The following is a 41,931-nucleotide window of genomic DNA, read 5'->3' as shown; positions in this document are numbered from 1 at the left end:
GTCTTTATATGCCAATACTCTCTTTCGAAAATCCAGACTGTAGCCCATCTCACTTTATCCTTTGTCATATGAATCCAGCTATTATGTCATATTAATATGATTCTGCTATAAGTGATCATCCGGTTGATTACCTGCTCAATGAATGCCCGAATGATTGCCAGACCCCGTTTCAGTTTAAGCGAACCCTGATGCGTCATTGCCTGTTAAATGGCAATGCGTATGCAGTCATAGTCTGGGGAAAAGACGGACAACCACAATCGTTGCACCCTTATCCGCCGTCAGCAGTTGTCCCACAGAGATTATCGGATCACCGCTTTGCTTATACCATTACCGAACCTTATAGCGGTAAGGTCAAAACCTACCTACAGGAAGAAGTATTGCATTTGCGTTATGCCACCGAAGATGGCTTTTTAGGGCGTTCGCCTGTCACGATTTGCCGTGAAACGCTACTTCAACGACCTGAATAACCCGCTTTATGTGTTTGATTCGGAGGTGGTGGCACGGTTTATTGCCTTTTCCCGTTACTGTCCGCACGTCAAAGGCCACTTGCGCGATAAACCGATTATATTAGAGCCGTGGCAGCAGTTCGCTTTTGCTAACCTGTTTGGCTTCAAGATCAAAGCAACCGGACGGCGAAAATATCGCAGTGCTTACATTCAGGTGCCGCGCAAAAATGCCAAATCCACCGTTGCCGCGATACTGGCTAACTGGTTTCTAGTGATGGAATCAGGCCAGCAGGATATTTACACCGCCGCTGTCAGCCGTGATCAGGCACGTATTGTATTCGATGATGCCCGCCAGATGTGCCTGTTATCAAAACCGCTCAAAAAACGGGTAGCGATTCAGCAACACAAAATAACCTATCCGAAGAGCAACAGCCTGTTAAAACCACTGGCAGCCAAAGCCGCCACGATTGAAGGGACTAACCCCAGTCTGGCGATTGTCGATGAATATCATCTGCATCCTGATAACTCCGTCTACTCTGCTCTTGAGCTGGGCATGGGTGCACGTCCCGAAGGTATTCTGTTTGCCATTACCACGGCAGGCAGCAATGTAATTTCAGCCTGTAAACAGCATTATGATTATTGCTGTCAGATACTAGACGGTGAGGAACAGAACGAATCGTTATTTGCCCTGATTTACGAGTTGGACGACGAGAACGAGATTGATGATGAGGCACTTTGGATAAAGGCTAACCCTAATCTGGATGTCTCAGTAGACAGCGCCGCTTTGCATGACACCATCCAGAAAGCGCGGGGCATTCCCTCACAATGGACAGAAATTCTGACTAAACGCTTTAATATCTGGTGTCAGGGCGAAACGCCGTGGATGGGAGAAGGTGCATGGAAAGCCTGCCAGACAGATTATGATGAAAACGACCTGAAAGGCTTAGAGTGTTACGCCGGACTGGATTTATCTTCAACAGGTGATATCACCAGCATCTGTTACACGTTCCCCGTGGATAACGAGCTGTTATTACTGACCCGCCATTACTTGCCCGAAGCCCAGCTACAGAATCCCGCCAACAAAAATCGGGCTGTTTATCGCCAGTGGGTACAGGCAGGTTGGATACGCACTACCGTAGGCGACTGCATTGATTATGACCGTATCCGTGATGATATTCTCAAAGACAGCCAGCATTTTGATATCAAGTTGGTGGGTTTTGATACATGGAACGCCACGCACTTACGCACCCAATTACAGGGCGCAGGCTTGGATGTTGAACCCTTCCCGCAAACCTATATGCGCTTTAGCCCGGTAGCAAAATCGGCTGAGGTCTTCGTAAATCGCAAGGTGATTCGTCATAACGGCGATCCGGTGCTGGCGTGGGCAATGTCTAATGTTGTGATGGAAACGGACGCGAACGCCAATATCAAACCGAATAAGAAGAAATCAGCGAATAAAATCGACCCTGTGATTGCATTTCTGATGAGTTTTGGTACATGGCAAGCCGAGTATGAAGACTTTGCGTTTAACTTAAGTGAAGAACAGCAGCAGAGACTGGATATCTTTAATGGGGTTTAATAAAATCAAATGCTCAAAAGGTGAGATATTTTACTAAGTTTTATCAGTCATCTGATGAAATTGATTAATTATTCATCTGTTATTTTATGTCATCCTGCCATTAAAACATGCAACTCATCCACTGAATGAAATCAAGCCGTACTCTCCAATATTGATGAACCGATTTTATTGATGTTCACTGGCGGAGAAGTATCCCACCGCCTTCATGTTATTTAGCAATGTGTATTGTTGATTAAATGAGGGAATAAATTATGAATATTCAAGATAGTAATAGCTCCGTAGTAGTTCCGACAATGGACGATGTCAGAAAAGCAATCAAAGAAGCAATTGAAGAACATGCCGCAAGTCGTAATCATCCTTATGCAACTTTGGATGATAGAGGTTTTGTAACTCTCAGTAATGATGTTTGTAGCGATAGTGAAACTCATGCGGCAACATCTAAAGCAATAAAGGTAGCAAATGATAATGCTAACACTCGTTTGTCAAAAGACCAGAACGGCGCAGATATTCCTGATAAAGCAGGGTTTGTAAAGAATCTAGATTTATCAGAATTGGTTTATAGAACTATAGGAAATGGACCTAACCAGATACCGGATATGTCATTTTTCACGTCAGGAGCTAATTGGTTCAAAATGCCTGACGGTAGAATTATCCAATATGGTAGAGCTTGGTTTTCAAGGGAAAATGAAGGATTTTTTTATGCTGATGCTCATTTCCCTATACCATTTCCTCATGAGCTATCATGTATGCTTGTAACGCTATGGGGTGTCTCAGACCCATCCACTGCACTATTCCATTTAGCATCAGATATGAATAGTAATACATGGGCTGCAATTCCTATGAGGCGTCCGATCAAGGCAGGAGAATTGCCCAATATACCAACAAAACAATCTGTTATGTGGTTGGCGATTGGATATTGATGGAATAATTCTTATGAAATATCAATATTCTAATAATGAATTTTATCCATATGTATTGAAACAGGATTATATAAAATCTGGTATATGGCCTAATGATGGAATTGATGTTGATGAATCTGTTTTCAAAAAATACACTGCTACGCCACCAATAGGCAAAACTCGGGTCATTGGAAATGACGGATTGCCTACATGGGGAAAACTTCCTCCATTGCCGCCATTAACGGCAGATGAATTAAAAAAACATGCTGAATTTCAAAAACAGGAGTTACTGAGAGCAGCTAATGAAAAAATTGATATCTGTCAGGATGCCGTTGATTTAAGCCTCGCTACAGATGAAGAGAAAGCCATGCTCATAGAATGGCGTAAATATAGAGTGTTACTCAGTAGAATTGATTGCTCTACTTCACCTGATATTGTGTGGCCTGAATTGCCAAAAGGATGACAAGGTTTGTAGCCATGTATTGACCTCATACCAATCTGGACATGGACGTCTAAACGATACTTTTCGGAAATATCATAAGTTCTCCCATCGCTAACAAAACGCACTAATCACACTATAACAGAACGAAAAAGTCTCTGATGAATTTTGACACATGGCAAATTATCAAGTGCAAACAGCAATAGAACCTTGAGGTATCTAATGGGATATAACGCAAAAAGTTAAGCATTTATACTGGTTCACTTATTGAGTCCGATAAACCAATCAGTTAAAGTAACTCCGCCACTGGCAAAATCCAGAGGTCAAGGATCATCACCCTTGTAAAGAGTTACCCACTGGTAGGATTTTTCTACCAGTGCGTCTGCTATCGCCTTTTCAATGGCGGTTCAGGTGAGGGAGGCTTCGGCCTCGCTGGAAGGTAACTCCCAGTTGTGATGACCTTGCTTGAATCGCCACCATCAATGATCAATTAATGGAAGGGGTAGCAGGAATGTTCAATGTTAAAAAAGACTGGCATCAAGCCGATATCATCGCTGCATTACGTAAACACGGTACAACCTTAGCGGCTGTTTCTCGTGAATCTGGCCTCAGCTCATCTACATTAGCAAATACTCTCAGTCGTCGGTGGCCGAAAAGCGAATGGATCATCGCTAACTATCTCGAAATACACCCATCTGAAATCTGGCCGAGTCGCTATTTTGATTCGTATGGTCAATTAATTGAGCGTCATGCTCGCAATAAGCCACTGGAATAATTATTCATCAATTCTTGAGATTCAAACTTAACCATTTTAGAAATTATGGTGTTTTGCATTTCAAGTAGCGATTAGGGAAGCAGGAAGGCGAACATCGTATGCTCAGGGGATGTGATAAGTATCACAGAGAGGAATACGACAACGGCTCATTACCGTAGCGGTGTTAATCGGTTATACCTCACGCTACTGCCAGAAGGTATCCTATGGGTATCCTAGAAAAAACTAAGGGGTCGCACTTTTGATGCGACCCCTTGATAATTCTGGTGGCCCCTGCTGGACTTGAACCAGCGACCAAGCGATTATGAGTACCTATTTTAACCACGACAAATCAATTGTTTAACTTATTTATCAATGAGATAGATTGACTCTAACGATCAATTATATGTCAATATCCGCCATCTCTACCGCCATTTTATCGCCACTAGTTTTGTGTGATCATATTCACGAATGCATCATGCGTATCTTCGCCAGTGTAATTGAGTAAATTTAGTGCTAGTCTGATTAAGATAACCCTGTTAAGTAATGAGGCTTTTTTTCGTTCTCCTTCAAAAGACTTTAATCTATCTATATGGTTACCATGAACAATTTGAGAGCGGCCATATTCATATAAATCGATAATGAATTCTTTCAATGTTGTTTTTTGGGGGTGGTCAATCACAATATGTTGATCATCCAACTCAAGGATATTTTTAACCATTTCTAAAATTCCTTTGGTTGTACCTCCCCCTGATAAGATATCTAAAGATATACCAATTTTTGCTAATGAAATGGCATCATCTTGTTCTCTTTGTGCTTCAGCATACCAGTTCAATGAAGTTGTCCATCTCAATGCTAGGTTTTTGTAAGGATGCTCAACTTTGTTTACCACTGAGTTTATAATGTTTCCTGCGGCAACTATAAAATTTTTATTTTCAGAAATAATCTTGTCAATTTCATCTCCATTATACACTAGAACTTTTGATGTTAATGTCTTTCCAGGTGAAATCAGTTCACCTGAAAAAGATATCAGTGAATCAAAAGATACAGGAGGGTTTGGGCGCTCATATAAATTTTGGTGGGTGAACATTTGGTTATTACCAAATATTAAAGAGAAACAGTCAAGACCTGCCTGCGAGGCTATCTTTGCAAGTTGTCGTGATAGCTTGGGTTCATAGTTTTCTATTTCTATTTCTATTATTGAATTGGACTTCTTGATTATTTCATACAAAGTGATAGCTATATTATTATTTGTTTTGCTATTTCCATTGCTTTCTAATAAGGTAATTAATTGTTCTCTCCAATTTTTTTCATCTCCTTCTGAATTAAATGTAAACTTGAAAAAATGGTGATGAAGATTTATTTTTCTTGCCCAAGCAAAATTGGATAAGATGTTTATCGGCCCGATCTGAACAGGCGGTGAGTTTGGGAATAAGCAGGTGTCTGCTTGAAAATGATGTTTCAATACGACAGTTTCATTTTTGATTCTTATGGCTATTTCTTCTTTTAATTTTTTTATGTGATCCCTTCCACCATTTTTAATGCCTTGATGTAATACACCTTCAGTATATAAATCACAAATAGAATCTCTACAGATAGAATATAAAGTCTGATAAGAAAAATTACTTAATTGGTGAGTGTGATTTTCTTTTATTATTTGTAAAAATAAGTCTATTTCTTTTCTTACTTCCTCTCCAAATATAAGTTTTTCGCCCGATCTTGTAGTAATTAGATCCGAAAAAGAATATTCAGATTTCAAGCCATAATTATCAATCTTTTCAACAATATTAGTAACAATCTCTTTCAATGTCATGATAACATCCTATTGTCTAATGGATTATATTTTAATGCAGAGTCCAAATGGTCAGGTGCAAAATGAGAGTACCGCATCGTCATTTTTATGTCTGTGTGCCCGAGCACACGCTGTAACACAAGTATGTTTCCACCGTTCATCATAAAGTGGCTGGCAAAAGTATGTCTTAGAACGTGGGTTAATTGGCCTGCGGGCAATTCGATATCTGTTCTTTCTAAGGCTGAACGGAATGCGCCATAACAATCGGTAAAGAGCCTGCCTTTTTTATCGTTTGGAAGAGAATCATAAAGCTCTTTACTGATAGGTATCGTTCGATTCTTTCTACCTTTTGTATTTGTGTAGGTAATTTTGTATTTTGCGAGCTGGCTTTTACGTAGTCCTTCAGCCTCTGACCATCTCGCGCCTGTGGCGAGGCATATTTTAACAACAGCTTCCAAGTCAGTGTGATCATGGCGTTTGCATTCGTCGAGAAGCAACGTAATCTGCTCGTGGGTAAGCCATGCCATTTCCATTTCTTCAGTACGGAAAGGCCGCATATTTTTTAAGGGGTTCTCCCCTTTCCATTCACCCAGGCGATTCAGCTCATTGAATACTGCGCGAAAGTAAGCCAGTTCAAGGTTAAGTGTGCGAGGTGAAACTTCTTTAACACGATTTGAACGGGCATACTCTCCTTTGAGTCTTTTTTCTCTATAACGAGAAAACATTTGTGCATCAAAATCTCTGGCTAACGGTTCGCCAATGCAATCGAAAGCATGATGCATTGCCAGTTGACGCTTAAGGCCATCTTTAAGAGTGATGCCATGCGCACTATACCAAGCATCAATCAGCTCTTTTAAAGTGCGTCTGTCTTCTTTCTCTTCCTGCCACGGGTTTTGTATCGTGTACTGCTCGAAAGCTAAGGCTTCCCCTTTAGTGGCGAATTTTTTTCTAATGCGTTTGCCCTTTGCCCCATTAGGATAAAGTTCGCAAATCCATCCTCCTGCTGGGTTTTTACGAATAGTCATTGATTAACCTCACTATAAATACCCACAACACGCCCCAATGTTTTTATATCATCAATGCTGCACTCAAAAGGCACATTACCACCGGAGACATGCAATTTTTTACCCGGTAATATAGTCAATTCTCGAATACTCATTGCGCCCTCTATATCAACTAACCACAATCCATCTGAGAGAGTTGCATCTTGCTCTATAAAATGGGTTTTACCATCTGTCCGAATACAAATTCCCCTTGATAGCTGCTTGTTAAAAAAGTTGCTGGAAATACTAATATTGGTATCTATGATTAATTTTCCATCAATCAAGGAGGACAACTCGAATGATTTGGTATCTATAGATGATGGCTTATCTTCCTGCTTTATTTCCTCCCCTATCATCAACCATTGAATATTAGTTCCAGTTTCTAATGCGCAATATACTGCAAGGTCATAAGATATGTTACCGCGTATATAACGGTTTTGAATTGCGGTAGCTGAAAGATTGAAATGCTTCGCTAGCTGAATTTTTTGTGTAAATCCATATACTTGACATATGCGATCTAATATTTCCACACTATTAAAGTTTGATTCATCAATACCATCAGTAGATATATTGAATGATTTCGAGAGTGGAAATGTAGATTCACATTTTGGGTTTTCCCCTGTCATCAACCACTGAATATTAGTTCCAGTCTCTAATGCGCACTGCACTGCGAGATCATAAGATATATTGCCACGCTTATAGCGGTTTTGAAGTGAGCTAGCTGCAATATTAAAATGCTTCGCTAACTGATTTTTTTGTGTAAAACCATACACTTGGCATATGCGGTCTAAAATGTCTTTATAGCTAAAATTACTTTCATTAAACATTTTGGCATCTATCAATGTTGACCAATAACGAAATTGGTATTATAGTTAGTACAATTGGTGTCAAACGGCGGCAAATCTAGAGCAAAGTAATGCCATTTATGACAATTAATTATCAAATAAGGAATGATGCAATATGGCTTCTGAGATCGCAATAATTAAAGTACCTGCAGCTATCATATCTCTTCAGCGGTTCGCAGAACTTGAAGGTGTTTCTGAACGTACCGCCTATCGCTGGACTACAGGCGACAATCCTCGTGTACCAATCGAGCCTCGTGTTATCCGTAAAGGCTGTAAAAAAGCCGGTGGCCCAATCCGTATCTACTACGCACGCTGGAAAGAAGAAGAAATGCGTAAAGCGTTCGGTCATTCGCGTTTTCAACTCATTATTGGTGATTAATTTATTTTTTGCGCTTTCCAATACTCATATTGGAATTTTAGTACAACATTTGGAATGTGCTGGGTTAATTTCGCAAATACTGCGAAAAAAAATTTAACCCTGAGCAGCCTCACATGCTGACTTGTGTTGACTTAATGAAGTTAACCGATGCAATAGAAGACAATTCCCTTTTGGGTAGTCTGCTGGAGCAGTTGCAGTGTCAGCCGTCTGTGCCGGTTAATGGAGTTTGTGATGCCAATATGCCGATAGGAGAAACGGCAGAAGTAGGCAAGCTGGCAGGTGAAGCTGTTTCGGGTGAGCATCTTAACCAGATTCATGTCACTGAGTTTAATAAGGCAGTTAATAACACAGTGAGGGGGCATCGTTAATATGAACGCATTAAAGCAACAGCAGCATCAATACAAACTAACCAGTGAGTCGTTCTATACAAAGCAAGGTAACGGATTTGTTTTCCCGCTCGTCCTATGTTCCGTTGCTTATTTTATTTTGTTTCTAATTAGGTGAGGTTTTTATGAACAAGGAATACCAAATGGAATCAACAGAACAGCGCGCTTTTCCAATGGATTTTGAAACGCGTGTTAATGGATTAAATCAACTGGCTCAAATCAGGGCGAAACTTTTTAAATCTGCTAATGAGCAATTGGCTGCCTTTATTGATGAAATGCGTGATAAACGCAATGAGCACTACGCTGATAATATCCGCTTGTTAGGCGCTATGTTCTATCTTGCTCATATTCCAAAAGAGCGACATAAACTGGAATTAAGTCAATTTACCAGTGAAGAAAAAATTAGCCTTACAAAGGCAGCGAATTTAATTAAGGCAGCGGGGGCATTATTACCAAATAACTTATCACTACCTAATTAAATAATAATAAATACCGATTTAATTTTAATGACGTTAACACGTCAGGGAATCCCTTTATCTAAAGATAGGAAATAAAAAATGAATATACCCGACCCTATATTTACCCCTGTCGAAATAAACACCGATGATCATGCTGTCATTATCGAACGTTGCATCAAACAAAATCGTGAAGATGAAAGACGTGTCAGAGCAGATGGTCACGCTTCGCGTCTGCGTCACTTCGCCATGATTGCGAAACGCGATCGCTTAGATTGCGATGCCATTGTCAGCCTGCTGGAAAGCGAGGCCAGTGAAATAGAGCGTCAGGCGCAAGAGTGGAACTATGTTTGATGTCGATATTGATTACGCCTGCCAACAGGCTGAAGAAATACTGGTACGCAGAATTGCACAGCATGTCAATCGTCCTATAGGTATTTCTGCATTTAAATGCAAAGACTGCGGCGAACCCATTATTGAAATACGCCGAATTCAGGTTCTTGGTTGTTCCCGTTGTGTAGATTGTCAGGTTGATTTTGAATTAATTAATAAACATTATCGGAGTTAATAAAATGAATATGAAAACAATACGTAATTTAGGAATAGTAAGTGTTGATTTTAACGTTATAAGTAGTGGTGATAAAAAAGCTGTATTTAGAATTAATGACCATGAATATAAAAAAGGCGATTTTCTTGGATTGTATGAAGTTGATGATAACGACAATTTAACTGATGATTTTATTATCGTAAAAGTTACTAACGTCAAAGTCATTGATAGCAATTTGTATCCGCATATCGGCGGAGAATTTGTTTTGCTTTCGTTTGAGTTATCTTCTCTGAATTGTGTGCTTGCATGAGTCTTGTAGAAAAAGCAAAACAAAACAGCGGCGCACAATTCAAACCGCGCCGCCAATACAGTAAATTTCAGCCAGAGATGCCACAGATAGCAACTCTGGCTGAACGCATTATGTGGGAAGTGAACCCCGACGATTACACATGGTGTCACCAGTACTTTGGACATCTGCCGGATTCGTTGGCAATTTACTTCGTCAATCGTTATGCCAATATCTTCAAGTCAGGCCGCGATGGTCGTCGCCGGGCTAATGCGTTTTTGCGCCAGTTCAGCAAGAGTGTATTACCACGGTTCAATCTGGTCAGTGAGCAATATCAGTTTCAATGTGAAGTCGTGGGCGCTACGCCTTTCCCGTTCCTTGAGCAACTTGACCGTCTTGCCACATTAGGACGCAAAGAGATCCGGTCACTGGCGCATAGCGTTTCGCGCTATCTGTCCGACAGCTACGAACACTATGTCAGTGAATTACCTACACCCGCCGATGAAAAGGAAGGCTGCCGCCAGTTAACACAGGTTTATACCTTACTGGCAAAGCAGACCCAGCAAATCGGCACACCTGCCCCTTATTCACAGCAAGTGACTAAAAGCCGTACTGAGCTAACCGTTGATCAACTGGCGGCGAGTGTGGCGCGCATGATATCCGATGAATGGTGGTATGCCCGGCTAAAACGGATGCGTGACATTCGTGCGGAGCATATGGCCATTGCAGTGGGACAAGTGCAAAAAGCAGCGTCCTCTTATGTTTCCCGTAAAACCTTAGAGGAATGGAAGGAGCAAAAGCGCCGTAACTGGGAGTTTCTGCAAGAGTTCGAACTGGAAAATGAAGATGGTGAACGGGTTTCACTCGTCGATAAGGTGTTGGGCAGTATTGCTAACCCCGCCGTTCGTCGCTGTGAACTGATGGTGCGTCAGCGTGGTTTTGAAGATTTAGCCAATGAAATGGGCTGTGTTGGTGATTTTTATACGATCACTGCACCCTCCAAATATCATTCAGCCCACAACGGCGGCGGTTTTGTGAAGAACTGGAACGGCGCAAGCCCACGGGATACGCAAAAGTATCTGTGTGGTGTCTGGGCAAAAATCCGTGCCGCCTATTCCCGTGCAGGTATCAGTGTGTTCGGTTTCCGCGTGGTTGAGCCGCATCATGATGGCACCCCACATTGGCATTTGTTGTTATTTATGCTGCCTGAGCACGTTGAACAGATGCGCAACATTGTGCGGGAATATGCCATGCAGGAAGATGCCCACGAATTAAACAGCGAAGCCGCTCGCAATGCCCGTTTTCTGGTGAAACCAATTGATCCAAAACTCGGTAGCGCAACAGGCTACATCGCTAAATACATTTCAAAGAACATTGACGGTTACGCGCTGGATGGCGAAATAGATAACGAGACAGGTGGAAACCTCAAGGATATGGCCCGCTCGGTCTCTGCATGGGCGAGCCGCTGGCGCATTCGTCAGTTCCAGCAAATTGGTGGTGCTCCGGTGTCCGTCTGGCGTGAGCTGCGTCGCTTAAGAGGTGACGAGCAGATTTTGCCGGATGAGGACATGGATAACGTCCGCTTTGCGGCTGATGTTGGCAACTGGTCAGCCTATACCGAATTTCAGGGTGGGCCATTGGTTGCCCGTAAAAATCTTACCGTGCGTCTGGCTTATGAAATCACCGAACAAGGCAACGCATACGGTGAAGATGTTCAGCGCATTTCTGGTGTTTACTCGCCCAGTCTGGGCGAGTCCTCTTCTTTTGTGACTCGTACTGTGAAGTGGAAGATTGTGCCAAAGTCCAGCCCACTAGCTGCGGACAAGGGTTTTGACCTTCCCGTTTTTTCTTCCTCTTGGAGTTCTGTCAATAACTGTACGGAGGCACGAAGTACGATTAATACTGCAACCTCAAACAGTGATCTGTGTTTAGAAGAATTTGAGCGAAGCTGGTATCAGATGAATGAGCGCGAAAAGCTAGAACGTGTCTATGAATCAGCCAAATTGCACGGTTTAGAAGTCAGTGAGCCGATGGCGAAGGGATTATTACGGGGTAATAGCATGACCGTTGAAGGTCAATGTTATCGATTATCGATGTTTGGTCATCTGCTCAAGGATAAACCGCCGAATGTTGAAAGAACAAAAAACATCCTGAATAGATTAAGCAAAAATTTGGGTTTACGTATTGATGTTAAAGACATTTTGCGTAACCCAAAAGGGCATTATAAGGGGTTATTATCAGAAATGTCCGGAAGTATTGAGGAAGTCACATAATTAACTATTTCTTAATGAAATTAATACAAATAATAATTATATTAATTCGCGTCTGTTCATATATACAGTATGGCAAGTGTAATATAACGAATGGTAGGGAAATGATGTCTGACGATTTGGAACGATTGGTTTTTTTAGAACGTGTTGAGTTGCTTTCTCGGATGGGTGGTTTGGATAATTTGAATGATAAAGACAGACAAGTGGCGCTGAATTGGATATGGGAACTGGTCGAACAGGCCAAAAGTGAAATGATAATAATAGAAAAGCCACTAAATAGTGGCTCAAAACTGAACTTATGCGGCGCTGGTTTGCAGCAAATCTAACGCCATTTGGCGCTGTTGCGGATTGAGGTTATTAATCACAGTCTGCAACAGGATATCGCCTGTTTTGGCACTGGGGCTGATAGTGTGTGAAAACGTCAAATTCATAACAAAAGTGTGCCCACATTCCACATCTGAACACGAACAATAAATATCAGCGATCTGGCGATGCATCCGGTTGGTTTTACGGATAACCGACTTAGCGCCGCACTCAGGGCAGATTATTTTTAATACACGCATGTTTCTTTTCCCTAATGTGTCGATTTTCCTCGATTTTACCATTTTCTTGCTCATTCTGCACCCGAACTGTCGTTATCTTTCTTGAAATGAACGAATAATGTTTCGGAAAGTTCACTGCTATTGATGGCGTTCATAAACATATTTTGCACGGGGATCACTTCATCCTTGCGATAAGCATCACGGGCTTTTTCCGGGTCGCCCAGTCCACCGACATTGGTCGGGATAATGCCTGCCAGCCCCGCCGGGAATCGGTGGGCGGTCAGCACATCCTGTGAACTGATGCTTTTCACATTGGCAAATTCATCATTGGCGGAAATATCCCCGACCGGAATAAATTTAATGCCGTCCGGGTCGCCGTTGGGAATGCTCACAAACATGGTTTCAAAGTTACCGATGCCCTTGCTTTGGGCCAGCTTGTTCTCAATTTCTTTTTCGGCTTCATCGGAGATATTCGGGTCATTGATGTAAATCATGCCGCCTGTATGCCCGCCGTTGTGGTAGTAGCGGCGGCGGAAAATGGTGGCTTCCGAGTTGAGCAGGGCCGCATGAATGCCGCCGATATAATCCGGTAAGCCGTAAACCTGCTGCTGGGGATCATACTGTTTGATAAAAATCACTTCTTCCGGGGTGTAAACCAATGGCTCACCCTCCTGCAATATCACAAAATCCCCGTCTTTACGGCGACGCAGATAAAGAGACGGTAAGACTTCCAGTCTGACGATATCGCCCCAGAAGTTACGTACTTTCAGCAGGGCCACATCCCCGAAAATCAGGAAGTTCATCATGGCTGACTTAAATTGCTCATGGGTCAACCCGCCACCGAGATAATCCGAGGCAATCATATTGTGCCTGGCATAGAGAACGCCGCCATGCTGCCCGTTCATGTTAGTCAGTTGCGCCAGCGCCAGACGGTCAATCGGCAACGTGTAGTGATCATAATCATTGTCATACCAGATTTTCTGGTAATCGGTCATGGAAGTGAGTATCGGTTCGGGTTTACCCAGTGTGATAATGCTCATTTTCCGCTTCGAATGTGGGACGTGTGACGCTTTAGCGTTCTTCCTGAACTTTCTTTTGCTCATTGTGTGGCCTTTGAAAATGAATATTTAGAGGTGCGTTTCTTCTCATAATTGAGTGGCTCATTCATCAGGGCATGAGCGATGGCCCAGAACACGTCAGCGTGTCCGGTTTCCTGCGAACGGTCAGCCACAAAGGTCATTGCGCCCCCTTTGGCGGTGGTGGTATGCCGGATAGCTAAGAATGAAGCCAGGATTTCTTTTTGTTCTCCGTCCCACTCAAGGCGTTCTTCGCTGACCACATCAATCATCTTCATCACCAGCTGGTTTTTGCTCTGCTGGCTGTAGTGGATGGCCTGCGTTTGCCGGGGGGCGAAGTCCTGCACCATCTCATAAACCCCGTGACCAATCCCCGTGGTATCAATGCCGATATGGGTGAAGCGGTAACGTTTGAACAGTTCTTCAATCAGTTTGGCCTGATGTTTCCAGTTCATGCCCTGCCAGTAGAATGTGGCCAACACCCGAAAGGCTTCGCCTGCCATCAGCGGTGGAGCGACAATCACAAAAGTAGACGTATCGCCAGAGCGAGCCGGGTCAAAACCGCCCCAGACTTCACGCTCACCAAACGGGCGCGAGGCATCAGGGGCGTGATCTTCCCAGAGATTGATATCAACGCCGCATTTTTCCAGTTGGTGATATTTGAAGACGGATGCACCGCTATCCACAAACTGGCACATATAGAGCATGTTAAAGGTGTCTGCATTGTACTTGTTGCGCAGGCGGTCGATATTGGCAAGGTTAAACCCGCCCTTGATGGCATCTTCCAGTGTAATGACGTAACGCCATTGATCATCAGGGCAATCGCGCCCACCATCACGCATCTCATCTACTGAAGGAAATAGCACATTCTTACGTTTGGCATCGTTACCGCGCCATGTGTCACCTGTCCAGAACCGATAAGCCGGATGCGTTTTGGCACTGGGCGTTGAAAAATAAGTGGTGCGCCAATGATCATGAGTGGCCATTGCCGAAGCGACTTCATTCAAGTGTGTAAAGTTAGGGACCCAGAAGTATTCGTCACAATACAAATGACCGCTGTAAGATTGCGCCGTGTTCTTGTTGGTCGATAAGAAAATGAGTTGTGCACCATTGCTCAGGCGAGGGCGTTCACCTGTTAAGGTTATCCCGAAAAGTTGTTCAGCAAAGTTCACGATATAAGAGCGGAAAACCTGTGCCTGTGGTTTAGACGCTGACAAAAACACTTGGTTTTTCCCTGTCAATACCGCATCTTCAAAGGCTTCAAACGCAAAATACCATGTCGCACCAATCTGGCGCGATTTGAGGATATTCCGCACCTGCTTATGCTTATTGGCACGTAGGTGTTTCTGATAGCCAAATAGATTGCCATCAACAAAGGTCTGAAAATCTTCTTCTGTCAGCGCTGAAATATCATTTTTACGGTAGCGTTTCTTTTTCTTCGGCTCGCCGTCTCCGGATTGACCCTCATCACTATGACTGCCTGACTGTGCTCGTGCTTTAATATCAGCCAGTTTTTCTTTGTGCTTATTCTCCTGCGCTATCAGTTTCACATGATGGGCAACAAGGCGGTCGTATTCGTCCAGTTCCAGCGTGGTTTTATTATTGCGCTCACTGAGCAGCACAAGACGGCGATCAATCGCCTCAATCACACTTTCATGACTGAGCATATCCGCCCAGTGCCATTTTTCCGCCCAGTAGTACACAATCCGTCGATTGGGCAGATTGAGTTCACCGGCAATTTCAGCCGGCGTATAGCGGCGCAGGTACAGTGATTTCGCCACTTTGATTAATTCATCAGAATATTTCGCCATTCTTCCTTTTCCTGACTATCCTTTATTTCTCAGTCCTCATTATGCAGGGCTAATTTCCGCCTTACGCCCCGTCAACTTCGGTTCAATTCGGTTATGCGCCATATCCGAATTCATTCGCATTGCGCCTGTCGCAGCATTTTTTTGAATCCGCAATACTGTGGGGGAAGCAAACGAAAGGGATGCGATATGTCTCAGTTAATGACGAACTGGATATGCATTGCCATGGAAGGCGACACCGTCGATGGCCGGGCAATCGAACCACAATGGATTTTGGAAGCCGCCGAACTTTACGACCCTCAACTGTATACCGCCCGCATCTGGCCGGAACACGAACGCTGGTTCGGGGCGATGGGAGAAGTGTTAGCAGTCAAGGCCGAACACGGGGAAGACGGGGCTTTGCGTCTTTATGCGCAACTGAGACCCAATCACCGTTTGTTAGAGGCCAACCGGGACGGCCAACTGTTGTTTACCTCTGTGGAATTTACCCTTAACGGTAATTTTCGCGGTACGGGCAAAACCTATCTGGAAGGGCTGGCAGTCACGGATTCGCCAGCGAGTGTAGGCACAACCCGCCTACAGTTTAGTAAAAACAAAAAACCTCATCGATTCGGCGCCTATAAGCCACTGGTGATTGATGAAGTCAGGGAATTTAAACAAAAGGGAACAAAAATGGCTAAGGGTACTAAAGGCACTAAAAAAACATGGCGCAGTATCTTCAATATTGAAGAGCAAGAAGAAACACCAACTGAGCAACCTACCGATGACGATCCGTTACAAGTCATCGCTGAAACGTTAGCCAAGATGGAAGACCGATTAGCAGCATTGGAAGCGGCACAGGCATCTACTGAGCAAGAAGTGGAAGAAGTACAGGACGATATCGAAACCGTTAAAGAAGTCGTAGACACTGAAGAATTCGCCCGCCTGCGTGACAGTCTGCCGGAGATTCTGAAAAAGTTTGGCAAACTGGACGGGATTGTTACCCATTTGCCGTCTAAAAATCCAAAAGGCAATAAAAATAAAAAATTTAACTATCTGTAATACCTGATAGAGCAAAGGGAAGAGCTATGCAATTAAATCAACGGGCACGCGGCTATTTGCAGAACTACTCTGCGGGGTTAGCGGATGCCTACGGTGTTCCTGATACTTCACGTTATTTCGCCCTGAGTGACCCGAAAGAAACGGCCTTGCGCAGTGCGTTGCTGGAATCCGTCGAATTACTCAGCATGATTACCTGTGCCGATGTGGATCAGCTTTCTGGGCAAGTGGTCTCAGTGGGTAATCCGGGATTGTTTACCGGGCGCAAAAAAGATGGCCGTTTTATGCGAGCAACGGGTGTCGATGGTAATGAATACAAACTGAAAGAAACCGATTCTGGCGCAGCGCTGAACTGGAATACGTTGTCTATCTGGGCAAACTCCGGCAGTGAAGAAGAATTCTTCCAGAAGATGCAAGCATTCATCAATGAATCGTTTGCGCTGGATATGCTGCGTATTGGTTTTAACGGTCAGCGAGCCGCTGATACCACTGACCCGGATGAGAACCCGAACGGGGAAGATGTCAACAAAGGCTGGCATCAGATTGCCAAAGAGTGGAACGGTGGCTCTCAGGTCATTACCACGCCGGTAATATTGGATGAACACGGCGATTTAAAATCACTGGATGCAATGGCCTCTGACCTGATTAATACCTGTATTCCACAGCAATTTCGTCAAGATCCACGCTTAACGGTGCTGGTTGGTGCGGATTTGGTGGCAGCAGAACAATACCGGCTCTATCAGTCAGCCGACAGGCCGACTGAAAAAATTGCCGCGCAGATGCTGGGCAGCTCCATTGCAGGCCGTCCGGCGATGGTACCGCCCTTTATGCCGGGTAAACGGATGGTGGTCACTATGTTGCCGAACCTGCAAATTCTCACTCAGCGCAATACCCGTCAGCGTAAAGCGGAATTTGTGGACGATCGCAAGCAGTTCGAAAACAAATACCTGCGCAACGAAGGTTATGCACTGGAAACACCGGAATTGTACGCGGCCTATGATGAGAACGCCGTGACGATTGGCAAGGTGGCGGAACCGGCTGAAAAATTGGGTACAGACTAATGCTGTCACCTGCTCAACGCCACCGGGCAGAGGTTGCACTTCGCCAGAAACTGGAACGGCAGCAAGCGGTTGCCATTGCCGATGGCGCAAGTATGCACCTGCAAGCCCGTGCCATTGAGCAGGATGTGAAGCGGCTACGCCAGTTAACGCTGACCGCCGAAAAGGTCGAAATGAAGCGGCTGGAACTGCTGCCTAATTATCTGCCGACAGCACAGCGCTATCTGGATGAGGGCGAAGTATACCGCAATCCGATTTTCGCCTACTGCGTGATCTGGTTATTTGATATCGGGGAATTCAGTCAGGGACTGGACTGGGCGGATATCGCCATTGAGCAGGGACAGCTCACTCCCGATAATTTTCGCAGCGGTTTTCCGGCGTTCGTGGCCGACACCGTGTTGCTCTGGGCACAACGGGAAGCGGAAGCCGGGAACTCCGTGGAACCCTATTTTTCACGGACATTTCACAATGTCACCGAGAAATGGAAAGTCCACGAGAAAATCAAAGCAAAATACTACAAATTCGCGGCGTTACACCTGTTAAAAGGGGATAACGCCGACATTAAGGCAAGTAGCGTGGACAGTCCGGAGGTGCTGGCGCAGGCCGATAGCTGGCTGGCAAAAGCCCATCAATGCAATCCGGCATCCGGGGTAAAAACCTATCGGCAACGCATTGCTGCCCGCCTGCGGGCACTGACAAACGAAACGCTTAACCTTAATCAATAACGACTACCGCAATCCGGAGCGGGCGCGGTGGAGGCAAAGCCATCAGGCATTTGGCCGTGGAAACCGGACAGCCCGCTTTTTCTTCAGGGAGGAACGCACCATGTTTAATGGCAATACCGTGGATTACCGGGACGCGCCACTGACCAATGACGGCTTTTGGCCGGATTTGAACCTGCGGGAATTTCAGGTCAATCGCAAGCTGCCTGTTGATTTGGATAACGACATGCTGGCCAATGCGCTGCTGGCGACTGTAGCAGAAATCAACCTTGATTTAGCCAACCTGAAATCACGCTTGCAGGCCAAAGGTTATCAGTCTGCTGCGGTTGTACCGGGTATCTCGATTAACGGCAGCAACGCACTGGTCAGTCAGTATAAAAAGGCGGTTTATGCCCGGGCAAAGGCCGATTTACTGGGGGAATACACCTCATTAGTCAGCCGTGCACCCAATCCGGGGCAGGAAAGCCCCGAAGTGCAAAAACGCCTGCTGGCTGAGGCCGCTGTGGTACTGCGCAACATGAAAGGGCAAGGACGCACAACGGTACGTTTGATATGAGCAAATTACAGCAATTAACCGCATTCTTGCGGGAAAATCTGCCAAAACGGATTTGTGAAACCGAATTTACCAGTGAAATGGACGAAATCCGCTTTATTCCGGCACAACGGGATTTAGGGCTGGGGCAATACCAGTTTTTCATTCAGCAGTATGAGGCGGTGATTGCATGGGGGCGTTTCCCTTACGGAGAGTGCGACCCACGCAATATCCCGCTGCTGATTGATAGCTGGCTGACCGGACAGGGCGACAGTGTGAATGAGGCCAATGTTGAGCAGGAACGGCCCTCACTGACGGTGGAGGTGGACGGTGCTACGGCGGTGGTCATTGTCACATTGTCTTTAGCCGAACCTGTGGTGATACGGGAAGACCCCAACGGCATGATCCCGTTTGATGGTAAACGCTGGTCACTGGCGAGCACCGAAGTCTGGTTCGCGGAACAAGGTGCCGTACATAGCGTGGATGAAACCGGCGCGCACATCGGGAAACGGTCATGATCCACGGTCAGTTAAACCGGAACCAGCTTAAGCAATGGCAGGACGCATTAAGTCACCTTGATCTACCAGAAAAGAAGCGACAGCGCCTGTTATGGCGTATCGCAAAATACGGGCTGATTGATGCGGCAAAACGCAATGTGCGTAATCAGCGTTCGCCAGACGGGGAAAGCTGGCCTGTCCGGAAAAGCGCGTATCGTAAGAAGATGCTCAGGAATATGCCGAAGCTGCTGCATATTCGGGAAATGCCAGAAATTCAAGCGGTACGGGTTTATCTGCAAGGTGGACATTACCGCAATGGCCCTCAGCAAGTGCCTGCCGGGGTTGTCGGGTATGCCCAGCAGCAAGGGATGCGCTTTCAGGTCAGTCGGCAGCAGGTAAAAAAGACCGTTGACCGTGAACGGATGGCAACCATTAAACAGGCTAAAAAACTGCGTGATTTGGGTTATCAGGTCAAAAAGGGTAAGCACTGGCGTAAACCGCCGGTCAAGGAAATGACCGCCAATATGACGTTTATTCAGGCAGGGACGTTGATCCGCGAACTGAGCGGCGAAACAGCCAAAAGCTCGTGGACAGTGGATGTGCCTGCCCGTGCATTCTTAGGCATGAATGAAGACGAGTTCAGCAAAGCGCTGGCTCGCCAGCTACAAGGGATTGGATACGGCGCAGGGTAAGCGCCTTAATAAAGGAAGACATTATGTGGCCACATGTTCAGGTTAATCAGGTTAACCAACTGCAAGGCGAAACCAAGGAGATTGAACGGGTATTGCTGTTCGTGGGAACAGGCAAAACCAACGTGAGCAAGACCATTGCTATTAATACTCAGACCGATTTTGATGCGGTATTGGGGACGACTGATACCGCCCTCAAGCGTCAGGTACGGGCAGCAATGGCCAACGCCGGGCAGAACTGGTCAGGGTACGTGCATATTCTGCCGGAGCTGGCCGACGAACGGGCGTTTGTGGACGCGATTATTGCAGCGCAGACCATCGCCAGTGTTGAAGGCTATGTGCTGACCAGCGGTGCGACCAAAGACGTGATTAAGGCCGCACAAACCCTGCGTGCCACTACCATTGCTAAATTTGGCCGCTGGCAGTGGGCAATACTGGCCGTGGATGGCCCCCAGTCTAAAGAGCCGTGGGCGGATTACGTCACCCGTCTGGCGGAACTGCAAAAGGGCGAAGCGGTGTCCTCTGTGCAGTTGGTGCCGTGTCTGTGGGGTAATGAGGCGGGGGTACTGGCCGGGCGTTTGTGCAATCGCGCCGTCACGGTGGCCGACAGCCCGGCACGGGTGCAGACCGGGCCATTGCTGGATTTGGGCGCGTCCGACTTTCCGAAAGATGGCACCGGCAAATCGATTGATTTAGCTACCTTGCAGGCACTGGAAAAACTGCGTTTCAGCGTGCCGATGTGGTATCCCGATTATGACGGCCTGTACTGGTCGGATGGTCGCACATTGGATGTGGAAGGCGGTGATTACCAGAGTATCGAAAATCTGCGTGTTGTCGATAAAGTGGCCCGTCGGGTGCGCTTGCAGGCGATAGCCAAAATTGCCGATCGCAGTCTGAACAGTACGCCGGGCAGCACCGCCACCCATCAGGCTTATTTCGCCCGCACCTTACGTGAAATGTCGCGCAGTACCGAAATTAACGGCGTGACGTTTCCGGGGGAAGTGAAATCGCCGAAAGACGGTGATGTTGTTATCACATGGCGCAATAAAAACACCGTGGAAATTTATATCACTATCCGCACTTATGAATGTCCGAAAGGTATTTCCGTGAGCCTGTTACTGGATAGCAGTCTGGAGAAAAGCGCATGAGCCAACGTATTTCAGGCCAGTCGGTCGATTTTAATATGGACGGGGATCTGGTGCATGCCGAAAAGGTCAATCTGTCCATTACCGATAACACCGCCGCCGCCCAGACGCAGGGCGTACCGGATGGCTATATCGCCGGGGATGTCGCCGCTGAAGGGGAGATTGAACTCAGTACCAAATATCTGGAAATTGTCACCGCGAAAGCGCGCAGCGCTGGCTCATGGCGGGGCATTCAGCCTGTTGACCTGATGTGGTACGCCAAAGCCGGGAACGAGGAAATCAAGGTGGAGGCGTACGGCTGCAAGCTGATTGTCAGCGACATTCTGGACGTTGACCCGAAAGGCGGCAGCGTCATGACTCACAAAGTGAAGTTTGTGGTCACCAGCCCGGATTTTGTGCGCATCAATGGTATTCCCTATCTGGAAGCCGAGCTGACGCAAAGCCTGATAGGGTAAGGATAGGCACTCATGGAAGAGCATGAAAAAACGTTTGTGACGCTCGTGCTATTGGGGGCACTGATTGCGTTAGGCAAGATGCTGACCGGCAATGAACCGATCACCTTACGGCTGTTTATCGGTCGGATTATCCTCGGTTCAGCGGTGTCAGTGATGGCCGGAGCGTTGCTGATTTGGTGGCCGGGCATCAGCCCGATTGCGGTCACGGGGATCGGCAGTGCATTAGGGATTGCCGGATATCAGTTAATTGAAGTCTGGCTACGTAAGCGCGGGAGCGCATTGCTGACAGGGAAGCTAAAGAAATGACACTCAGTGAAAAACAGCAGCTATTTGCGGTCAAGGTAGCCCAATTGATTTTATGGGCCGATGAGCGCGGTTATCGCGTCACGCTCGGGGAAGCCTACCGCACCCCTGAGCAGGCAAAACGCAATGCACAGCAAGGGACAGGCATTGCTAACAGTCTGCATACCCAGCGTCTGGCCGTGGATTTAAATCTGTTTATCCGGGGGGAATATCAGACCCGCAGTGAGGTGTATCTACCACTGGGGGAATATTGGGAATCCCTCGGCGGCACATGGGGCGGGCGCTTTTCCCGTCCCGATGGCAATCATTTCTCTCTCGAACATAACGGGGTGAAATGATGCTCAATGCCCGGATGTTCTATGTCATTGTGGTGGCATTGGCGTTCGGTGCGGGCTGGCGCGTTAACCATTATTACCGTGACAGTATCGAGCTGAATATCACACGGGCAGCAGCCAGCGCAAAAGAGGCCATGCGACAGGAGTTGCAAGCCATTTCCCGCGCCTCCGCCCGGCAACTGGAAGATAAACTGGAGGGGATCGCCAATGCCGCCCCACGAGAAATCCGTACTGAAGTGGTCAAGCCTGTTTTTACTGCTGTGTGCGTTAGCCCTGAGTTTGTCCGGCTGTACAACGACACCGCCGGCACCATCGGGCGAACCTTATCAGGAAAACCTGCTGACAAAATGTCAGCACCAATTACCGAAACTGACCGGGGCCACCGGCAATAATCTGGCAACGGTATTAATGGATTATTCGGCGTTATATGGCAACTGTGCCGCCCGGCATAATCAATTAGTGGACGAAATTAATAAGAGAAAGGAATTCACTCATGAGTCAAGAAAATAAAGTCATTACGTTAATTATCGCGGAAAAAGAAATTAACTTTGAACCGAATATTATTGCGTATAACAGCATGATTAATGATATGACGCTGGATAATAAAATTGTCCCGATTGTCACTTATCTGCGCCGCATTGTGTGGCCTGCCTCGAAAGCCGCACTGGATGAACTCCTGCAAATCCCCGGCGCGGCGATGCAGATTGTAGAAAGAGTCAATGCGGAATATGCGCCGAAACTGGATATCGAAATAAAAAACTAAATGCACGGGTTAAGGCAATTGACCACAGTTTATTTGAACAGGCCTTAATATTACGCCGTCATTATTTACCGCATGAAAAAGATAATACGGAAAATTTAGCCCGTGCCATCTGGTTAGATAATCGTTATTGGGAAAATACGCGCATTGCCACCGCGAATGGTATTGCGCTGGCGTTCAGGGGTGAACCATGAGTCAGGAATTAAATTTTACCTTAAGCCTGATTGATAAAATCACACAACCGCTGGCAAGTGCGAAAGCGGCGGTGTCCGGGTTTGCTCAGTCTTCGCAGGACGCGTTCGGCAAACTGGCGATTGGCGGCGCAGGGTTGGCCGCCTCGTTCTGGTCGATTAAGAGCTTTCTTGACCCGGCTATTGAAATGGATGAAGCGCTGAAATCGGCCTCATTGCAGGGCATCGACAGCAGTGTCATGAATAAAGTGGCCAAAGATGCCATGACGTTCAGTTCCCAGTATGGCAAATCGTCCATTGAGTTTGTGCAGTCCGCTTCGGAAATCAGCAAGGCGGTTAACGGGCTGTCACACAGTGATTTGCCTCAAATGACCACCATTGCCAACACCACGGCGGCAGCCCTGAAAAGCAGTGCCAGCGATACCGCCGGTTACATGGGGAAAATGTTTACCCAGTTTGCCAACCACGCTAACGCCGTCGGTCATCTCCAGTTTGCCGAAGAACTGGCAGGCAAGGCGGTGATAATGTCGAAAACGTTCGGCACGTCGATGTCAGAAATCACTGACCTGATGGAAGGGGCACGGGCGGCCGGCACTCAGTTTGGTGTGGGCATGGATGAACAATTAGCGGTCTTGGGAGAACTTAACCGTTCGCTGGGCGGCGAAGCCAGCGGCGCGTATGAGTCATTTATTACCAATGCCGAAGCCAGCGGCAGAAAACTGGGTCTAAGTTTTACCAATGCCTCCGGCAAGTTGTTATCCATGCCGGAAATGCTGGAGAAATTGCAGGCCAAATACGGCAAAAGCATTGAAGGCAATCTGAAAGCGCAGGCCGAAATTGAAGCCGCGTTCGGGGATTCTGCCGTAGTCGTTAAACAGCTTTACGGCAATGTCGATGTACTGCGCAAGAACATGACGGCACTGGGCGCAAATGATGGCATGAAGCGTACCCGTGAAATGGCCGAACTGATGGCGAACCCGTGGGAACGGCTGCAAGCCATCTGGCAAAATATCCGTATTGCGGTGGGGTCAACCCTGCTGCCTGCGGTGTCTTCGCTGGTCAACCGGATGGCGAACATCAGCCAGTTAGTGGTGCGCTGGCTGAAACTGTTTCCCAATATCGCACGCTGGATTGGCTATATCTCGGCGGGCATTATCGGATTCGCGGCAGCGGGTGCTGTGGCCAATATCGTGATGGGCGTATCCCGTTTTATCTGGTTGGGTTTGATCCCGTTATGGAATACCGGGGCATTTATGTTTTCCCTGCTCACGGGAAGAATGAATGTGATGTCGAAAGCCAGTGCCGGGTTAACCAGTATGCTGGCACGGATGCGTACCTGCCTGATTGTCACCAAGATAGCCTCTTGGGCTGCTGCTGCCGGGATTACCGCCATGACATGGCCTGTACTGGCCATTATCGCCGTGGTGGCGGCTTTAGTGATTGCGGTGATTAAATTCTGGCAGCCGATTAAAGCGTTTATTAAAGGCTTTATTCAGGGATTCGGTGACGCGGGTGATTCACTCGCACCATTGTCCCCCTTGTTTGATGCACTGGGAAGCGCCATTGGCTGGGTCTGGAAAGCAGTTAAAACCCTGTTTGGCTGGTTTGCCGATCTGTTGTCCCCAATTCAGTATACGGATGAAGAATTACAGGGCGTGACAGAGTCTGGCCGCGCTTTCGGTCGTCTGGTGTCGGGGGCCATTGGCTTGCTGATGCTGCCGCTGAATCTGGTGATAAAAACCGTGAGTACGCTGGCGCAGATATTTGGCGCGGCATGGCAGGCGATTGGGCAAGGCTGGAACAATTTATGTGACTGGTTCGGCAACTTTTCACTGGCTGAGACGTTTTCCGGTATGGCAGACAGTGTTGTCAACCTGTTTAGCAGATTATGGGACAGCATAAAAGCGTCATTTGGTGAAGCATATAACTGGATTGTTGAGAAGCTGAACTACATTCCGGGCATTAACATTGAAACCAAAACCCTTGAAGGTGGCGCTTCAACCCCGAAGCCATTCGTACAGCAGCCGATTGATAACCCGCAGGTCGCGTCAACCGTTATCACAGGCGGGCAAATGAAGGGGATTGGTAAAGGCGGCTTAAACCAGAATCTTAGCCGCAATAGCCAGACATCCATTGATAACAGTCGCCGGATTGAAAACGTGACGCTGAATGTGACAGGCAACGTCACTCCGGGACAACTCACAGAATGGGAGCAGGTGGCTTATGGATGAGCCAAAATACATTGATTTATGGATTACGGGCGGGGATTTTACGCTGAACTCCGGGAATGAACCGCGTTTTTGCGATAACCGCTATTCGGTCGGTCAGGACTGTGTTCACGCCATTATGGAAAGTGGCCTTGCTACAGAGTTGGTTGCCGAACGCAGCCCAACTCTGCGGGCAGATATCCGTACCCAGATTGAAATTCTGGTTGAGGACGACGAGCGGATTATTCCGGGCACGGTCAGCATTAATGAAGAGTCACCCATCAAATTATGGATAACGGCGGAAACCTACGATTTTGGCCGCCTGAGCGTGAGTGTGGGACATGGACACTAAACCCACCATTGACTATGAAAAGGTGCTGCGCGACAGCGGGATGCCGACCACGGAAGCCGACATCAGCAAAGCCTTTGCCAGTGTGGTGAATGAAGCCGGGCTGGTCACTAACACCTCACGTATGTCCCCGTTCTGGCGGCTGATTAACACCATTGTCACGCGTCCGGTGCTGTGGCTGAAAGAAGCCTTAATCAACGTCACGCTGAAAAATATGTATCTGGCGAGCGCCTCCGGTTCATGGCTGGATATGTTCGCGTGGGGTGTGAACCTGAAACGTAAACCCGCTTCGGCTGCACAGGGTGTTATTCGCTTCTATAAGGCTGCGGGTGCTTCCGCCGTGACCGTGCCTGCCGGAACGGTGATCCAGACCGAGCGCATTAATGGTGAAATCTACCGGGTCAGCACCACCGAAAGTGTGGCCATTGCCGAAGGGGTCAACAGTGCGTTGCTGCCTGTCATGGCAGAAATAGCAGGTGGCGCATTCAATCTGGCCCCCGGTTATTTTCGCATCCTGCCTGTGGCGGTGTCCGGTATTGCACGGGTGCAGAATGAAGAAGGCTGGCTGTTAACCCCCGGCGCGGATGCCGAATCCGATGACGATTTGCGCGACCGTTGCCGCAACCAATATAACCTCGTCGGTAACTATCATACCGATGCGGTTTACCGGGGCATGATTGCGGCGGTAGCGGGTTTAAGCATTGATCGCATCTTCTTTCTGCATGATGCACCCCGTGGAGCCGGCACCGCCAATGCGTATCTGTTGTTGGATTCGGGCGTCACCAGTCAGCCCTTTATTGAGGCGGTGAACGATTACATCACCAATCAGGGCCATCACGGGCATGGTGATGATATGCAGTGCCTGCCGATGCCGGAAACCCAGCATGATTTAGCGGTCACGCTGTTTGTGGTCAGTCTGGCGAACTACAGCAACGAACAGATAGCCACCCTGAAACGGGATGTCGAGAACCTGATCCGCTGTGCCTTCCGGGAAAACAGCCAATATGCCGTGAAGAAAACGTGGCCGTACTCACGCTTTTCTTTTTCCAACTTAGGGCGGGAAATCCACCGTACATTCAGCGAGATTGAATCCCTGACTTTTTCTCTGGGAGATATTCTCAGTGACTTAAGTGTGCCACGGCTGAAAACACTGTCGGTGGAGGTGAAAAATGTCTGAGTTCAGGGAACGCCTTAAGCGACTGGCCCTGCCCTCATGGATGGATAAAGGCGAGCCTGCCAAATTGCTCAATGCCGCGCGGGCATTCTGGTCACAGGTTTACGGCTGGCTGACATGGCCGCTAGCCCAACTCGATGCGGAAACCTGTACCGAGTCGCTGTTATCGGTGCTGGCCTATCAGCGGGATATCCAGCGTTTTAACGGTGAACCGCTGCCCTTGTTTCGAAAGCGCGTGAAGTACGCGTTTATCAACGCCAAAGATGCGGGCAGTATTGCAGGTTTTATTGCCATCTTTGAACGCCTCGGCGTGGGCTATGTGGAATTGCTGGAACGCCAGCCAGACATTGACTGGGATGTGATTATCCTGCGTCTCAGTGATAGCCAGATAGCGGCTAACCCTGATTTGCTGATGAATATCATCCGGCAGTACGGGCGCACCTGCCGCCGCTACCGTTTTGAAGTGATAGCCAAAAATCAGTTGTTGATGCGGGTGGGCAGTCTCGGTGCAGACTACTGCACTTATGCTGCGGCTATTCTGACTCAGCCATTATTAATAAAAGTGGGGCATATCGCAGGCGTTGCCGTCTGTGACAGTGCCCGCCTCAAGGAAAGCAGTGCACCGAACGTGACCTACGGTGCATCATTATAAGGAAATTGTATGTCTTCAGTGATAACGACAGACTTTGAAAAATGGAAGGCGCAGCAAGTGGCCGCCGGTCAGCCTGTGGTATTGGATGAGTTTGTTTTTGCCAATGTGCCGAACCTTGACCCGTCGAAAGACATCAGCCGCAGTGAAAAATTACCTGCTGCAAATCAAATTGTTCACCGTCAGGCGGTCAATAAAACCGGACTCGCCAGTGAGAACGCCGTGGCTTACAGTGTGACGCTGGGCACGGAAGTGGGTAACTTTGATTTTAACTGGATTGGCCTGATGAATAAGGCCTCCGGTGTGATTGGTATGATCACCCATGCGCCCACCCAGAAGAAAATCAGAACCGCCAACGGGTTGCAGGGCAATGTCCTCACCCGCTCGTTCCTGCTGGAGTTTGAAGGTGCAGCAACAGAAACCGCCATCACCACCACCGCAGAAACGTGGCAGATTGATTTTACCGCCCGTTTGACGGGTATGGATGAGATGCAGCGCCTGATTAATACCGACAGTTACGGCCGAGCTGCTTTTTTTGGTCACAGTTTTGCTGTGATCCGTAATAACGACCAGTACATCGTCAAAGAAGGACTGGCTTATGTGGGTGGATTGCGTGGTGTGCTCGAATTTGACCAGACGTTTACAGGGTTACGTAATACCTGCATCTATGCGGATTTTAGCTATCAGGGCAATCTGGTCAGTCAGTGGAAAACGGTGGTGAAAATTATCGTCACGGATGAACTGCAAGACTATATCGATGCAGCGGGGTATCCCCATTATGTTTTTGCAGTTGCCAGTGTTGATGGTGATGGTAATACCATTGACTGGCGCGCTAAAGGCACATTAAACGGGCGTGAAATTGTGGCACTGAATCACGAGATGGACAGAATTAAGCAAGTCTACGCAACCCAACGTGCTTTGGAAAATGGTCTGAATGAGAAGCAACCTCTGGGCGATTACGTCACACGTCAGGAGGTCAGGAACGGGTTGGATGAGAAACAGCCGAGGGGGGATTATGCCATTAATTCGGTACTTAACGCCGTTAATGACAATGCGAACAGCCGGTTATCCAAATCCCAACATGGTGCAGATATTCCCGACAAAAATAGTTTTATTAATAATTTAGGCTTACGGGATACCGTCAATCTGGCTAAAAACGCGGTGCCCAATCACAGAACAATTAACGGAAAAGCACTCACAGACGATATTCGATTGACTCCAGCCGATTTGGGAGCCTTGCCGATATCCAGTTCAAAACATGCTGCCATCGGTTACCTGACACTCAGCAGTGGGGATAATTTACCGGGCATGCGTTTTATTGCCAGCGATGCCCATACTATTGGTATTGAAGCCACACACGGAAGGCACCTGACGATATTTGCCGATGATCCGAATAGTCAAAGGAGCTATACACTGGAGTTACCCGAAAAGAATGGCACGTTGGCCACCGTTGGGGATGTGCTGGGCAATATAGCCAGTATTAACCGAAACACAGTGGAAAAATCGACTTCTGGTTGGTGGCAGTGTGGTGATACCGGACTTATTCTGCAATGGGGACGGGTGGTGAGTGCGTCAAAGGAGGGGCGTATTGTTTTGCCAATGCGTTTCCCTGAAGCTATAGCCTTTGTGCAAATGACGTTATCAGGTTCTAATGTTTATGGCAACGCGACTGTGATGCAACTGGATTTAGATCAGACCTCTAATGAATCCTTTAGCTACGCACTCGTGGGAACACAGGTTCGATTTAACTGGTTTGCGGTGGGGTATTGATATGTACACATACAGCGCGAAAGACAATGTATTTTGTCTGAATGAACTGAAATTCCGCTACATTGAGGCGGGTACATGGCCGGATGATGGTATCGAGGTCAGTCAGGCCATTTTTAATGAATTTGCAGGTAATGAACCCCCCACAGGAAAAATGCGTATTGCTGGCTCTGATGGCTTACCCGCCTGGGGTGATATTCCTCCGCCCACACCAGAGGTATTACGGCGCTGGGCAGAGCAGGAAAAGTGGCAATTACTGCGAGCTGCTAATGAAAAAATCGATATCGGTCAGGATGCGGTTAATCTGAATATTGCCACAACTGCGGAAAAAGCAGCCTTAAACGCATGGCGTCGCTACCGGGTATTACTCAATCGTGTTGACTGTTCAGCCGCCCCCGATATTGACTGGCCGGAGCAGCCCGAATAATGCACTGGCAGCGTAAAACCCTGCAACTGTCCCCGGATTTATCGGGGCTGTCTGCCGCTATCGTACCTATACACCCGTTTATTTACGGTATCGGGCAGCAGACCGACAGCGGCAGCTATTTAAGCCCGACCAATGCCATTGAGACGCTGGCGACTAAACTCACGGGGGCGGGCCATATCAATAGCCTGATACTGATGGTCTGCGCCAAAACTCACGCGGAATTTATGCAGCACCTGACACAGTTTTCAGCGGTGCTGCCATTGCCCGCATTGGCGCAGGTCAAACGGATGGCAAAGACGGCAGAAAGTCTGTCCACGACCAAAATGCAATTGCCGGGCAAGCTGGGCGGCGGGTTACCGCTGCCGCAACCCTTATCCACCGCAACCAGCCGTCAGGCAGTCAATGCACAATTAATCGCAAAAGCCAACGCGCAGGCCAGCGCGAGCAGCAGTATCGCTGGGTTAAAATCTCAGTTAACCGCGTTGACCGCCGCCCGGCAATCGGCGTTACAGCACGTCACCGAGGCCATAAATGGATTGGCAGGAAAATCAGCCACGGTCTGGACGTTCTCCGGGACAGGGAACGGCGCACATGTGGCAGAAAAATTACGTAAAAATATCCCCGAACCGGACGCCGTGTACACACTGGCCGTGCTGTTTGCCGGGGACGATCTTCGCTCATTAGAAAGGATGCTACACCATGAGCCAAATTATCACTCTCGCCCTTGATGGCGAGGCCATTGCGTTAAAAAGCCTGACGGTCACGCCGTCCGTGATGTTTCAGGATCAAGACCAGAGCGGGCAGTCTTCCAGCACCGCTGTCGCCGAACAGGGAATTAAGCCGAAAGAGCTACGTATCACCGGCATTATTCCCTTTACCGAACAGAAAACCCTGTCGCGGCTGTTTGCACTGGCGGAAGCCAAAGACAATGGCAACCTGAAACGCTACCGGGTGGCGAATCTCACCGCACAGGCTATTAATTTTCGCATTGGCACGTTTACGGGCACGATAGATGCCAGCAAGGTGGATGGCAAACAGGCCTGGCAGGTCACGTTTACCTTGCGCGAGCATTTATCGGTGGCGGAGAAACGCGATGCCCGTGCCACGGGTTCCATTCAGGCGAAAAAACAGACCGGACAGGGCGGCACAAAAGCCGGGGAAGACCCGGAGAAATTAAGCTGGTTCGAACGCGAGGTCTTAAAACCGATTAACGATGGCATCGGAGGCGCAAGCGAATGAAACCCATCCAGCGCCTCTACTTATCCGGCGATGAAGTGCATGTGGTTGATGCCAATCTGATGCTGGAACTGTCATCCTGTGGCCGGGGCTTTATCACGGCCGAAACCACCACCGATTACACCGGGAAACTGGTGCGCCTTGATGTGGGTTATACCGATTTGGTGCTGCGCTGGTTTACCGGGTATGTGGAACGCGCACAGCCTGCCCAGAACGGCTATCAGCGCCTGTTTGTGCGTGAACTGGTCGGCGTGTTTGATAAAGCGTGGCCATGTTCGTTTCAGCACCCGACGTTACGCCAAATAGTCAACTGGTTGCAGGCGCACAGCGGCCTGACGTTCACGCTACCGGATGCGCCGTATACGGATAAACCCATCCCGCACTATACCCATAACGGCACGGGCTATCAGCTATTGGGTAGTCTGGGCCCACTTTTTGCTATTGACGATTACATTTGGCACCAATTGCCGGATGGGTCGGTCTATCTGGGCAGTTGGGCGCATTCGATGTTTGCTAAAAAGCCTGTCGACATTCCGAATGAATTCAGCCAGAGCCAGTCAGCAGGCAATGCCATGACCATTCCCATGATCCAATCCCTGCGCCCCGGTTTTGTGGTCAATCAGCAGCGGCTGACCAAGGTCAATCTGTTAAATGAAAACATGAGTATCACATGGCAGCCGAAAGGCCAGACGGAGAACAAAACCCCTGCCCAGCGCCAGATTGATGCCGCTTACCCTGAACTCTCTGCCGGGTTACATCTGCCCAAACTGGCCCGGATTGAAGCCCATACCGAAAACACCGCCAGTGGCGATATGTCTGACCCGTTCCGCCCGCGTTATGCCGTTGATGTGCAACTGCTGGATGCTGACGGCAAAGATGCGGCTGCCCCGGTTTATCGTGCCGTTCCCCTGCCGTTGCCGATGGCGGGCAGTGAATCGGGGATGTTTCAGTATCCGCCTATTGGCACCGTGGTTGAAATTGCCTTTGAAGGCGGGCGACCCGATAAGCCCTTTATCCGCCAGACGTTAAGTCAGGGCAACACCCTGCCGGATATCCAGCCCGGTGAACAATTGCAGCAGCAGCGGGCGGAAGTCTCACAGCGGGTGACACAGGAAGGGAGCTGGATACGTCAGACTGACCAGACCATTAACGAATCGTCCATGCACCGTGAAATCAAGGCCGATACGGAAACCCGCACCGTAGTGGCCCGTGATACCACGATTCAGGCTACGGATAAAACGCTGGTGTTAGGCACATCCACCTTACTGGCGGGCGCTGTTCAGCAGGTGGCGCAGGGGGATTACAGTCTGGCCACATCCAGTAATTCCCTCGCCAGTGTGGGGAAAAATGCCACTATCGACGTGGGCCAAACACTGATAGAGAAAATCGGCCTGCTGAAACAGAGCATTGCCGGAGTCAAACAGGAAATCGTTGCGCCTGTGGTCTGGGTGGGTAGCCCGCAAATTAACGTGATGACCCTGATGTTAGAGACACTGGATGTGGTGAAGGAACTGGCGGAACTGACCGCCGCCCATAGCCATCACAATACCGGCACCCCGCAGAACGCCAGTGCCATCCGAGGCACCGCCCATAAATCCGATGGGCTGAAACAGAAGTATTCGCCTGTTATTGGCTGAATATCGTTTATTTGTGTGATGTTTTGTACGCTATACCATAGGTTGATATTTAATGCTATAGGTATTAGACTGATGATGTCAGTTAAGGAATGTCGCGCTATAACTGAGGCCACCACCCTCGTATAGCTCAAAGATAAATACCCTGCTTAAGGGAAATGCAAAAAAACCAACCTCACCAGTTGGTTTTTTTTGTTTTTATCTACCTATCATTTTTATTGATTGAATGATATGAAAATGAACTTATAATTTATAGTTGTTAGTTAGGCAAGCGCACTGACCGCCGCTAAAGAGTGTTTGATATAGAAAAGGAACTCAGCATTTCGTAAATTTTGCGGAGTGTATCAAAGTCCTGACCGAAGTACGGGTGGTGCCGCTTCAGTGCCTCGGTCAGAGCGCGACATTCCTTAACTGACCGTGATGGAAGCTAGCCGGACAGGCAGCGTAAAGGCAATGGCTGGTTAAATCGTGCTCCTGCTCATAGGAGCGAACGGATGAAAGAGGTTATTAACACCACTATCATCGTTCTGAAAGCACTAATTGCGCTTTTAGAATTGATCCGTACATTTCTGAAGTAGAATAACGGAAACGTAGATAAGGCCATCGGGTTAACCACTCGGTGGCCTTTAACATTTCTGGCGCACCCTCAATAAAACGCCACCAGACGCACGCAACACCGTTCATTCCTTAATTTACTCCTCGTTATGGTTCATTTGGATCTGCGTTACTGTGTCGCGCTCACGCTGCACAATCCCCACGAAATAAACGTCAACCTGACGTAAAACGCACTACACCGCACCCGCCTGCACGTTTTGGATCAAAAAATTTTTTCAGTTTTCAAATCCTACAAAGCGAATCGCCAGAGCGCACCCGTACTGGCGCTGTGGAAAAAATCCCAAACTGAAAGGCGTGAAAAGATTTTCAGGGGATTTCAGTTTTTGGATCAAAAGCGGATCGCGGAAAAATATCAATGCATTGATATTAAAAGTAAAATTCTATTTTACGTGGAAAAGAAGATCACGGAGAGAAGCCGCTTGGCTACACCCAAGACAGGATAGATGCGGCTTATAAAAAATTATAAGATGAAATTTATGGAACTATTTTTCCAAGCACCCATTCATGCATGGGGCTACCATCTCTATCTGTGCCACTTGCGCAACCGAGTAATATCCATTTTTTCGTGGCTAATAATTTATTGATAGCAACTTCTTCATCAGGCCAAATTGAAGAAGAAAAAGTTTTTATCTCACTGACTTTATGTAGGGGGTTAGTTTCCATCATGACTCCTGTACGTTAATGAATGCAGAAAATCCCTGTCGCCATTTTATCGCCACTGACTTATAAAAACAAAAAAGCCACTTGTCTAAAAGTGGCCTAATGTGCTGATTTAACAGCTTAAATTTGGTGGCCCCTGCTGGACTTGAACCAGCGACCAAGCGATTATGAGTCGCCTGCTCTAACCACTGAGCTAAGGGGCCAGTGAAGTGGGGAGATTATACGGTACTGTGTGGCATTAGGTCTAGCCCCGAAAATTCATATGCGCGTTTTATATACAGAAATAAGTATCTTTTAACTGATTTAAACTATTCTTAAGCGCTATCAACTATTTTTTAGTGATATTGACTGTCTTTTTGATTAATTTCTCTGGTCATTTACTGACTTTTGATTATTGTTTGAACATTAAAATGTTCTCGGTCATGTTCTGTGCTTTCTGTAATTTCAGAACATATCTGTATTTCCCTATAAAAATATTTTGTGACTCAACAATATGAGCCTATCTAACTTATCAAATTCGGTTTTGTCCCATCGTAAACTGGAAGATTACTTTTTTTCATCAATCAGCCAAATTTATCGGCATATTGGAACTGGTATCCGGGTTTATGTAACTGGCGTTGAAACTAATTCATTAAATTTTTTACAGGTGATTGATGAAAATGATCAGATAGCAGAGGAACTGAAAGCAGCGATTCAGTTAATGAATGAGCAATCTGATGTACCTTTTCTGATTGTTGCTGTACAGGTACAGCCTGGTCATCAGGTTTTAGCGGTTATTGAACAGGCCGGGTTTGTGTTTGATCCTGATAGCATAACAACGGTTATGGAACTTGATTTAATCAACTGGCAGATAAAGGATGAGTATTGCGCTGAATATGAAATCAGGTGTGTTGATCATCGTTTATCTGATTGGGTTCTTCCGGTTAAAAGTGCATTTGAGACGGGTGATTATATCTCCGGACAGTATATGAAATGCCATCAGGCTGCGTTAATTGCCGGGAAATGCCTGCAACATTACGCCCTCTATGTCGATGAAAAGCCAGTTTGTGCTTTAACCCTATCAAGGCTCGATAATATTGTCCGTCTTGATGATATCAGTACAGTAAGAGAAAAAGTGGGGCGAGGATATGCTTCAGCATTGATTAACTATGTACTGAGTGAAGTTAGGAAAAAAGGCGTAACAGCTTGCTATCTGGAAGCTTCCGGTGAGGGTAATGGCGTGTATCGTCGCATTGGTTTTAAGTCGTTGTTTGAATGTCAGGCCTTTGTTCGTGAAAGCTAAAAACTCGTGAGCAATAAAAAAGCGCCTGTCGAAACAGGCGCTTTTTAGACTTATCAGTAAATATTTTGATTAGTCATCAAGGAAGCTACGCAATACTTCCGAACGGCTTGGATGACGCAGTTTGCGCAGAGCTTTCGCCTCGATCTGACGGATACGCTCGCGGGTTACGTCAAACTGTTTACCAACTTCTTCCAGTGTATGGTCGGTGTTCATATCGATACCAAAACGCATACGCAGGACTTTCGCTTCACGAGCAGTTAACCCTGCCAGCACATCGTGGGTTGCTGAACGCAGGCTTTCTGAAGTTGCAGAATCCAGCGGCAGTTCCAGCGTAGTATCTTCAATGAAATCACCCAGATGTGAATCTTCATCATCACCAACTGGCGTTTCCATGGAAATTGGTTCTTTGGCGATTTTCAGCACCTTGCGGATTTTGTCTTCCGGCATCAGCATACGCTCTGCCAGCTCTTCCGGTGATGGTTCACGCCCCATTTCCTGTAGCATCTGACGAGAAATACGATTCAGTTTGTTAATCGTTTCAATCATATGTACAGGAATACGGATAGTACGCGCCTGATCGGCGATAGAACGAGTAATCGCCTGACGTATCCACCAGGTAGCATAAGTTGAGAACTTATAACCACGGCGATATTCGAATTTATCAACCGCTTTCATCAGGCCGATATTACCTTCCTGAATTAAATCAAGGAATTGCAGACCGCGGTTGGTATATTTCTTGGCAATTGAAATAACCAGACGTAAGTTAGCTTCAACCATTTCCTTCTTCGCACGGCGGGCTTTTGCTTCACCAATTGACATGCGACGGTTGATATCTTTAACTTGATCAATTGTCAGGCCAGTTTCTTCTTCAATCTGACGCAGTTTTTGCAGACTGCGCATGATTTCTTCTTCAACTTCCGGCAGTTTGTCAGACCAAGGCTTGTTCATTGCTTTTGCAGCCGTGAACCATGTCTCAGTTGTTTCGTTACCGGAAAACAGAGTGATGAAGTTTTTCTTCGGCATTTTGCACTGTTCAACACACATCTTCATGATTTGACGCTCTTGAAGACGTACACGATCCATCATGGAACGCATGTTGTTGACCAGATAATCAAACTGCTTTGGCACCAGACGGAACTGTTTGAATACCTCGGACAGCATCAAAATTTCAGCGGCAGTGCTTGGATGGCTGCGGCCGTGGCTTTTTATTGACTGACGGGTAACTTCATATTGCTCACGCAATTCCATGAATTTTTGGCGAGCCAGCTCCGGATCGATGCTGTTATCATCGTCACTGTCAGTATCATCTTCACCGTCTTCATCTTCATCATCGTCATCGTCAAGCTCTTCCTGAGGAAGTTCAGAGCCAATGTGAGTAGCTGTCGGTGCAAGATCTTCTTCTGCGTTAGGATCAACAAATCCTGTAATCAGATCAGACAGGCGGCTTTCACCTGCTTCAACATGGTCATACTGTTCTAGCAGATAGGTAATAGCTTCAGGATATTCGGCAACGGAGCACTGTACTTGGTTGATGCCATCTTCAATGCGTTTCGCAATGTCAATTTCACCTTCACGAGTCAGTAGTTCAACTGTACCCATTTCACGCATGTACATGCGAACCGGGTCGGTAGTACGACCGATTTCTGACTCGACACTGGATAACACTTGCGCAGCTGCTTCTGCCGCATCTTCATCGGTGTCGTTCGTGTTTTCTGCCAACATGAGGTCATCGGCATCAGGTGCCTCTTCCATTACCTGGATGCCCATGTCATTGATCATTTGGATGATATCTTCTATCTGATCAGAATCGACGATATCTTCCGGCAGATGGTCATTGACCTCAGCATAGGTCAGATAGCCTTGCTCCTTACCTCGGGTGACAAGTAGCTTCAGCTGTGACTGCGGGTTTTGCTCCATAAGACAGTATCCACACTTCAGAGTATTGGTTGGTGTCAGTCGGCGAAACAAATATGCCAACAATAACATTCAGGGGGCATTTCGTTGTATTGCCACTGCCCTCAATAGCGGCAATTGTAGGGCTATCTCCCTACTTCATTCGGCACTTAAGCCGTAAATTCTGGATTCATTTTTTAGCGCTGGATTCAGAAATCAGCCAGACTTCTTTACGTTCTTCCGGTGTCAGACCTTCAGTTCTTTCTTTAGCCACCAAAAATTTAAAACGTTCTTCCAACGCTGATGCAAAAAGATGATTTAACGCATCACTAAACGTTTTTTCAGCAATTTCTTCTACTTGTATATCGTTCCATGCGGCGAGTTTTTCAAGCTGTTTTGCGTACTTATTATCGCGATATTGCTCCAAAAGTTGACCGGTTGTTAACCCCGGCTGAGCAAGGCATGTGTCGACAAGCTCCATAAATAGCGGTAATCCCGCTACCTGAGCAGAAAACATTCCCTGTAATGAAGGGACTAATGTCGCTAAATGCGGGTTCTGCACCAGTAATGCGATTAGTATGCGCATTGTCGTTGGTTTCAGTTTTAGCGCCTGATATGTATTGGTATCTTTTTTGACAAGTTTTGCCAGAGATCGTTCCAATTGTGTAGTATCAGGTATGCCCAGCAGTTTTCCAAGCTCCTTTAGCAGGTAAAGCCGCAATGCTTCGCCCGGAATCTGGCTAATTAGTGGCATCGCAAGTGAATTAAGTTTGGTTGCCCCTTCCGGAGTACTTAAATCAACCTGTAACAATAGTGAATCAAACAGAAATTCAGACAGAGTCAGTGCCTTTTCCATTCTCTGTTCAAATACTTCCCGCCCTTCTTTGCGTACTAGTGAATCTGGATCTTCGCCATCAGGCAAGAACATAAAACGTAATTGCCGGCCATCATTCAGATAAGGCAATGCTGTTTCCAGCGTCCTCCATGCGGCAGTACGGCCTGCACGGTCTCCATCGTAACAACAGATTACACTATCGGTTGTCCGGAAAAGTAGCTGAACGTGTTCGGCTGTCGTAGATGTCCCTAACGAGGCTACAGCATAATCAATGCCAAACTGAGCCAGTGCGACGACATCCATATAACCTTCAACCACCAATAACCTGGAAAGGGTATTGTGGCTTTGCTGTGCTTCATAAAGACCATACAACTGGCGGCCTTTATGGAAAATCTCCGTTTCCGGTGAGTTCAGATACTTGGGAAGTGCATCCCCCAAGACTCTGCCACCAAATGCAATGACACGGCTCCTGCGATCACGAATAGGGAACATAATACGTTCACGGAAACGGTCATAAGTGCGGCCGTTATCATTCGTGACCAGCATCCCTGCATCGCTTAACTGATTGCGGTCTTCGGTATTATGGGCAAACTGCTTCAGGACATTATCCCACCCCGCAGGGGCGAAGCCGATCGCAAAACGCTGAATAACTTCTTCACTGAGCCCGCGTCTGGTCAGATATTGCCGGGCGGCCTGTCCATTTGGTGTCGTCAGTGAACGCTGATAGAAGCTGTTTAGCTTATCCATCAACTGATAAAGATTTTGCCGTTGGTGACGTTCGATATGTCCGCCGCCTGAGCCTGCTTCGTAAGGGACTTCCAGCCCGTGCATTGTGGCCAGTTCTTCAATGGATTCGACAAAATCTAACCTGTCATAATTCATTAAGAAATCGATGGCATTACCATGGGCTCCACAACCGAAGCAATGATAAAACTGTTTGTCGCCATTAACAGTAAATGAAGGGGTTTTCTCATTATGAAAAGGACAACACGCCTGATGATTTTTACCTTTCTTTTTGAGAGGCACTCTGACATCAATTAGATCAATGATATCGGTTCTTGCTAACAAGTCATTGATAAATGCGCGTGGAATTCGTCCAGCCATAAGCCCTTTTACGCCTGTTGATGAACGAGAATAAGCCGCGCTTTCTCAGAGAAAGCACGGCCTTTAACTGCAGTAGTTTGTTAAAACAAACACTTTGCGGGCAGGCCGCAAAGATTAGTACAAACGAGTGCGACGTGCGTTTTCACGAGCCAGCTTTTTAGCGTGGCGCTTAACCGCAGATGCTTTAGCGCGTTTGCGTTCAGTCGTTGGTTTTTCATAGAACTCACGACGACGAACTTCTGCTAATACGCCTGCTTTTTCGCAAGAACGCTTGAAGCGACGCAGAGCTACGTCAAATGGCTCGTTTTCACGTACTTTAATTACTGGCATGTGCCTCTCACCTCAATAGAAATCGGGTTTGTCGCTGGCGTGATAGTGCCAGCCGTCTTTAAAATGGTGCGGAATTTTACTTCAATGAACACAGCTTTGTAAAGGGCTGTGGAAAATTGAAACACACAACGTCGCGGGTTATAGGTTGCCTTTTTGTACGCAAAACAAGCAATCTGAGCCGACGTTATTAACTTAACCACACTGGATATTCAAGTAGGGGACTGATTATAGACTAAACAGAGCAAAGAGTCAGCATGTAAATGGAATCTATTGTCTGTCATTGAGTTAAATATGTATAGCCGAAAACTATAGGGCCTATCTGAATAGTGGTTGTAAACAGATGTGGTAATAAATAGATAGTGATACACTGGCCTTTGCTTTAATTATTTGCTTTAACTACCGTGACGAGATAACAAGTACAATGCGAGTTTTAGGTATAGAAACGTCCTGCGATGAAACTGGAATCGCAATTTATGATGACAAATCCGGCCTGCTAGCCAATCAATTGTACAGTCAGGTAAAACTACATGCCGATTATGGTGGAGTTGTGCCTGAGCTGGCATCCCGTGATCATATCCGTAAAACAGTTCCTCTGATTCAGGCGGCGTTGAAAGAAGCGGGTCTGACAAGTAAAGATATTGATGCTGTTGCTTACACCGCGGGCCCCGGTTTAGTGGGAGCGTTGATGGTTGGAGCGACTATTGGTCGTTCACTGGCTTTTGCATGGGATGTCCCCGCTATTCCTGTTCACCATATGGAAGGGCATTTATTAGCGCCCATGCTGGAAGAGAATAAACCTGAATTTCCTTTTGTCGCTTTACTGGTTTCCGGTGGTCATACTCAGCTTATTAGCGTGACAGGTATTGGCGAGTATACTCTGCTAGGTGAGTCGATTGATGATGCGGCTGGTGAAGCTTTCGATAAGACAGCAAAATTACTGGGTCTGGATTACCCGGGAGGCCCTGTTCTTTCTCGTATAGCACAGCAAGGCAAAGCAGGGCGTTTTGTTTTCCCTCGTCCAATGACCGATCGTCCGGGGTTAGATTTCAGCTTTTCTGGTTTGAAAACGTTTGCAGCAAATACGATTCGCAATCACATCACGGGCTGTGATGTTGAACAGGATGAACAGACCAGAGCAGATATTGCTCACGCATTTGAAGAGGCTGTTGTTGATACTCTGGTAATAAAATGTAAACGGGCATTGGAGCAGACTGGCTTCAAACGGCTGGTTATGGCGGGAGGAGTAAGTGCAAACCGCACATTGCGTATCAGAATGCAAAATATGGCTGAAAAATTGCTCGGTGAAGTTTTTTACGCCCGCCCAGAATTTTGTACTGATAACGGGGCAATGATCGCATTTGCTGGAATGATCCGTTTGGCAAGTGGAACAAAGAACAATTTAGGCGTTACTGTGAAAGCCCGCTGGCCATTATCTGAGCTTCCTTCATTATAATATAAGCCAATACCTTTAAGGGATAAGGGTATTTAAAAAATTATCTGACTCAACAAGATAGAGACCAGCAGAACGAAAGTACTTATTAAGTCATAAAGTAATAAGGCGCTATTCAGGATTAAATGATATTTAGCCCTGAATAGCGCTTTGTTTCTACAAAAGTGAATAAAGGCTAAAGCACTAGCATTCATCTTTTCTTAAAACCGATACCCTACACCGACATTAAATCCATTGATAAAATTGTTTACTCCCTCGTTGCGCGATCCTCTGGGAGTATGTTTTGACCTAGTAACTTCATAAGCAAGATAAACACTAAAGTTTTTCACCGGATTAATTTCAATCCCTGCACCATAAGCAAGTTCATTAGTCTTTAGCGTTTCATCAGAGGTCGGTAAAATATCAAAACCACCAGAAGCAGCGGGATTAGCTCCACCAGTACCCACAGACCCATCATTAGTATCTATGGAGATTTTATGTGCACTATTTGTTACATGAGCAATACCAATTAGGCTATAAATACTCAGATAATCATTGATGCGATAGGCAGGGCCTACCATTAGGGAAAAGTATTTTGACTTAAACGCTACTGGCTGCTCAGATAGTGTGCTTTGATGAGTACCAGATGTAGGGTTTGTATATTTTACGACTTGGTTTGTGTTACCCCTCATGTGAGTGAATGTACCTATAATACTGACTGGCGAGTCCCATTCATAACGATAATGAATATTAACCCCATCAAGATAGGTATTAGCAGGCGTTGATATTTGACTATTTGAATATCCTATGCCGAAAGTCTGAGTATCAGCCTTGGCTAATGAACCATATATAAAGAAGGACATTGCCAGAGTTATTATAAGTGCTTTTTTTGTTACCATGATTATATACCTTTAGTGTTTTATTATCTGAGTCAAGTATAGATGATTTATAAAATAAACAAGTGAAAACTCATGGTTGTATAATTAATATTAACTTATATTTAATTCACGAAATTCATAAAGCATATCAATTTTTGCTGTTTGAATGTTTTATAGATAATTACGTTATATAT

General features: G+C 46.8%; 48 protein-coding genes, 2 tRNA genes and 3 pseudogenes. 39 read left to right on the top strand and 14 right to left on the bottom strand.

What is annotated here, in order from left to right; translation table 11 throughout:
• Positions 1–107 precede the first annotated feature (107 nt).
• The 5 genes and pseudogenes from AACX38_RS10765 to AACX38_RS10745 all read left to right on the top strand — a co-directional run.
• Positions 108–449: pseudogene (locus AACX38_RS10765) on the top strand (phage portal protein); the annotation flags it as partial.
• Positions 436–2,025: pseudogene (locus AACX38_RS10760) on the top strand (terminase large subunit); the annotation flags it as partial. The pseudogenes AACX38_RS10765 and AACX38_RS10760, both read left to right, overlap by 14 nt.
• A 251-nt stretch (positions 2,026–2,276) precedes the next feature.
• Positions 2,277–2,945: a tail fiber protein gene (locus AACX38_RS10755; protein ID WP_228864258.1), complete on the top strand. Its 669-nt coding sequence runs from the start codon at positions 2,277–2,279 to the stop codon at positions 2,943–2,945.
• 13 nt (positions 2,946–2,958) lie between these two features.
• A complete protein-coding gene (locus tag AACX38_RS10750; protein ID WP_099123227.1) occupies positions 2,959–3,387 on the top strand; it encodes a tail fiber assembly protein in 429 nt (142 codons plus the stop codon).
• A gap of 487 nt (positions 3,388–3,874) precedes the next feature.
• On the top strand, positions 3,875–4,138 hold the full coding sequence (locus tag AACX38_RS10745) for a helix-turn-helix domain-containing protein (RefSeq protein WP_228864257.1): 264 nt from the start codon (positions 3,875–3,877) through the stop codon (positions 4,136–4,138).
• A 261-nt stretch (positions 4,139–4,399) separates the two neighbouring features.
• On the opposite strand, the gene AACX38_RS10740 is transcribed toward AACX38_RS10745, so the two are convergent.
• The 5 genes and pseudogenes from AACX38_RS10740 to AACX38_RS20775 all read right to left on the bottom strand — a co-directional run.
• Positions 4,400–4,472 (bottom strand) — tRNA-OTHER (locus AACX38_RS10740).
• Positions 4,473–4,559: 87 nt separating this feature from the next.
• The gene (locus AACX38_RS10735) at positions 4,560–5,927 is read right to left on the bottom strand and encodes a HEPN domain-containing protein (RefSeq protein WP_228864256.1); all 1,368 of its coding nucleotides are present in this window, start codon (positions 5,925–5,927) and stop codon (positions 4,560–4,562) included.
• Positions 5,924–6,931, bottom strand: a complete 1,008-nt coding sequence (locus tag AACX38_RS10730; protein ID WP_228864255.1) for a phage integrase — start codon at positions 6,929–6,931, stop codon at positions 5,924–5,926. Before AACX38_RS10730 ends, AACX38_RS10735 begins: the two co-directional genes overlap by 4 nt.
• Positions 6,928–7,503: a phage repressor protein CI gene (locus AACX38_RS10725; protein WP_228864260.1), complete on the bottom strand. Its 576-nt coding sequence runs from the start codon at positions 7,501–7,503 to the stop codon at positions 6,928–6,930. Before AACX38_RS10725 ends, AACX38_RS10730 begins: the two co-directional genes overlap by 4 nt.
• A 117-nt stretch (positions 7,504–7,620) precedes the next feature.
• Positions 7,621–7,776, bottom strand: a pseudogene (locus tag AACX38_RS20775) (helix-turn-helix domain-containing protein); the annotation flags it as partial.
• A 133-nt stretch (positions 7,777–7,909) separates the two neighbouring features.
• On the opposite strand from AACX38_RS20775, the gene AACX38_RS10720 reads away from it, so the two are divergent.
• The 8 genes from AACX38_RS10720 (at position 7,910) to AACX38_RS10685 (ending at position 12,443) form a co-directional block, all read left to right on the top strand.
• Positions 7,910–8,173, top strand: coding sequence for a hypothetical protein (locus tag AACX38_RS10720; RefSeq protein WP_228864254.1), 264 nt, complete (start codon positions 7,910–7,912; stop codon positions 8,171–8,173).
• A 113-nt stretch (positions 8,174–8,286) separates the two neighbouring features.
• Complete coding sequence (locus AACX38_RS10715; RefSeq protein WP_228864253.1) at positions 8,287–8,541, top strand: phage regulatory CII family protein; 255 nt, start codon at positions 8,287–8,289, stop codon at positions 8,539–8,541.
• Positions 8,542–8,702: 161 nt separating this feature from the next.
• Positions 8,703–9,038 (top strand): DUF5347 family protein, encoded by a 336-nt coding sequence (locus AACX38_RS10710; RefSeq protein ID WP_228864252.1) that lies wholly within the window; start codon positions 8,703–8,705, stop codon positions 9,036–9,038.
• A 78-nt stretch (positions 9,039–9,116) separates the two neighbouring features.
• The gene (locus AACX38_RS10705) at positions 9,117–9,368 is read left to right on the top strand and encodes a DUF2732 family protein (RefSeq protein ID WP_099125515.1); all 252 of its coding nucleotides are present in this window, start codon (positions 9,117–9,119) and stop codon (positions 9,366–9,368) included.
• Positions 9,361–9,582 carry a TraR/DksA C4-type zinc finger protein gene (locus tag AACX38_RS10700; RefSeq protein ID WP_099125514.1) on the top strand — a complete coding sequence of 74 codons (222 nt, stop codon included), beginning with the start codon at positions 9,361–9,363 and terminating at the stop codon, positions 9,580–9,582. The genes AACX38_RS10705 and AACX38_RS10700 overlap by 8 nt, the downstream gene beginning before the upstream one ends.
• Before the next feature lie 4 nt (positions 9,583–9,586).
• Complete coding sequence (locus tag AACX38_RS10695) at positions 9,587–9,871, top strand: DUF3850 domain-containing protein (protein ID WP_228864251.1); 285 nt, start codon at positions 9,587–9,589, stop codon at positions 9,869–9,871.
• A complete protein-coding gene (locus AACX38_RS10690) occupies positions 9,868–12,120 on the top strand; it encodes a replication endonuclease (RefSeq protein ID WP_228864250.1) in 2,253 nt (750 codons plus the stop codon). Before AACX38_RS10695 ends, AACX38_RS10690 begins: the two co-directional genes overlap by 4 nt.
• A 101-nt stretch (positions 12,121–12,221) precedes the next feature.
• Positions 12,222–12,443, top strand: coding sequence for a hypothetical protein (locus AACX38_RS10685; protein ID WP_339385674.1), 222 nt, complete (start codon positions 12,222–12,224; stop codon positions 12,441–12,443).
• Here the strand turns inward: AACX38_RS10685 and AACX38_RS10680 are convergent.
• The 3 genes from AACX38_RS10680 to AACX38_RS10670 are packed head-to-tail and all read right to left on the bottom strand — an operon-like array spanning position 12,414 to position 15,546.
• On the bottom strand, positions 12,414–12,734 hold the full coding sequence (locus AACX38_RS10680) for an ogr/Delta-like zinc finger family protein (protein ID WP_228864248.1): 321 nt from the start codon (positions 12,732–12,734) through the stop codon (positions 12,414–12,416). The genes AACX38_RS10685 and AACX38_RS10680 overlap by 30 nt on opposite strands.
• On the bottom strand, positions 12,731–13,762 hold the full coding sequence (locus AACX38_RS10675) for a phage portal protein (RefSeq protein WP_228864247.1): 1,032 nt from the start codon (positions 13,760–13,762) through the stop codon (positions 12,731–12,733). Before AACX38_RS10675 ends, AACX38_RS10680 begins: the two co-directional genes overlap by 4 nt.
• Positions 13,759–15,546, bottom strand: coding sequence for a terminase large subunit domain-containing protein (locus AACX38_RS10670; protein WP_228864246.1), 1,788 nt, complete (start codon positions 15,544–15,546; stop codon positions 13,759–13,761). The genes AACX38_RS10675 and AACX38_RS10670 overlap by 4 nt, the downstream gene beginning before the upstream one ends.
• 186 nt (positions 15,547–15,732) lie before the next feature.
• Here AACX38_RS10670 and AACX38_RS10665 point away from each other — a divergent pair, with 186 nt between their 5' ends.
• The 24 genes from AACX38_RS10665 (at position 15,733) to dinQ (ending at position 33,289) form a co-directional block, all read left to right on the top strand.
• Entirely contained in the window at positions 15,733–16,584 is an 852-nt protein-coding gene (locus tag AACX38_RS10665) for a GPO family capsid scaffolding protein (RefSeq protein WP_228864245.1), read from the top strand.
• A gap of 26 nt (positions 16,585–16,610) precedes the next feature.
• Positions 16,611–17,642 carry a phage major capsid protein, P2 family gene (locus tag AACX38_RS10660; RefSeq protein WP_228864244.1) on the top strand — a complete coding sequence of 344 codons (1,032 nt, stop codon included), beginning with the start codon at positions 16,611–16,613 and terminating at the stop codon, positions 17,640–17,642.
• Positions 17,642–18,364, top strand: coding sequence for a phage terminase small subunit (gpM, locus tag AACX38_RS10655; RefSeq protein ID WP_228864243.1), 723 nt, complete (start codon positions 17,642–17,644; stop codon positions 18,362–18,364). The genes AACX38_RS10660 and gpM overlap by 1 nt, the downstream gene beginning before the upstream one ends.
• Before the next feature lie 100 nt (positions 18,365–18,464).
• Positions 18,465–18,917, top strand: a complete 453-nt coding sequence (locus AACX38_RS10650) for a head completion/stabilization protein (protein WP_228864242.1) — start codon at positions 18,465–18,467, stop codon at positions 18,915–18,917.
• On the top strand, positions 18,914–19,411 hold the full coding sequence (locus AACX38_RS10645; RefSeq protein ID WP_228864241.1) for a phage tail protein: 498 nt from the start codon (positions 18,914–18,916) through the stop codon (positions 19,409–19,411). The genes AACX38_RS10650 and AACX38_RS10645 overlap by 4 nt, the downstream gene beginning before the upstream one ends.
• A complete protein-coding gene (locus AACX38_RS10640; protein WP_228864240.1) occupies positions 19,408–20,082 on the top strand; it encodes a hypothetical protein in 675 nt (224 codons plus the stop codon). The genes AACX38_RS10645 and AACX38_RS10640 overlap by 4 nt, the downstream gene beginning before the upstream one ends.
• 20 nt (positions 20,083–20,102) lie before the next feature.
• Complete coding sequence (locus AACX38_RS10635; protein ID WP_228864259.1) at positions 20,103–21,227, top strand: DUF2586 domain-containing protein; 1,125 nt, start codon at positions 20,103–20,105, stop codon at positions 21,225–21,227.
• Positions 21,224–21,679: a DUF2597 family protein gene (locus AACX38_RS10630; RefSeq protein ID WP_086110339.1), complete on the top strand. Its 456-nt coding sequence runs from the start codon at positions 21,224–21,226 to the stop codon at positions 21,677–21,679. Before AACX38_RS10635 ends, AACX38_RS10630 begins: the two co-directional genes overlap by 4 nt.
• 12 nt (positions 21,680–21,691) lie before the next feature.
• The gene (locus AACX38_RS10625; protein ID WP_086113985.1) at positions 21,692–21,985 is read left to right on the top strand and encodes a phage holin family protein; all 294 of its coding nucleotides are present in this window, start codon (positions 21,692–21,694) and stop codon (positions 21,983–21,985) included.
• Positions 21,982–22,320, top strand: a complete 339-nt coding sequence (locus tag AACX38_RS10620; RefSeq protein WP_228864239.1) for a M15 family metallopeptidase — start codon at positions 21,982–21,984, stop codon at positions 22,318–22,320. Before AACX38_RS10625 ends, AACX38_RS10620 begins: the two co-directional genes overlap by 4 nt.
• On the top strand, positions 22,320–22,709 hold the full coding sequence (locus AACX38_RS10615; RefSeq protein WP_228864238.1) for a hypothetical protein: 390 nt from the start codon (positions 22,320–22,322) through the stop codon (positions 22,707–22,709). The genes AACX38_RS10620 and AACX38_RS10615 overlap by 1 nt, the downstream gene beginning before the upstream one ends.
• A complete protein-coding gene (locus AACX38_RS10610; RefSeq protein ID WP_228864237.1) occupies positions 22,597–22,827 on the top strand; it encodes a hypothetical protein in 231 nt (76 codons plus the stop codon). The genes AACX38_RS10615 and AACX38_RS10610 overlap by 113 nt, the downstream gene beginning before the upstream one ends.
• Positions 22,811–23,080 carry a putative phage tail assembly chaperone gene (locus tag AACX38_RS10605; protein WP_228864236.1) on the top strand — a complete coding sequence of 90 codons (270 nt, stop codon included), beginning with the start codon at positions 22,811–22,813 and terminating at the stop codon, positions 23,078–23,080. The genes AACX38_RS10610 and AACX38_RS10605 overlap by 17 nt, the downstream gene beginning before the upstream one ends.
• Positions 23,044–23,271, top strand: coding sequence for a DUF6890 family protein (locus AACX38_RS20770; RefSeq protein ID WP_445286134.1), 228 nt, complete (start codon positions 23,044–23,046; stop codon positions 23,269–23,271). Before AACX38_RS10605 ends, AACX38_RS20770 begins: the two co-directional genes overlap by 37 nt.
• On the top strand, positions 23,268–25,499 hold the full coding sequence (locus tag AACX38_RS10600; protein ID WP_228864235.1) for a phage tail tape measure protein: 2,232 nt from the start codon (positions 23,268–23,270) through the stop codon (positions 25,497–25,499). The genes AACX38_RS20770 and AACX38_RS10600 overlap by 4 nt, the downstream gene beginning before the upstream one ends.
• The gene (locus AACX38_RS10595) at positions 25,492–25,827 is read left to right on the top strand and encodes a DUF2590 family protein (RefSeq protein WP_228864234.1); all 336 of its coding nucleotides are present in this window, start codon (positions 25,492–25,494) and stop codon (positions 25,825–25,827) included. Before AACX38_RS10600 ends, AACX38_RS10595 begins: the two co-directional genes overlap by 8 nt.
• Positions 25,817–27,001, top strand: a complete 1,185-nt coding sequence (locus AACX38_RS10590; RefSeq protein WP_228864233.1) for a baseplate J/gp47 family protein — start codon at positions 25,817–25,819, stop codon at positions 26,999–27,001. Before AACX38_RS10595 ends, AACX38_RS10590 begins: the two co-directional genes overlap by 11 nt.
• Positions 26,994–27,650, top strand: coding sequence for a phage tail protein (locus AACX38_RS10585; protein ID WP_228864232.1), 657 nt, complete (start codon positions 26,994–26,996; stop codon positions 27,648–27,650). Before AACX38_RS10590 ends, AACX38_RS10585 begins: the two co-directional genes overlap by 8 nt.
• 9 nt (positions 27,651–27,659) lie before the next feature.
• Positions 27,660–29,417 (top strand): phage tail-collar fiber domain-containing protein, encoded by a 1,758-nt coding sequence (locus AACX38_RS10580; RefSeq protein WP_228864231.1) that lies wholly within the window; start codon positions 27,660–27,662, stop codon positions 29,415–29,417.
• A gap of 1 nt (position 29,418) precedes the next feature.
• Positions 29,419–29,841: a tail fiber assembly protein gene (locus AACX38_RS10575; protein ID WP_228864230.1), complete on the top strand. Its 423-nt coding sequence runs from the start codon at positions 29,419–29,421 to the stop codon at positions 29,839–29,841.
• Positions 29,841–30,569, top strand: coding sequence for a hypothetical protein (locus AACX38_RS10570; protein ID WP_228864229.1), 729 nt, complete (start codon positions 29,841–29,843; stop codon positions 30,567–30,569). The genes AACX38_RS10575 and AACX38_RS10570 overlap by 1 nt, the downstream gene beginning before the upstream one ends.
• Positions 30,541–31,080 (top strand): baseplate complex protein, encoded by a 540-nt coding sequence (locus AACX38_RS10565; protein ID WP_228864228.1) that lies wholly within the window; start codon positions 30,541–30,543, stop codon positions 31,078–31,080. Before AACX38_RS10570 ends, AACX38_RS10565 begins: the two co-directional genes overlap by 29 nt.
• Positions 31,077–32,714, top strand: a complete 1,638-nt coding sequence (locus AACX38_RS10560; RefSeq protein ID WP_228864227.1) for a phage baseplate assembly protein V — start codon at positions 31,077–31,079, stop codon at positions 32,712–32,714. The genes AACX38_RS10565 and AACX38_RS10560 overlap by 4 nt, the downstream gene beginning before the upstream one ends.
• 491 nt (positions 32,715–33,205) lie before the next feature.
• A complete protein-coding gene (dinQ, locus tag AACX38_RS20765; protein ID WP_370630631.1) occupies positions 33,206–33,289 on the top strand; it encodes a damage-inducible type I toxin DinQ in 84 nt (27 codons plus the stop codon).
• A 511-nt stretch (positions 33,290–33,800) separates the two neighbouring features.
• On the opposite strand, the gene AACX38_RS10550 is transcribed toward dinQ, so the two are convergent.
• Entirely contained in the window at positions 33,801–33,989 is a 189-nt protein-coding gene (locus tag AACX38_RS10550; protein WP_099125697.1) for a hypothetical protein, read from the bottom strand.
• A gap of 124 nt (positions 33,990–34,113) precedes the next feature.
• Positions 34,114–34,189, bottom strand: a tRNA-Ile gene (locus AACX38_RS10545).
• Positions 34,190–34,479: 290 nt separating this feature from the next.
• Here AACX38_RS10545 and AACX38_RS10540 point away from each other — a divergent pair.
• Positions 34,480–35,268 (top strand): GNAT family N-acetyltransferase, encoded by a 789-nt coding sequence (locus AACX38_RS10540; protein WP_228864225.1) that lies wholly within the window; start codon positions 34,480–34,482, stop codon positions 35,266–35,268.
• A gap of 69 nt (positions 35,269–35,337) precedes the next feature.
• On the opposite strand, the gene rpoD is transcribed toward AACX38_RS10540, so the two are convergent.
• The 3 genes from rpoD to rpsU form a co-directional block, all read right to left on the bottom strand.
• On the bottom strand, positions 35,338–37,185 hold the full coding sequence (gene rpoD / locus AACX38_RS10535) for an RNA polymerase sigma factor RpoD (RefSeq protein ID WP_099123224.1): 1,848 nt from the start codon (positions 37,183–37,185) through the stop codon (positions 35,338–35,340).
• 166 nt (positions 37,186–37,351) lie between these two features.
• On the bottom strand, positions 37,352–39,100 hold the full coding sequence (gene dnaG, locus AACX38_RS10530) for a DNA primase (protein WP_228864224.1): 1,749 nt from the start codon (positions 39,098–39,100) through the stop codon (positions 37,352–37,354).
• A 114-nt stretch (positions 39,101–39,214) separates the two neighbouring features.
• Positions 39,215–39,430 carry a 30S ribosomal protein S21 gene (rpsU, locus tag AACX38_RS10525; RefSeq protein ID WP_001144069.1) on the bottom strand — a complete coding sequence of 72 codons (216 nt, stop codon included), beginning with the start codon at positions 39,428–39,430 and terminating at the stop codon, positions 39,215–39,217.
• Between the two features lie 421 nt (positions 39,431–39,851).
• Here rpsU and tsaD point away from each other — a divergent pair, with 421 nt between their 5' ends.
• Entirely contained in the window at positions 39,852–40,883 is a 1,032-nt protein-coding gene (tsaD, locus tag AACX38_RS10520) for a tRNA (adenosine(37)-N6)-threonylcarbamoyltransferase complex transferase subunit TsaD (protein ID WP_228864223.1), read from the top strand.
• A 197-nt stretch (positions 40,884–41,080) separates the two neighbouring features.
• Here tsaD and AACX38_RS10515 read toward each other — a convergent pair whose 3' ends face one another.
• Positions 41,081–41,758, bottom strand: coding sequence for an Ail/Lom family outer membrane beta-barrel protein (locus tag AACX38_RS10515; protein ID WP_228864222.1), 678 nt, complete (start codon positions 41,756–41,758; stop codon positions 41,081–41,083).
• Positions 41,759–41,931 lie beyond the last annotated feature (173 nt).

Origin of the sequence: Xenorhabdus sp. PB30.3, assembly GCF_963895965.1 — a bacterium.
Lineage (GTDB): Bacteria > Pseudomonadota > Gammaproteobacteria > Enterobacterales > Enterobacteriaceae > Xenorhabdus > Xenorhabdus stockiae.
Note: the sequence above shows the minus strand (reverse complement) of the source record. Positions and strands in the feature narration are given on the sequence as shown.

Excerpts from the sequence above, each read along its gene's own strand:
- AACX38_RS10705 (WP_099125515.1), top strand. The coding sequence starts at position 9,117 with ATGAATATACCCGACCCTATATTTACCCCTGTCGAAATAAACACCGAT.
- AACX38_RS10560 (WP_228864227.1), top strand. The coding sequence starts at position 31,077 with ATGAAACCCATCCAGCGCCTCTACTTATCCGGCGATGAAGTGCATGTG.
- gpM (WP_228864243.1), top strand. The coding sequence starts at position 17,642 with ATGCTGTCACCTGCTCAACGCCACCGGGCAGAGGTTGCACTTCGCCAG.
- AACX38_RS10730 (WP_228864255.1), bottom strand. The coding sequence starts at position 6,931 with ATGACTATTCGTAAAAACCCAGCAGGAGGATGGATTTGCGAACTTTAT.
- AACX38_RS10570 (WP_228864229.1), top strand. The coding sequence starts at position 29,841 with ATGCACTGGCAGCGTAAAACCCTGCAACTGTCCCCGGATTTATCGGGG.
- AACX38_RS10750 (WP_099123227.1), top strand. The coding sequence starts at position 2,959 with ATGAAATATCAATATTCTAATAATGAATTTTATCCATATGTATTGAAA.
- AACX38_RS10690 (WP_228864250.1), top strand. The coding sequence starts at position 9,868 with ATGAGTCTTGTAGAAAAAGCAAAACAAAACAGCGGCGCACAATTCAAA.
- AACX38_RS10735 (WP_228864256.1), bottom strand. The coding sequence starts at position 5,927 with ATGACATTGAAAGAGATTGTTACTAATATTGTTGAAAAGATTGATAAT.
- AACX38_RS10605 (WP_228864236.1), top strand. The coding sequence starts at position 22,811 with ATGAGTCAAGAAAATAAAGTCATTACGTTAATTATCGCGGAAAAAGAA.
- AACX38_RS10695 (WP_228864251.1), top strand. The coding sequence starts at position 9,587 with ATGAATATGAAAACAATACGTAATTTAGGAATAGTAAGTGTTGATTTT.
- AACX38_RS10720 (WP_228864254.1), top strand. The coding sequence starts at position 7,910 with ATGGCTTCTGAGATCGCAATAATTAAAGTACCTGCAGCTATCATATCT.
- AACX38_RS10650 (WP_228864242.1), top strand. The coding sequence starts at position 18,465 with ATGTTTAATGGCAATACCGTGGATTACCGGGACGCGCCACTGACCAAT.
- AACX38_RS10600 (WP_228864235.1), top strand. The coding sequence starts at position 23,268 with ATGAGTCAGGAATTAAATTTTACCTTAAGCCTGATTGATAAAATCACA.
- AACX38_RS10615 (WP_228864238.1), top strand. The coding sequence starts at position 22,320 with ATGCTCAATGCCCGGATGTTCTATGTCATTGTGGTGGCATTGGCGTTC.
- AACX38_RS10715 (WP_228864253.1), top strand. The coding sequence starts at position 8,287 with ATGCTGACTTGTGTTGACTTAATGAAGTTAACCGATGCAATAGAAGAC.
- AACX38_RS10710 (WP_228864252.1), top strand. The coding sequence starts at position 8,703 with ATGGAATCAACAGAACAGCGCGCTTTTCCAATGGATTTTGAAACGCGT.
- AACX38_RS10645 (WP_228864241.1), top strand. The coding sequence starts at position 18,914 with ATGAGCAAATTACAGCAATTAACCGCATTCTTGCGGGAAAATCTGCCA.
- AACX38_RS10625 (WP_086113985.1), top strand. The coding sequence starts at position 21,692 with ATGGAAGAGCATGAAAAAACGTTTGTGACGCTCGTGCTATTGGGGGCA.
- AACX38_RS10680 (WP_228864248.1), bottom strand. The coding sequence starts at position 12,734 with ATGAGCAAGAAAATGGTAAAATCGAGGAAAATCGACACATTAGGGAAA.
- AACX38_RS10550 (WP_099125697.1), bottom strand. The coding sequence starts at position 33,989 with ATGGAAACTAACCCCCTACATAAAGTCAGTGAGATAAAAACTTTTTCT.
- AACX38_RS10575 (WP_228864230.1), top strand. The coding sequence starts at position 29,419 with ATGTACACATACAGCGCGAAAGACAATGTATTTTGTCTGAATGAACTG.
- AACX38_RS10590 (WP_228864233.1), top strand. The coding sequence starts at position 25,817 with ATGGACACTAAACCCACCATTGACTATGAAAAGGTGCTGCGCGACAGC.
- AACX38_RS10700 (WP_099125514.1), top strand. The coding sequence starts at position 9,361 with ATGTTTGATGTCGATATTGATTACGCCTGCCAACAGGCTGAAGAAATA.
- AACX38_RS10660 (WP_228864244.1), top strand. The coding sequence starts at position 16,611 with ATGCAATTAAATCAACGGGCACGCGGCTATTTGCAGAACTACTCTGCG.
- AACX38_RS10665 (WP_228864245.1), top strand. The coding sequence starts at position 15,733 with ATGTCTCAGTTAATGACGAACTGGATATGCATTGCCATGGAAGGCGAC.
- AACX38_RS10640 (WP_228864240.1), top strand. The coding sequence starts at position 19,408 with ATGATCCACGGTCAGTTAAACCGGAACCAGCTTAAGCAATGGCAGGAC.
- AACX38_RS10585 (WP_228864232.1), top strand. The coding sequence starts at position 26,994 with ATGTCTGAGTTCAGGGAACGCCTTAAGCGACTGGCCCTGCCCTCATGG.
- dinQ (WP_370630631.1), top strand. The coding sequence starts at position 33,206 with ATGAAAGAGGTTATTAACACCACTATCATCGTTCTGAAAGCACTAATT.
- AACX38_RS10540 (WP_228864225.1), top strand. The coding sequence starts at position 34,480 with ATGAGCCTATCTAACTTATCAAATTCGGTTTTGTCCCATCGTAAACTG.
- rpoD (WP_099123224.1), bottom strand. The coding sequence starts at position 37,185 with ATGGAGCAAAACCCGCAGTCACAGCTGAAGCTACTTGTCACCCGAGGT.
- AACX38_RS10515 (WP_228864222.1), bottom strand. The coding sequence starts at position 41,758 with ATGGTAACAAAAAAAGCACTTATAATAACTCTGGCAATGTCCTTCTTT.
- AACX38_RS10745 (WP_228864257.1), top strand. The coding sequence starts at position 3,875 with ATGTTCAATGTTAAAAAAGACTGGCATCAAGCCGATATCATCGCTGCA.
- AACX38_RS10620 (WP_228864239.1), top strand. The coding sequence starts at position 21,982 with ATGACACTCAGTGAAAAACAGCAGCTATTTGCGGTCAAGGTAGCCCAA.
- AACX38_RS10580 (WP_228864231.1), top strand. The coding sequence starts at position 27,660 with ATGTCTTCAGTGATAACGACAGACTTTGAAAAATGGAAGGCGCAGCAA.
- dnaG (WP_228864224.1), bottom strand. The coding sequence starts at position 39,100 with ATGGCTGGACGAATTCCACGCGCATTTATCAATGACTTGTTAGCAAGA.
- AACX38_RS10755 (WP_228864258.1), top strand. The coding sequence starts at position 2,277 with ATGAATATTCAAGATAGTAATAGCTCCGTAGTAGTTCCGACAATGGAC.
- AACX38_RS10630 (WP_086110339.1), top strand. The coding sequence starts at position 21,224 with ATGAGCCAACGTATTTCAGGCCAGTCGGTCGATTTTAATATGGACGGG.
- AACX38_RS10595 (WP_228864234.1), top strand. The coding sequence starts at position 25,492 with ATGGATGAGCCAAAATACATTGATTTATGGATTACGGGCGGGGATTTT.
- AACX38_RS10670 (WP_228864246.1), bottom strand. The coding sequence starts at position 15,546 with ATGGCGAAATATTCTGATGAATTAATCAAAGTGGCGAAATCACTGTAC.
- rpsU (WP_001144069.1), bottom strand. The coding sequence starts at position 39,430 with ATGCCAGTAATTAAAGTACGTGAAAACGAGCCATTTGACGTAGCTCTG.
- tsaD (WP_228864223.1), top strand. The coding sequence starts at position 39,852 with ATGCGAGTTTTAGGTATAGAAACGTCCTGCGATGAAACTGGAATCGCA.
- AACX38_RS10685 (WP_339385674.1), top strand. The coding sequence starts at position 12,222 with ATGATGTCTGACGATTTGGAACGATTGGTTTTTTTAGAACGTGTTGAG.
- AACX38_RS10675 (WP_228864247.1), bottom strand. The coding sequence starts at position 13,762 with ATGAGCAAAAGAAAGTTCAGGAAGAACGCTAAAGCGTCACACGTCCCA.
- AACX38_RS10565 (WP_228864228.1), top strand. The coding sequence starts at position 30,541 with ATGAGCCAAATTATCACTCTCGCCCTTGATGGCGAGGCCATTGCGTTA.